The organism is Paraburkholderia terricola (genome assembly GCF_003330825.1).
Classification (GTDB): Bacteria; Pseudomonadota; Gammaproteobacteria; order Burkholderiales; family Burkholderiaceae; genus Paraburkholderia; species Paraburkholderia terricola.
Window position 1 is genome coordinate 1431805 of record NZ_CP024941.1, and the last position, 57355, is coordinate 1489159.

At 63.3% G+C, this 57355-nt stretch carries 52 protein-coding genes and 1 tRNA gene; 37 read left to right on the forward strand and 16 right to left on the reverse strand.

Annotation, left to right across the window (positions count from 1 at the left end):
* The first annotated feature begins 151 nt into the window (after positions 1 to 151).
* From ndk to CUJ90_RS06465, 17 genes are all read left to right on the forward strand, one after another.
* On the forward strand, positions 152 to 577 hold the full coding sequence (gene ndk / locus CUJ90_RS06385; protein ID WP_006051306.1) for a nucleoside-diphosphate kinase: 426 nt from the start codon (positions 152 to 154) through the stop codon (positions 575 to 577).
* 162 nt (positions 578 to 739) lie between these two features.
* Complete coding sequence (rlmN, locus tag CUJ90_RS06390; protein ID WP_073427703.1) at positions 740 to 1891, forward strand: dual-specificity RNA methyltransferase RlmN; 1152 nt, start codon at positions 740 to 742, stop codon at positions 1889 to 1891.
* A 215-nt stretch (positions 1892 to 2106) separates the two neighbouring features.
* Complete coding sequence (locus CUJ90_RS06395; protein WP_114162222.1) at positions 2107 to 3216, forward strand: helix-turn-helix domain-containing protein; 1110 nt, start codon at positions 2107 to 2109, stop codon at positions 3214 to 3216.
* Between the two features lie 86 nt (positions 3217 to 3302).
* Positions 3303 to 4634: a flavodoxin-dependent (E)-4-hydroxy-3-methylbut-2-enyl-diphosphate synthase gene (ispG, locus tag CUJ90_RS06400; protein WP_114162223.1), complete on the forward strand. Its 1332-nt coding sequence runs from the start codon at positions 3303 to 3305 to the stop codon at positions 4632 to 4634.
* A gap of 20 nt (positions 4635 to 4654) precedes the next feature.
* Entirely contained in the window at positions 4655 to 5995 is a 1341-nt protein-coding gene (gene hisS, locus CUJ90_RS06405; protein WP_073427589.1) for a histidine--tRNA ligase, read from the forward strand.
* 62 nt (positions 5996 to 6057) lie between these two features.
* A complete protein-coding gene (locus CUJ90_RS06410) occupies positions 6058 to 6687 on the forward strand; it encodes a YfgM family protein (RefSeq protein WP_073427590.1) in 630 nt (209 codons plus the stop codon).
* 75 nt (positions 6688 to 6762) lie between these two features.
* Entirely contained in the window at positions 6763 to 7908 is a 1146-nt protein-coding gene (gene bamB / locus CUJ90_RS06415) for an outer membrane protein assembly factor BamB (protein WP_073427591.1), read from the forward strand.
* A gap of 422 nt (positions 7909 to 8330) precedes the next feature.
* Positions 8331 to 9668 (forward strand): ribosome biogenesis GTPase Der, encoded by a 1338-nt coding sequence (der, locus tag CUJ90_RS06420; protein WP_083083376.1) that lies wholly within the window; start codon positions 8331 to 8333, stop codon positions 9666 to 9668.
* Positions 9669 to 9811: 143 nt separating this feature from the next.
* The gene (gene hfq, locus CUJ90_RS06425) at positions 9812 to 10048 is read left to right on the forward strand and encodes an RNA chaperone Hfq (protein ID WP_006051315.1); all 237 of its coding nucleotides are present in this window, start codon (positions 9812 to 9814) and stop codon (positions 10046 to 10048) included.
* A 30-nt stretch (positions 10049 to 10078) separates the two neighbouring features.
* Complete coding sequence (gene hflX / locus CUJ90_RS06430; protein ID WP_208645240.1) at positions 10079 to 11302, forward strand: GTPase HflX; 1224 nt, start codon at positions 10079 to 10081, stop codon at positions 11300 to 11302.
* 49 nt (positions 11303 to 11351) lie between these two features.
* Positions 11352 to 12716: an FtsH protease activity modulator HflK gene (gene hflK / locus CUJ90_RS06435; protein ID WP_073427594.1), complete on the forward strand. Its 1365-nt coding sequence runs from the start codon at positions 11352 to 11354 to the stop codon at positions 12714 to 12716.
* Positions 12717 to 12728: 12 nt separating this feature from the next.
* Positions 12729 to 13631: a protease modulator HflC gene (gene hflC, locus CUJ90_RS06440; RefSeq protein WP_114162225.1), complete on the forward strand. Its 903-nt coding sequence runs from the start codon at positions 12729 to 12731 to the stop codon at positions 13629 to 13631.
* Between the two features lie 44 nt (positions 13632 to 13675).
* Positions 13676 to 13867, forward strand: a complete 192-nt coding sequence (locus CUJ90_RS06445; protein WP_007181354.1) for a DUF2065 domain-containing protein — start codon at positions 13676 to 13678, stop codon at positions 13865 to 13867.
* Positions 13868 to 14067: 200 nt separating this feature from the next.
* Positions 14068 to 15219: an ATP phosphoribosyltransferase regulatory subunit gene (locus CUJ90_RS06450; protein ID WP_114162226.1), complete on the forward strand. Its 1152-nt coding sequence runs from the start codon at positions 14068 to 14070 to the stop codon at positions 15217 to 15219.
* Positions 15220 to 15421: 202 nt separating this feature from the next.
* Positions 15422 to 16768, forward strand: a complete 1347-nt coding sequence (locus tag CUJ90_RS06455; protein WP_073427597.1) for an adenylosuccinate synthase — start codon at positions 15422 to 15424, stop codon at positions 16766 to 16768.
* A gap of 3 nt (positions 16769 to 16771) precedes the next feature.
* Positions 16772 to 17362, forward strand: a complete 591-nt coding sequence (locus tag CUJ90_RS06460) for a phosphoribosyltransferase (RefSeq protein ID WP_073427598.1) — start codon at positions 16772 to 16774, stop codon at positions 17360 to 17362.
* Between the two features lie 286 nt (positions 17363 to 17648).
* Complete coding sequence (locus CUJ90_RS06465) at positions 17649 to 19535, forward strand: potassium transporter Kup (protein WP_073427599.1); 1887 nt, start codon at positions 17649 to 17651, stop codon at positions 19533 to 19535.
* Between the two features lie 201 nt (positions 19536 to 19736).
* On the opposite strand, the gene CUJ90_RS06470 is transcribed toward CUJ90_RS06465, so the two are convergent.
* On the reverse strand, positions 19737 to 22088 hold the full coding sequence (locus tag CUJ90_RS06470; protein ID WP_114162227.1) for a Tex family protein: 2352 nt from the start codon (positions 22086 to 22088) through the stop codon (positions 19737 to 19739).
* Between the two features lie 136 nt (positions 22089 to 22224).
* Positions 22225 to 22509, reverse strand: a complete 285-nt coding sequence (locus CUJ90_RS32800; protein WP_167363268.1) for a hypothetical protein — start codon at positions 22507 to 22509, stop codon at positions 22225 to 22227.
* Between CUJ90_RS32800 and CUJ90_RS06480 the strand changes: the two genes are divergently transcribed.
* The 3 genes from CUJ90_RS06480 (at position 22508) to yoaA (ending at position 26083) form a co-directional block, all read left to right on the forward strand.
* Positions 22508 to 23395 carry a hypothetical protein gene (locus tag CUJ90_RS06480; protein ID WP_235004808.1) on the forward strand — a complete coding sequence of 296 codons (888 nt, stop codon included), beginning with the start codon at positions 22508 to 22510 and terminating at the stop codon, positions 23393 to 23395. The genes CUJ90_RS32800 and CUJ90_RS06480 overlap by 2 nt on opposite strands.
* A gap of 128 nt (positions 23396 to 23523) precedes the next feature.
* Positions 23524 to 23742: a DUF465 domain-containing protein gene (locus tag CUJ90_RS06485; RefSeq protein WP_073427603.1), complete on the forward strand. Its 219-nt coding sequence runs from the start codon at positions 23524 to 23526 to the stop codon at positions 23740 to 23742.
* A 64-nt stretch (positions 23743 to 23806) separates the two neighbouring features.
* Positions 23807 to 26083 (forward strand): DNA repair helicase YoaA, encoded by a 2277-nt coding sequence (gene yoaA / locus CUJ90_RS06490; protein ID WP_114162229.1) that lies wholly within the window; start codon positions 23807 to 23809, stop codon positions 26081 to 26083.
* Positions 26084 to 26236: 153 nt separating this feature from the next.
* On the opposite strand, the gene CUJ90_RS33170 is transcribed toward yoaA, so the two are convergent.
* Positions 26237 to 26497: a hypothetical protein gene (locus CUJ90_RS33170; protein ID WP_073427605.1), complete on the reverse strand. Its 261-nt coding sequence runs from the start codon at positions 26495 to 26497 to the stop codon at positions 26237 to 26239.
* Positions 26498 to 26729: 232 nt separating this feature from the next.
* Complete coding sequence (locus tag CUJ90_RS06505; RefSeq protein WP_114162230.1) at positions 26730 to 27980, reverse strand: cupin domain-containing protein; 1251 nt, start codon at positions 27978 to 27980, stop codon at positions 26730 to 26732.
* Positions 27981 to 28012: 32 nt separating this feature from the next.
* Here CUJ90_RS06505 and CUJ90_RS06510 point away from each other — a divergent pair, with 32 nt between their 5' ends.
* Positions 28013 to 28555, forward strand: coding sequence for an FKBP-type peptidyl-prolyl cis-trans isomerase (locus CUJ90_RS06510; RefSeq protein ID WP_073427607.1), 543 nt, complete (start codon positions 28013 to 28015; stop codon positions 28553 to 28555).
* Here the strand turns inward: CUJ90_RS06510 and CUJ90_RS06515 are convergent.
* From CUJ90_RS06515 to CUJ90_RS06530, 4 genes are all read right to left on the reverse strand, one after another.
* Positions 28535 to 29911, reverse strand: coding sequence for a hypothetical protein (locus CUJ90_RS06515; RefSeq protein WP_208645249.1), 1377 nt, complete (start codon positions 29909 to 29911; stop codon positions 28535 to 28537). The two genes, CUJ90_RS06510 and CUJ90_RS06515, sit on opposite strands and share 21 nt — an antisense overlap.
* Complete coding sequence (gene mutS, locus CUJ90_RS06520) at positions 29898 to 32588, reverse strand: DNA mismatch repair protein MutS (protein ID WP_114162232.1); 2691 nt, start codon at positions 32586 to 32588, stop codon at positions 29898 to 29900. Before mutS ends, CUJ90_RS06515 begins: the two co-directional genes overlap by 14 nt.
* Before the next feature lie 165 nt (positions 32589 to 32753).
* Entirely contained in the window at positions 32754 to 34052 is a 1299-nt protein-coding gene (gene lplT / locus CUJ90_RS06525; RefSeq protein ID WP_073427704.1) for a lysophospholipid transporter LplT, read from the reverse strand.
* Positions 34053 to 34292: 240 nt separating this feature from the next.
* Complete coding sequence (locus CUJ90_RS06530) at positions 34293 to 35096, reverse strand: inositol monophosphatase family protein (protein ID WP_073427610.1); 804 nt, start codon at positions 35094 to 35096, stop codon at positions 34293 to 34295.
* A gap of 398 nt (positions 35097 to 35494) precedes the next feature.
* Between CUJ90_RS06530 and CUJ90_RS06535 the strand changes: the two genes are divergently transcribed.
* Both CUJ90_RS06535 and cysE read left to right on the forward strand, forming a co-directional pair.
* A complete protein-coding gene (locus CUJ90_RS06535) occupies positions 35495 to 36331 on the forward strand; it encodes an RNA methyltransferase (RefSeq protein ID WP_114163467.1) in 837 nt (278 codons plus the stop codon).
* A gap of 304 nt (positions 36332 to 36635) precedes the next feature.
* Positions 36636 to 37481, forward strand: coding sequence for a serine O-acetyltransferase (cysE, locus tag CUJ90_RS06540; protein WP_114162233.1), 846 nt, complete (start codon positions 36636 to 36638; stop codon positions 37479 to 37481).
* A gap of 109 nt (positions 37482 to 37590) precedes the next feature.
* Here the strand turns inward: cysE and CUJ90_RS06545 are convergent, their stop codons facing one another.
* From CUJ90_RS06545 to CUJ90_RS06560, 4 genes are all read right to left on the reverse strand, one after another.
* Positions 37591 to 38388: a UDP-2,3-diacylglucosamine diphosphatase gene (locus CUJ90_RS06545; protein WP_073427612.1), complete on the reverse strand. Its 798-nt coding sequence runs from the start codon at positions 38386 to 38388 to the stop codon at positions 37591 to 37593.
* Positions 38389 to 38445: 57 nt separating this feature from the next.
* Positions 38446 to 38940 (reverse strand): peptidylprolyl isomerase, encoded by a 495-nt coding sequence (locus tag CUJ90_RS06550; RefSeq protein WP_020065568.1) that lies wholly within the window; start codon positions 38938 to 38940, stop codon positions 38446 to 38448.
* A gap of 197 nt (positions 38941 to 39137) precedes the next feature.
* On the reverse strand, positions 39138 to 39719 hold the full coding sequence (locus CUJ90_RS06555; RefSeq protein WP_073427613.1) for a peptidylprolyl isomerase: 582 nt from the start codon (positions 39717 to 39719) through the stop codon (positions 39138 to 39140).
* A gap of 48 nt (positions 39720 to 39767) precedes the next feature.
* On the reverse strand, positions 39768 to 40499 hold the full coding sequence (locus tag CUJ90_RS06560) for a tetratricopeptide repeat protein (RefSeq protein WP_114162234.1): 732 nt from the start codon (positions 40497 to 40499) through the stop codon (positions 39768 to 39770).
* Positions 40500 to 40780: 281 nt separating this feature from the next.
* Between CUJ90_RS06560 and cysS the strand changes: the two genes are divergently transcribed.
* The 6 genes from cysS (at position 40781) to CUJ90_RS06590 (ending at position 47799) form a co-directional block, all read left to right on the forward strand.
* A complete protein-coding gene (gene cysS / locus CUJ90_RS06565) occupies positions 40781 to 42178 on the forward strand; it encodes a cysteine--tRNA ligase (protein ID WP_114162235.1) in 1398 nt (465 codons plus the stop codon).
* 47 nt (positions 42179 to 42225) lie between these two features.
* On the forward strand, positions 42226 to 43296 hold the full coding sequence (locus CUJ90_RS06570) for an endonuclease III domain-containing protein (protein ID WP_114162236.1): 1071 nt from the start codon (positions 42226 to 42228) through the stop codon (positions 43294 to 43296).
* 123 nt (positions 43297 to 43419) lie between these two features.
* Positions 43420 to 44391 (forward strand): acetyl-CoA carboxylase carboxyltransferase subunit alpha, encoded by a 972-nt coding sequence (locus tag CUJ90_RS06575; protein ID WP_007181378.1) that lies wholly within the window; start codon positions 43420 to 43422, stop codon positions 44389 to 44391.
* Between the two features lie 41 nt (positions 44392 to 44432).
* Positions 44433 to 45887 carry a tRNA lysidine(34) synthetase TilS gene (tilS, locus tag CUJ90_RS06580; protein WP_114162237.1) on the forward strand — a complete coding sequence of 485 codons (1455 nt, stop codon included), beginning with the start codon at positions 44433 to 44435 and terminating at the stop codon, positions 45885 to 45887.
* A 375-nt stretch (positions 45888 to 46262) separates the two neighbouring features.
* The gene (locus tag CUJ90_RS06585; RefSeq protein WP_073427618.1) at positions 46263 to 47513 is read left to right on the forward strand and encodes an aspartate kinase; all 1251 of its coding nucleotides are present in this window, start codon (positions 46263 to 46265) and stop codon (positions 47511 to 47513) included.
* Positions 47514 to 47705: 192 nt separating this feature from the next.
* Positions 47706 to 47799, forward strand: a tRNA-Ser gene (locus tag CUJ90_RS06590).
* A 345-nt stretch (positions 47800 to 48144) separates the two neighbouring features.
* Here CUJ90_RS06590 and copM read toward each other — a convergent pair.
* The 4 genes from copM to CUJ90_RS06610 all read right to left on the reverse strand — a co-directional run bounded on the left by copM (position 48145) and on the right by CUJ90_RS06610 (position 50956).
* A complete protein-coding gene (gene copM / locus CUJ90_RS06595; protein ID WP_327083062.1) occupies positions 48145 to 48543 on the reverse strand; it encodes a CopM family metallochaperone in 399 nt (132 codons plus the stop codon).
* A gap of 53 nt (positions 48544 to 48596) precedes the next feature.
* The gene (locus tag CUJ90_RS06600) at positions 48597 to 48794 is read right to left on the reverse strand and encodes a heavy-metal-associated domain-containing protein (protein ID WP_073427706.1); all 198 of its coding nucleotides are present in this window, start codon (positions 48792 to 48794) and stop codon (positions 48597 to 48599) included.
* Between the two features lie 81 nt (positions 48795 to 48875).
* Positions 48876 to 50288, reverse strand: a complete 1413-nt coding sequence (locus CUJ90_RS06605) for a heavy metal sensor histidine kinase (RefSeq protein ID WP_374710936.1) — start codon at positions 50286 to 50288, stop codon at positions 48876 to 48878.
* On the reverse strand, positions 50285 to 50956 hold the full coding sequence (locus tag CUJ90_RS06610; protein ID WP_073427619.1) for a heavy metal response regulator transcription factor: 672 nt from the start codon (positions 50954 to 50956) through the stop codon (positions 50285 to 50287). Before CUJ90_RS06610 ends, CUJ90_RS06605 begins: the two co-directional genes overlap by 4 nt.
* A 303-nt stretch (positions 50957 to 51259) precedes the next feature.
* Between CUJ90_RS06610 and CUJ90_RS06615 the strand changes: the two genes are divergently transcribed.
* The 8 genes from CUJ90_RS06615 (at position 51260) to CUJ90_RS06650 (ending at position 57331) form a co-directional block, all read left to right on the forward strand.
* Positions 51260 to 51670: a hypothetical protein gene (locus CUJ90_RS06615; RefSeq protein ID WP_114162238.1), complete on the forward strand. Its 411-nt coding sequence runs from the start codon at positions 51260 to 51262 to the stop codon at positions 51668 to 51670.
* An 88-nt stretch (positions 51671 to 51758) separates the two neighbouring features.
* Positions 51759 to 52109, forward strand: coding sequence for a hypothetical protein (locus tag CUJ90_RS06620; RefSeq protein WP_114162239.1), 351 nt, complete (start codon positions 51759 to 51761; stop codon positions 52107 to 52109).
* The gene (locus CUJ90_RS06625; RefSeq protein WP_073427622.1) at positions 52106 to 53557 is read left to right on the forward strand and encodes a TolC family protein; all 1452 of its coding nucleotides are present in this window, start codon (positions 52106 to 52108) and stop codon (positions 53555 to 53557) included. The genes CUJ90_RS06620 and CUJ90_RS06625 overlap by 4 nt, the downstream gene beginning before the upstream one ends.
* A gap of 1 nt (position 53558) precedes the next feature.
* Positions 53559 to 54854: a copper oxidase gene (locus CUJ90_RS06630; protein WP_073427623.1), complete on the forward strand. Its 1296-nt coding sequence runs from the start codon at positions 53559 to 53561 to the stop codon at positions 54852 to 54854.
* A 64-nt stretch (positions 54855 to 54918) separates the two neighbouring features.
* Complete coding sequence (locus CUJ90_RS06635; RefSeq protein ID WP_083083391.1) at positions 54919 to 55269, forward strand: copper-binding protein; 351 nt, start codon at positions 54919 to 54921, stop codon at positions 55267 to 55269.
* A 63-nt stretch (positions 55270 to 55332) separates the two neighbouring features.
* Positions 55333 to 55707, forward strand: coding sequence for a copper homeostasis periplasmic binding protein CopC (gene copC / locus CUJ90_RS06640; RefSeq protein ID WP_083084234.1), 375 nt, complete (start codon positions 55333 to 55335; stop codon positions 55705 to 55707).
* Entirely contained in the window at positions 55707 to 56648 is a 942-nt protein-coding gene (locus CUJ90_RS06645; RefSeq protein WP_114162240.1) for a copper resistance D family protein, read from the forward strand. The genes copC and CUJ90_RS06645 overlap by 1 nt, the downstream gene beginning before the upstream one ends.
* Positions 56649 to 56983: 335 nt before the next feature.
* Positions 56984 to 57331 (forward strand): DUF4148 domain-containing protein, encoded by a 348-nt coding sequence (locus tag CUJ90_RS06650; protein WP_114162241.1) that lies wholly within the window; start codon positions 56984 to 56986, stop codon positions 57329 to 57331.
* Positions 57332 to 57355 lie beyond the last annotated feature (24 nt).

Below are 57355 nucleotides of genomic sequence, written 5' to 3' on the forward strand. Positions count from 1 at the left end.
GAAATCTCCAACAAGTCTACGCTATCAGCATTCCGGAACTCCTGCTTGAAGCCTTTCAATGCTGTAAGGGTTCAATCGCAATCATACATGGGAACATGCTACAATAGCGGATTCATTTGAATCTGTAACCTCTTAATTTTTTGGAGTTTTTATGGCGATCGAACGCACTCTGTCGATTATCAAGCCGGACGCAGTGGCCAAGAACGTGATCGGCCAGATTTACAGCCGTTTCGAGAACGCAGGCCTGAAGATCGTGGCTTCGCGCATGGTCCACCTGTCGCGCGCCGACGCGGAGAAGTTCTACGCTGTGCACGCCGCACGCCCGTTCTTCAAGGATCTGGTCGAGTTCATGATCTCGGGTCCGGTGGTCGTGCAAGTGTTGGAAGGCGAAAACGCCGTCCTGAAGCATCGTGATCTGATGGGCGCGACCGACCCGAAGAAGGCGGAAAAGGGCACGATCCGTGCTGACTTCGCCGACAGCATCGACGCTAACGCGGTGCACGGTTCGGACGCCGCTGAAACGGCTGCGGTCGAGATCGCATTCTTCTTCCCGCAAGTGAACGTCTATTCGCGTTGATGCAGATTTGCGCCGTGCGATCCGTGCAGCCGGTTTGGATTAATCGCACGAATCGCCTGGCAAAGTAGTAAGGTAAAAGCAGCAGGAATGGGCGCGAACGGCATTGCGTTCATGCAGCTTGTTGCATGAACGCAGTCTCGCACTGAAATGGCAGGATTCGACATGACGAGCAGTCCCACCGTCAACCTTCTCGACCTAGACGCCCAAGGGCTTGTCGCCTATTGCGACAGTCTGGGCGAGAAGCCGTTTCGCGCCAAGCAATTGCAGCGCTGGATTCACCAGTACAACGCTGCCGATTTCGACGGCATGACCGATCTGGCGAAGTCCTTGCGCGAAAAGCTCAAGGGGCGCGCCACGATCTCGATGCCGGGCATCGTCAGCGACCATATTTCGACCGACGGCACACGCAAGTGGCTGATCGACGTCGGCAACAGCAATGCGGTCGAAACCGTTTTCATCCCCGAGGAAACGCGCGGTACGCTGTGCGTGTCGTCGCAAGCGGGGTGCGCGGTCAATTGCCGTTTCTGTTCGACCGGCAAACAGGGGTTCTCCCGCAATCTCACCACCGGCGAAATCATCGGCCAGTTGCGCATGGCTGAATTTGCGCTGCGTGCGTCGCGCGGCACGGCAGGCGGCCGGGCCACGGGCGGCGACGGCAAGGGCGAGCGCGTCGTCACGAACGTCGTGATGATGGGCATGGGCGAGCCGTTGCTCAATTACGACGCGGTGGTGCCCGCCATGCGCCTGATGCTCGACGACAACGCATACGGCCTGTCGCGTCGGCGCGTCACGTTGTCGACCTCGGGCGTGGTGCCAATGATGGACCGTCTCGGCGCCGATCTGCCGGTGGCGCTCGCGGTCTCGCTGCATGCGCCTAGCGATCCGCTGCGCGACATGCTGGTGCCGCTCAACAAGAAGTATCCGCTGCGCGAACTGATGGCGGCTTGCCAGCGCTATCTGAAAGTCGCGCCGCGCGATTTCATTACGTTTGAATATTGCATGCTCGACGGCGTGAACGACAGCGAGGCGCAAGCGCGCGAACTGCTGGCCGTGACGCGCGACGTGCCGTGCAAATTCAACCTGATTCCGTTCAATCCGTTTCCGGAGTCGGGCCTCATCCGCTCGAAGCCGGAACAGATCAAGCGGTTTGCACAAGTGTTGATGGACGCGGGCGTCGTCACCACGGTGCGTAAGACACGCGGCGATGATATCGACGCTGCCTGCGGTCAGTTGGCCGGTGCGGTGAAAGATCGCACGCGTCTTGCTGAGCGCACCGGGAAGGCGGCAAAGGTCATCGAGGTTCGCGCCGTGTAATCGTGTCGGCGGGCAGGCGCCAGCGCTCAGTGGAAAGTTCCACGAGTGCGCGAAAGTCCTGATCGTCAGTCACGGTTGAAAAGAAAGTTTGCAGAAGCGATCGGAAGCGGCACATGGGGCCGCACATTTTGTTATAAACGGTCTGCGATTCGGGCGAGAGGCTTTAGCCCGTCCGGGCGCACAAGTGAAAAAGAATCGACGCTAAAGGATTTGGGATGAGTGAGCCGCAGCACCCGCAGCCGCACGACACAGACATGAACGAAGCCCATCCGGCGCCGGTCGCTCGGACGGTGGCACAGCCTGCGGTGCAACCGGGCCTGGATTCGTTGGCGGCGGTGGGCGCGCGCTTGACCCAGTTGCGCGAATCGAAAGGCTGGACGATCGAAGATGTATCGGCGCGTCTGAAAGTGTCCGCTGCCAAACTGCGCGCGCTCGAATCGGGTGACATCAGCCATCTGCCGGATATGACCTTCGCGCTCGGCGTGGTGCGCAGCTACGCGAAGATGCTCGGCGCCGATCCCACGCCATTTACGCAGGTTTTGCGCCGCGAGAAAGGCGTGCCTGCGCCGGATCTGTCGATGCCGGCGTCGTCTGGCAAGGATTTGCCGCGCGGCCGGGTGTCGTTATCGCTCGGCGGTGGCGGGCAAAAGAGCCGCTCGTGGCTGTGGGGTGTGGCGGCGGTGGTCGTCGCGGTAATTGCGCTCGCCATGTGGCATACCAATGGGGGCGATTCGTCGGCGTGGCTCGCGCGCTTGAAGGCCAGCGCGAACGGCGCCGCCGGTGGCGTGACCGGTGCATCGGGCGCGGTGGCGCAAGGCCAGCCGGCGGGTTCGGAGGCAACGGCGGAAGAGCCTGCAGCCGCGCCGCAAACGCAGGTCGCGGCGGAGAGCGCTGCGTCGGCCACGCCGATGCCCGCGCCGCTGACAACCGGCACGACGGCGTCTTCCGTGCCGCCCGTTACGGCAACAGCGGCGCCGCCAAAGGTGGCTTCGCAGGCTCAAGCGGCGGTTGCGCCGAGCGCAAGCGCACCGGCCGCGGCCGTCGCGAACGCGTCGATGGCAGCGGCGGTGCCTGCGGGCGCTGCGCTAGTCGCGCTGCGCGTGACGCAAGACAGTTGGTTCAGCGTGCGCGGCCAGGATGGCAAGGAAGTATTCTCTGGGATCGTGCGCGCGGGCGACAGGAAGGAAGTGACGGGCGTGCCCCCTTTCAAGGTCACGGTCGGCAACAAGGCGGGTCTTGAGTCGTTGACACTCGACGGTCAGCCGGTCGATCCGTCGAAGTACGCGGCGGCCAAGGGAAATGTGGCGCGTTTCGCGCTGCCTTGACAGATACGGTATACGCCGCGGCCAACAGGCCTGCGGCGCTTTTTCAATTCAGGCGCGACGTCTTTTGCGTGGCGCATGCGGCGTAAATGGGTCTTTCGATGCAATCCGAAGCTCAATCCCAATCCAGTAGCAAGATAGTTTCGAACGAGCCGGTGTTCGGCGGCCAGGCGGCGCGGCGCAAGTCGCACGCGGTGGACGTCCGTTGGGGCGGCCAGCTCGTCACAATCGGCGGCGATGCGCCGGTGCGTATCCAGTCGATGACCAACACGGACACCGCTGACGCTATCGGCACCGCGATCCAGATCAAGGAGCTGGCGCAAGCCGGTTCCGAACTGGTGCGCATCACCGTGAACACGCCGGAAGCAGCCGCGGCCGTGCCGGCCGTGCGCGACCAGCTCGACCGCATGGGCGTGTCCGTGCCGCTCGTCGGCGATTTTCACTACAACGGTCATTTGCTGCTGCGCGATTACCCGGCGTGCGCGGACTCGCTGTCGAAATACCGTATCAATCCGGGCAACGTCGGTCACGGCGCGAAACGCGACACGCAGTTCGCGCAGATGATCGAAGCGGCGGTGAAGTACGACAAGCCGGTGCGTATCGGCGTCAACTGGGGCAGTCTCGATCAGGACCTGCTCGCGAAGATGATGGACGAAAACGCCGCGCGCTCAACGCCGTGGGAAGCGCAGAGCGTGATGTACGAAGCGCTGATCCAGTCGGCGATCGGTTCCGCCGAGCGCGCGGTCGAACTCGGTCTCGCGCGCAACAAGATCATTCTGTCGTGCAAGGTCAGCGGCGTGCAGGATCTGATCGCCGTGTACCGCGAACTCGCGCGCCGTTGCGAATTCGCATTGCATCTCGGCCTGACCGAAGCGGGCATGGGTTCGAAAGGCATCGTGGCGTCGACGGCGGCGTTGTCCGTGTTGCTGCAGCAAGGCATCGGCGACACGATCCGCATTTCGCTGACGCCTGAACCGGGCGCGTCGCGCACGGGCGAAGTGATCGTCGGCCAGGAAATTTTGCAGACAATGGGACTGCGTTCGTTCACGCCGATGGTGATCGCGTGCCCCGGTTGCGGCCGGACCACGAGCACGCTGTTCCAGGAATTGGCGTCGCAAATCCAGACTTATCTGCGCACGCAGATGCCGGTGTGGCGCGACCAATATCCTGGCGTCGAAAAGATGCACGTCGCGGTGATGGGCTGCATCGTCAACGGACCGGGCGAATCGAAGCAGGCGAACATCGGCATCAGTTTGCCGGGGTCGGGCGAAAATCCGGCCGCGCCGGTGTTCATCGACGGCGAGAAGGTCAAGACGCTGCGCGGCGAGAACATCGCGCAAGAATTCCAGCAAATCGTGAGTGACTACGTCGAGCGCCGCTACGGTCGTGTGGAAGCAGGTCGCGCCGAAGCACTCAATTAAACATCGTCGAACGAATACAGATGACTGAACAGAAGAAAAAGCTCGACAAGCTGTCCGGCGTGAAGGGTATGAACGACATCCTTCCGCAGGAAGCCGGGCTGTGGGAATTTTTCGAAACGACCGTCAAATCGTTGCTGCGTTCGTACGGATATCAGAATATCCGTACCCCGATCATCGAGCATACGCAGTTGTTCAAGCGCGGTATCGGTGAAGTGACCGATATCGTCGAAAAAGAGATGTACAGCTTTACCGACGCATTGAACGGCGAAAATCTGACAATGCGCCCGGAGAACACCGCGGCGGTCGTACGCGCGGCGATCGAACACAACATGCTGTACGACGGGCCGAAGCGTCTGTGGTACATCGGCCCGATGTTCCGTCACGAGCGTCCGCAGCGCGGCCGCTATCGCCAGTTCCACCAGGTAGGCGTGGAAGCCTTGGGCTTTGCCGGTCCGGACGCCGACGCCGAAATCATCATGATGTGCCAACGCCTGTGGGACGACCTCGGCCTGATGGGCATCAAGCTCGAAATCAATTCGCTGGGTCTCGCCGAAGAACGCGCCGCACATCGCGTTGAATTGATCGCGTACCTCGAAAAGCACATGAACGTGCTGGACGAAGACGCGAAGCGCCGTCTCTATACGAACCCGCTGCGCGTGCTGGACACGAAGAATCCGGCCCTGCAGGAAGTCGCTCGGAACGCGCCGAAGCTGATCGATTTTCTCGGCGAGGAATCGCGCGCGCACTTCGAAGGTCTGCAGCGCATTCTGAAGGCGAACAACATTCCGTTCACGATCAATCCGCGTCTCGTGCGCGGTCTCGATTATTACAATCTGACCGTGTTCGAATGGGTCACCGACAAACTCGGCGCACAAGGCACCGTGGCGGCGGGCGGCCGTTATGATCCGCTGATCGAACAGCTCGGCGGCAAGGCGACGGCCGCGTGCGGCTGGGCGATGGGTATCGAGCGCATTCTCGAATTGCTGAAGGAAGAAGACCTCGTGCCGGAAGACGAAGGTTGCGACGTGTACGTGGTCCATCAGGGCGACGCGGCACGCGAGCAGGCCTTCATCATCGCCGAGCGTCTGCGCGATACGGGTCTCGACGTGATCCTGCATTGCAGCGCCGACGGTCAAACGGCCAGCTTCAAATCGCAGATGAAGCGTGCCGACGCGAGCGGCGCGGCCTTCGCTGTAGTGCTCGGCGAAGACGAGATCGCCAACGGCACGGTCGGCGTGAAACCGCTGCGCGATACCAATGCTAGCGGCGGTAAAAACGAGCAACATAACGTGCCGGCCGAAGACTTGACCGAATTTCTAATCAATGCGATGGTTGCAACCGCCGAAGACGGCGACGACTGATCGCGGTCGTTGGGCCCTGGCTCGACACGCACACGTTTCAAGAAAGAGGAAATCGCCGGGCGATGAGTTACCACGACGAACAAGAATCGATTGAAGGTCTGAAAGCATGGTGGGCGCAGTGGGGCAATGCAACCACCTGGATCGTGCTGGTGGCGCTGGTTGCCGCAGCCGGCTGGAACGGCTGGAATTTCTGGCAGCGGCGCCAGGCGGCGGAAGCAGCGGTGCTGTATGACCAGGTGCAGCAAGCCGTGGCGTCGGGCGACAAGGCGAAGATCACGCGCGTCGCCGCCGACATGGAAGACAAGTTCAGCCGTACCGCGTATGCGCAGATGACCGCGCTGGGCGCCGCCAAGGCACTGTACGCAGCGGGCGACCAGGCGGCTGCGAAAGCGCAACTGCAATGGGTAGTCGATCATGCGAAGGACGAGGAGTTCAAGCAGATCGCCAAGCTGCGTCTCGCTTCGCTCCTGCTCGACGAGAAGGCTTACGACCAGGGTCTCGCGTTGCTCGCCGAACCGCAGTCCGACGCCTTCAAGGGCATCGTGGCGAACGGCCGCGGTGACCTGCTCGCGGCGCAAGGCAAGCGCGACGATGCGCGTGCCGCCTACAAGCTCGCGCTCGACTCGTTGTCAAAGACCGATAGCTCGGCACGTCAGTTGATTCAGTTCAAGCTGGACGCGCTGGGCGGCTGAACGCCGCGTGCAGCGCGCCGCATGCAACGACCAACCGGTCTCCTTTAATTAATCTCCTGAATGCTTCGTCCACCGATGAATCTGCTGAAACGTTACGCTGTGCCCGTTGTCTGTGCGATGACCGTTCTCGTCATGGCGGCTTGCTCATCCACGAAAGACGAGCGCCGCGAGCCGACGCCGCTCACCGAGTTCAAACCCGTGCTCGACGTGCAGCAAGTCTGGAAGACGAGCGTCGGCAAGGCGGGCCGTTACCTGTTCTCGCCGGTCGCGGTGGGCGGTGCGGTGTACGCGGCGGGCGCCAACGGCTCCGTGGCGAAGATCGATGCGCAAACCGGTAAGGACATCTGGCGCGTCAAGCTGCGCGACGATCTCTCGGCGGGTGTGGGCAGCGACGGCACGCTCACCGCGGTGGGCGGACTCAAGGGCGATGTCTACGTGCTCGGCGCGGACGGCAAGCAATTGTGGACCGCGAAGGCGCCGGGCGAAATCATCTCGCCGCCGCTCGTCGGCAATGGGCTCGTCGTCGTGCGCACGGTCGACGGGCAGATCGTCGCGTTCAACGCGCAAACCGGCGAACAGAAGTGGAATTACCGCAACCGCGCGGTGCCGCTCAATCTGCGCGTGTCGTCGGGCATGACCTTCGCGGGCGACGCAGCCGTGCTGGCCGGCTTCCCCGGCGGCGCTTTCGCCGCGATCAACCTGCAGTCGGGCGACAATTACTGGCAGACGCCGGTGTCGTATCCGAAGGGTGTGACGGAGGTCGAGCGTATCAATGACGTGACCGGTCCGCCCACGCTGGTCGGTTCGCAAACTTGCGCGGTGACTTTTCAAGGCCAGATCGGCTGCTTCGACGCGAACTCGGGCCGCGCGGTGTGGGAAAAGGCGTTCTCGAGCACGAGCGGCCTGGCGCAGGATGACCGCGCCGTGGTCGCGCCCGACGACTGGTCGGTGGTATCGGCGTTCGACGTCAACAGCGGCAACCCGCTGTGGAAGAACGACAAGCTGAAAAACCGCGACCTTGGCGTGCCTTTCCTGTTGGGCCATGCGGCGGTGATGGGCGACTACCAGGGCTACGTGCACTTCCTGTCGCGCGACGACGGCACACTCGTGGCGCGTGCGAAGACCGACGGCAGTCGAATTACCGCCGCGCCGGTACTGGCCGGCGAAACGCTGGTGGTGCAGACGCACGACGGCGATCTGTACGGCTACCGTCCGCGCTGATCGCACAGGTTCGGCGTCAAGCGTGCGGGCCGGCTTTGCCGGCCGCACGCGTTTTTAGTGTGTAGCGGAGTCAGTAAAAAATATTCCGCCGGACTGGCTGGTCCGGCAAGTCGGATGAAAACGGCCTACTGGCCATCGGTGGCTGCTTGCGGCGCCACTTTCGGCGCGATCTTCGTCAATCGGTAGAGAATCGTATTCGAACCGACATGCGAGCCGCCGAGCAGGAAAGACTGAACCTGGCGGCCTGATTGGCGCTGCCCATACAGCCAAACCCCCGTCCACCCGGGTGCGCATATTGAGAGCGCAGCCGGAGCTGGTCGAATTCGTGATAATTTTCGTCAAACGCTGCCGTGTAGCGGCCGCATGGCGTCGCTACGCGGGCGGTCGATTTCGATCCCGCGTTTCACCGTGAACAACATCTGATGAAACCCGTTATTGCCCTGGTTGGGCGCCCCAATGTGGGGAAATCCACGCTGTTCAACCGTCTCACGCGCACGCGCGATGCACTGGTTGCCGACCTGCCCGGTCTCACTCGCGATCGCCATTACGGCGAAGGGCGCGCCGGCGATCGGCCGTATCTGGTCGTCGATACCGGCGGCTTCGAGCCGGTCGCGAAAGACGGCATCCTGCACGAGATGGCGCGTCAAACGCGTCAGGCGGTCGAGGAATCGGACGTCGTGGTGTTCATCGTCGACGGCCGCAACGGTCTCGCGCCGCAAGACAAATCGATCGCCGACTATCTGCGTAAGACCGGCCGGCCGATTTTCCTCGTCGTCAACAAGGCGGAGGGGATGAAGTACAGCACCGTCGCCGCCGACTTCTACGAACTCGGTCTCGGCGACCCGCGCGCGATTTCCGCCGCGCACGGCGACGGCGTGACGGAAATGATCAACGAGGCGCTCGGCGTCGCGTACGCCGGCCAGCCGGAAGAGGGCGACGAAGAGAAGGCGGCGCGCGGCGTGAAGATCGCAATCGTCGGCCGGCCGAACGTCGGCAAGTCGACCTTGATCAACGCGCTGGTTGGCGAGGAACGCGTGATCGCGTTCGACATGCCGGGCACCACGCGCGATTCGATCTACGTCGATTTCGAACGGCAGGGCAAGCCGTACACGCTGATCGACACGGCCGGTTTGCGTCGCCGCGGCAAGGTGTTTGAAGCGATCGAGAAATTTTCGGTGGTGAAAACGCTGCAGTCGATCTCGGACGCCAACGTCGTGATCCTGTTGCTCGACGCTCGCCAGGATATCTCGGAGCAGGACGCGCACATCGCCGGCTTCGTGGTGGAGCAGGGCCGCGCGCTGGTGGTGGGCGTGAACAAGTGGGACGGTCTCGATCCGCATGTGCGCGACCGCACCAAGGCGGACCTCGAGCGCAAACTAAAATTTCTCGACTTCGCCAAGTTCCATTTCATTTCCGCCGCGGAGAAAACCGGAATCGGCCCGCTGATGCGTTCGGTCGACGACGCCTATGCCGCTGCGATGGCCAAGCTGCCGACGCCGAAGCTCACGCGCGCGCTGATCGATGCAGTCGAATTCCAGCAGCCGCGCCGGCGCGGTCCGGTGCGTCCGAAATTACGTTATGCGCACCAGGGCGGACAGAATCCGCCGATCATCGTGATTCATGGCAATGCACTCGATGCGATCACCGACACGTACAAACGCTACCTCGAAAACCGCTTCCGCGAAACTTTCAAGCTGACCGGGACTCCATTGCGAATAGAGTTCAGATCATCGACGAACCCTTACGCGGACAAAGGCTGAAACCCGCGTGCATGCTGGCTTTGGCCGCATGGCCAGGTCCCTCGCGCAAAAACGAAAATCGGCTATAGTGTAGCGGTTGACGGCGGATCTCTTTTTCCTTCGTCGTCAATTCAGTCAACCTGCAAAAAAACACGGAGTTTGCTATGAGCAACAAAGGGCAATTGTTACAAGACCCGTTTTTGAACGCACTGCGTAAAGAGCATGTGCCGGTGTCGATCTACTTGGTCAACGGCATCAAGCTTCAAGGGAACATCGAATCGTTCGACCAGTACGTCGTGTTGCTCAGGAATACGGTCACCCAGATGGTCTACAAGCACGCAATTTCTACTGTCGTGCCTGCCCGTCCGGTGAACTTCCACCCGGATTCCGAACAGTCCTAACCCCCGTCGCGGCCGGCGTAGCGTCGCCCGTTGGCGATTACTCCCGGCCGCCTCATTTTGATACCCTCCAATTTGATCAATGCAGCGCTTGTCGGCATCGACTTCGGTAAGATCGATTTCGAAGCCAGTCTCGAAGAACTCAGCCTGCTCGCGCAAAGCGCGGGCGCGAATCCCCTAGTCACCCTCACCGGGCGCCGGGCCAGTCCCGACGCCAAGATGTTCGTCGGCAGCGGCAAGGCCGAGGAACTGCGTCTCGCGTGTGAGGCGAACGACATCGAACTCGTCATTTTCAATCACGCTCTGGCACCTGCGCAGCAGCGCAATCTGGAGCAGGCGCTTAACCGGCGCGTGGTCGATCGCACGAGTCTCATCCTCGACATTTTCGCGCAACGCGCGCGCAGCCACGAAGGCAAGTTGCAGGTGGAACTCGCGCAACTGCAGTACCTGTCGACTCGGCTGATCCGCGCGTGGACTCACCTCGAACGTCAGAAAGGCGGTATCGGTTTGCGCGGCCCCGGCGAGACGCAGCTCGAAACCGATCGCCGCTTGATCGGCGAGCGCATCAAGGCGCTCAAGACGCGGCTCGAAAAATTGCGCCGTCAGCACGGCACGCAGCGCCGCCAGCGCTCGCGCAACCAGACCATGTCGGTCTCGCTGGTCGGCTACACGAACGCGGGCAAATCCACGCTGTTCAATGCGCTGACCAAAGCCCAGGCGTACGCCGCCGACCAACTGTTCGCCACGCTGGATACCACGTCGCGGCGTGTCTATCTCGGCGATGAAGCGGGACAGGTGGTGGTGTCCGATACGGTCGGCTTCATCCGCGAATTGCCTCACCAACTGGTGGCCGCGTTCCGCGCCACGCTCGAGGAAACCATTCACGCCGACTTGCTGCTGCACGTGGTCGACGCGTCGAGCGCGGTGCGCCTCGACCAGATCGACCAGGTGAACGAGGTATTGCACGCAATCGGTGCGGACACCATCCGGCAAGTGCTGGTGTTCAACAAGATCGACGCGGTGCCGGAGTTGGCGGCCCGTGGCGAGGCGGTCGAGCGCGACGAGTATGGTAATATTTCGCGCGTCTTTTTGAGCGCGCGCACGGGGCAAGGTCTGGATACGTTGCGCGCAGCCATCGCCGAAATCGCTACTGCCGAACCTCTTCCAGATCTTCCCGACGCCCAGGTCGATCTGTCGGAAGAAGACCGGTCGGCAGCACCGCGCGACGACCGCAAGGTCCCAGAACTCGGGCACTGACCCGTTCCAATTGCATTGACCCGCTGTCTACTCTGGTGAACGAACACAGGTGAACGATTACAACGAGCGGAGTATCTGGCTGCGCATGCGCGCCATGCTTTCACTGAACGATCCGCGCTGGGGCCGGGGCGACGGCAACGGCAATGGCGAGCGCCAACGGCCCAATGAACCCAGGCGTCCGCAGAATGGCAAGGACGGTGAAGGCCCGCCCGATCTCGACGAGATGTGGCGCGATTTCAACCGCCGTTTGAGCCGCATGTTCGGCCGCAAGGGCGGCGGTGCGGGCGGTGGCCGTTCCGACAACGGACGTGGCGCGCGCATCGGCGTCGGTATCGTGATCGGCGTGCTGATTGCGATCTATCTGGGCAGCGGCGTATTCGTCGTGCAGGACGGCCAGGCCGCCGTCGTGATGCAGTTCGGCAAATATCGCTATACCGCGGGCCAGGGCGTGCATTGGCGTCTGCCGTATCCGTTCGAGGCGCACGATCTCGTCAATATTGGCCAGATCCGCCAGGTGGAAGTGGGCCGCAACAACGTCGTGCGTCTCGCGAACGTGAAGGATGCGTCCATGCTCACGCACGACGCGGACATCGTGGACGTGCGCTTCGCCGTCCAGTATCAGGTGAAGAAGCCAACCGACTATCTGTTTCGCAGCGCCGACCCGGACCAGAGCGTGATGCAGGCCGCGCAGGCGGCGGTGCGCGGCATTGTCGGATCGCGAAGCACCAACGATATTCTCTATCAGGATCGCGAAGCGATCCGCCAGCAACTGGTGGCCGCGATCCAGCGATCCCTGGATGAATACCAGTCCGGCCTCGCCGTCACCGGTGTGACGATCCAGGGCGTGCAGGCGCCGGATCAGGTGCAGGCGGCTTTCGACGACGCCGCCAAAGTCCGCCAGGAAAACGAGCGTGCGAAGCGCGAAGCAGAGGCTTATGCCGCGGATCTCCTGCCGCGCGCGCAGGCGGACGTGGCCCGCCAGATCGACGAAGCGAAAGCGTATAGCGACAAGACAGTGGCCCAGGCCCAGGGCGACGCCGAGCGCTTCAAGCAGGTCTACGCGCAGTACTCGAAAGCGCCCGCGGTGATTCGCGAGCGCATGTACCTGGAAACCATGCAGCAAATCTATTCGAATACGACCAAGGTATTTGTGGACAGCAAGAGCGGCAACAACGTGTTGTATCTGCCGCTCGACAAGCTGGTCGAGCAGACCCGTCAGCGCGTTGCCGACGCCGCAGCCGCATCGGGCGCCACCGCCACGCCGCCAGCGCCGGGTAGTGCCGCCGCACCATCCACCGCCGCTTCCGCGCCCGCCGCGGTTGCGACGCCGGCGAGCCAGGCCGGGGCCGGCAGCGATCCATTGCGTTCACGCGACTCCTTCCGCAGCCGTACGCGCGAAGACGACGTTCAATAAGGAGCGCACCACATGAACAAGATTATTGCGCTCGTGGTTGCGGTCGTGATCGTGCTGCTCGCCGCTTCGTCGATGGTGTTCGTTGTCGATCAGCGGCATATGGCGGTGTTGTCGTCGCGTGGCGACGGCGCGCCCACGTTGCTCGGACCGGGGCTGCACGTCAAACTGCCGCCGCCGCTGCAAACGCTCACGCTGGTCGATAACCGCGTCCAGTCGCTCGATGCGCCGGACGAAGACCGCTTCGTCACGTCGGACAAAACCGATCTGCTGGCCAATCCGGTCGTCAAATACCGCGTGACCGATCCGCTGAAGCTGATCGCCGAAACGAAGGGCGACGTGCAGAGCTTGCCGGACCGGCTCGCGCTGGTGTCGCGCAGCGCGCTCGGCGATGCTTTCGCCAAATACACCCTCGCCGAGGCGCTGGCCAAACAGCGGGCCGTTGCCGACGAAGCACGCGGCGCGATGGAAAAGGCCGCGGCATCGCTCGGCGTCTCGGTGATCGACGTGCAGCTGACGCGCGTCGATTTCCCGGCGTCGATGGCCGACGCGGTCTACAAGCGGATGATCGCCGCGCGCCAGGAGCTTGCCGCCGACGAACGTACGAAGGGCGCCGCCGAGGCCGGCCAGATCAAGGCCGATGCAATCGTCAAGCAGCAGGCGATTCTTGCGGACGGCTACCGTCAGGCGCAGACGATCAAGGGCGAGGGCGATGCGAAGGCGGCTGAAATCGCCGCCGCCGCGTACGGCAGCGACCCGCAGTTCTACCAGTTCTATCAAAGCATGCAGGCATACCGGAACACCTTCAAGCCAGGCGACGTGATCGTGGTCGACCCGAGCAGCGAGTTCTTCCGCTTCATGCGTGGCCCGACCGGCGCCGCGGCCCCGGACGCTTCCGCGGCTGCGCGCAAACCCTGATAACCGGAACGCCGCGGCATCCGCATCGCGGCCTTTTCATTCGCATGGATATAGCCGGCTCGTTACTGCTCGCGATCGCATTGATGCTGATTATCGAGGGAATGTTTCCGTTCGTTTTTCCGAGCGCCTGGCGTGACACGTTCCGTAAAATAGCGGAACGGCCGCCGCATCAGATCCGCGTCGGCGGGCTGATCGTGATGGTGCTCGGGCTGATTCTGCTGTTCATCGTGACCTGAGGCACGCCGCGCTGACGGCGCCGCGAGGCGCCAGTCGTGATCGACGCGTGTTGGCCGCAGAGGGTGATGCTGGTCCCCGTGGGTCTCTTCCGGGGTTCTCCGACGTCCTCGATAACCGCCAGAATCGAGCCGCCGTCCGCCATTCATACTCACTTACCGGCGCACCCATCCGCCGTGTTCAACGTCGTAGGACTGCATCGATGTCGATTTGGTTACTTCCCGAGAATATCGCCGACGTGCTGCCGTCGGAAGCCCGCAAGATCGAAGAGTTGCGGCGCCATTTGCTGGACCGTTTCCGCTCGTACGGCTACGAGATGGTCATGCCGCCGTTGCTCGAGTACATCGAGTCGCTGCTCACCGGCGGCGGCCACGATCTGGATCTGCGCACCTTCAAGCTCGTCGATCAGCTCTCCGGGCGCACCCTCGGCCTGCGGGCCGACATCACGCCGCAGGTCGCGCGTATCGATGCGCACTTGCTGAACCGTCAGGGCGTGACGCGTCTGTGTTACGCGGGCAATGTGGCGCATACGCGTCCGCGCGGCTTGCACGCCACGCGTGAGCAGATCCAGATCGGCGCAGAAATCTACGGTCATGCCGGTCTCGAGGCGGACCTGGAAATCCAGCAGCTGATGCTCGACGCGCTGCGGCTCGCCGGCCTCGCGAAAGTTCGGCTCGACCTGTGTCACGCCGGCGTGCTCGCTGCGCTGATCGACGCCGAAGCCGCCGCGGCCGAACTGGGCCAGTCGCTCTACGACGCCTTGGCAGGCAAGGACGTGCCGCGTCTGGTCGAATTGACCGCCGGTCTCACGCCGGTCACACGCGACGCATTGCGCGCGCTGCCCACGCTGTACGGCGACGCCTCGGTGCTCGAGGAGGCTCGTGCCCGTTTGCCGAACGCGCCGGCCATCGCTCGCGCGCTCGACGACCTCGCGTTCCTCGCAAGCCAGGTGACGGGCGCTGAAGTGATGATCGACCTGGCCGATCTGCGCGGCTACGCGTACCACAGCGGCGTGATGTTCTCGGCGTATGTCGACGGCGTGCCGAACGCGGTGGCGCGCGGCGGCCGTTACGACCACGTAGGCCTGGCGTACGGCCGCGCGCGCGCGGCAACCGGCTTTTCGCTCGACCTGCGCGAAGTCGCGCGCATCTCGCCGGTCGAAGCCCGCAGCAGCGCGATTCTCGCGCCGTGGCAGCACGACGACGCATTGCGAGTGAGTGTCGCCGCGCTGCGCGATGCCGGCGAAGTGGTGATTCAGGCGCTGCCCGGCCACGAGCACGATCTGGACGAATTCGCGTTCGACCGCGTGCTGGTCGAGCGCAACGGCGCATGGGTCGTCGAGCCGCGCGCGTAAGCGTTCAGGTCGAATTGCCCGAAGGGTATCTTCATCGCATTTCCGAAGGCGTCCGTAGCTTCACCGGACCCGGCGCGGCCTGGGGCCGCGTTACCTTCGGCACACTCACCCATGACGTGCATACCGTTGAGCGGAAACGGAAAAATTCGGAAGGTTCCGCGAAGATAGGTAGAATACGTTTTTAACCAGCTTACGAAACAACATGTCTGCCAGCGCAGTGAATGTGAACCCCGGGCGCAACGTCGTCGTCGTGGGGACCCAGTGGGGTGATGAAGGCAAGGGCAAGATCGTCGACTGGCTGACGGACCACGCTCAAGGCGTCGTTCGCTTCCAGGGCGGTCACAATGCCGGCCACACGCTCATCATCGGCGGCAAGAAAACCATCTTGCGTCTGATTCCGTCGGGCATCATGCATCCCGGCGTCGCGTGTTACATCGGCAATGGCGTCGTGTTGTCGCCGGAAGCGTTGTTCAAGGAGATCGGCGAACTCGAAGCCGCCGGCGTCGACGTTCAGAAGCGCCTGTTCATTTCCGAAGCCGCCACCCTGATTCTGCCGTACCACATTGCCATCGACCAGGGCCGCGAAGCGCGCCGTGGCGCGAGCAAGATCGGCACCACCGGCCGCGGCATCGGCCCGGCTTACGAAGACAAGGTGGCGCGCCGCGGCTTACGCGTGCAGGACCTGTTCGAGCCGGAAGCTTTCGCCGAACGTCTGCGTGAAAACCTCGACTACCATAATTTCGTACTCACGCAATACCTGGGCGTCGCCGCTGTCGACTTCCAGCAAACGCTCGATACGATGCTGGGTTATGCCGACCGTCTGAAGCCGATGGTCACCGACGTGTCGCGCCGTCTATACGACGAAAACGCGGCCGGCAACAACCTGCTGTTCGAAGGCGCGCAAGGCACGCTGCTCGACATCGACCACGGCACCTATCCGTTCGTCACGTCGAGCAACTGCGTGGCGGGTGCAGCCACCGCAGGCGCGGGCGTGGGTCCGCAAAAGCTCAACTACATTCTCGGCATCACCAAGGCATATTGCACGCGCGTCGGTTCGGGCCCGTTCCCGAGCGAGCTGTACGACGCGGACAACGCCGCCCGTCAGGAAGCGATCGGCCTCGAACTCGCCACCGTCGGCAAGGAATTCGGTTCGGTCACCGGCCGTCCGCGCCGCACCGGCTGGCTCGACGTCGCCGCGCTGCGCCGCTCGATCCAGATCAACGGCGTGTCGGGCCTGTGCATGACCAAGCTCGACGTGCTCGACGGCGTCGACGAAGTGAAGCTGTGCGTCGGCTACACGGTCGACGGCAAGCACGTCGACCTGCTGCCGCGTGGCGCATCGGAAGTCGCGCGCTGTGAGCCGATATACGAAACCTTCGCGGGCTGGAAGGAAAGCACGGTTGGCATCAAGGAGTGGGACAAGCTGCCCGCCAATGCGCGTGCGTACCTCTCGCGCGTGCAGGAAGTCGCGGGCATTCCGATCGACATGGTGTCGACCGGCCCGGATCGCGACGAGACCATTCTGTTGCGTCATCCGTTCAAGGCTTAAGCCATGGTGCAGGGTGTACCCATGATTGCGATGAAAGATCCGCGCAACGACGACAAGAACCTGTGGGTCGGCTGGGACGAGTATCACCGGCTGATCGAACTGCTGGCGCTCGCCGTGCACGAGTCGGGCTGGAAGTTCGACAAGATCCTGTGCCTCGCGCGCGGCGGTTTGCGTGTCGGCGATCAGCTCTCGCGCATCTACGATCTGCCGCTCGCGATTCTCGCCACCAGCTCGTACCGCGAAGCGGCCGGCACGGAGCAGGGCGAACTCGACATCGCGCAATACATCACGATGACGCGCGGCGAGTTGCACGGCAACGTGCTGCTGGTCGACGACCTGGTGGACTCGGGCGTGACGCTGGCGCGCGTGCAGCAGCATCTGAAGGAACGTTACCCGGCTATCACCTCGGTGCGCTCGGCGGTGCTCTGGTATAAGGGCTGCTCGAAAGTAAAGCCCGACTATCACGTGCAGTATCTGCCCACCAATCCGTGGATTCATCAACCGTTCGAGGAGTGGGACACGGTTCGTCCGCACAACCTCGGCGCGTGGATCAAGCGCGGCACGGCGCAAGCGCAGGAGTCGCCGGAGGCGTGATGCGCACTTCGGCGTCGTACCTGTCGGGTCGCACCCAGAAAACGGAGTCCGGTTGGGCTCCGTTTTTTTGTGCGCGCCGTGCGCATATCACCGCGTGGCGCCTCGCCAACGGCGCAATGCCACACACTGCGGACCATACGCCTCGGGCGGCAGACGCACCCATATCGCAGTGCTACACTGCGCGGACCATCCACGTGGTGTATCCACAACAAGCCGGGCGGCATCGGGCGAGCAGTTTAGAATAGCGCTCGTTTTTTCCGCTCAGGGAACGGATTTCCACACGTTTATGACAGATACCAATCACGTGCACAAACAGCCTCTGCCTTCGCTCGCGATTGCAGCGATCGGAGTGGTGTTCGGCGACATCGGCACGAGCCCGCTGTATGCGCTGAAAGAGGCGTTCAGCCCGTCACACGGTATTCCTCTCACCGAGCAATCGATCCTCGGCGTGATATCGCTGATGTTCTGGGCGATCGTGATCGTCGTCGGCGTGAAGTACGTGTGGTTCGTGATGCGTGCCGACAACAACGGCGAAGGCGGCGTGCTCGCCCTGATGGCACTGGCGCTACGCTCGCTCGAAGATAAATCGAAAATGGCCGGCTTGCTGATGATGCTCGGCATCTTCGGCGCCTGCATGTTCTACGGCGACGCGGTGATCACGCCGGCGATTTCGGTGATATCGGCGGTGGAGGGCCTCGAAATCGCCGCGCCTAATCTGTCGCATCTGGTGGTGCCGCTCACCATCGTGATCCTCGTGCTGCTGTTCTGGATCCAGCGGCACGGCACGGCGATGGTCGGGCGCCTGTTCGGCCCGATCATGCTGGTATGGTTCGCGGTGCTCGCGGTGCTCGGTATCTGGCACATCACGCAGTCTCCGAACGTGATTCGCGCACTGAACCCGTACTATGCGTACACGTTCATGGCCACGCACGTGTTGCAGGCTTATGTCGTGCTCGGCTCCGTCGTGCTGGTGCTGACCGGCGCGGAGGCGCTGTACGCCGACATGGGCCATTTCGGCGCGAAGCCGATCCGCATGGCCTGGTATGCGCTCGTGATGCCGTCGCTGGTGCTCAACTATTTCGGTCAGGGTGCGTTGCTGATGCATGACCCCAAGGCCATCGAAAACCCATTCTTTTTGCTCGCACCGGATTGGGGCGTGCTGCCGCTCGTCGTGCTGTCCACGGTGGCGACCGTGATCGCGTCGCAAGCGGTGATTTCCGGCGCGTATTCGTTGACGAGCCAGGCGATCCAGCTTGGCTACGTGCCGCGGATGAAGATCCTGCACACGTCGGAACTGGCGATCGGTCAGATCTACGTGCCGGTGGTGAACTGGATGCTGCTGTTCATCATCTTGTGCATCGTGATTGCGTTCAAGAGTTCGGACAATCTTGCCGCCGCATACGGTATTGCGGTGACGGCGACAATGGTGATCACGACCATCCTCGCGTGCGTCGTGATGGTGAATGTGTGGAACTGGAACAAGTTCCTCGTGGCGTTGATCATCGGCGTGTTCATGGTGATCGATCTAGGCTTTTTCGGCGCCAATCTGCTGAAGGTCGAGGAGGGCGGCTGGCTGCCGCTCGGTATCGGCGCGTTGCTGTTCTTCCTGCTGATGACCTGGTTCAAGGGCAGGATGATCGTCAAGGAACGCACGGCCGCCGACGGCATTCCTCTCATGCCGTTCCTGCAAGGTCTGCTCGCGCACCCGCCGCACCGCGTTTCGGGCACGGCAATCTATCTGACCGGCAGCGATACGCTCGTGCCCGTGAGCTTGCTGCACAACCTGAAGCACAACAAGGTGCTGCACGAACGCACCATCTTCCTCACGTTCGTCACGCGCGACATTCCGTACGTGAACGACGCCGAGCGCGTGACCGTCAAGGACATCGACGGCGGTCTGTATCTCGTGAAGGCCGCGTACGGCTTCAATGAAACGCCGGATGTGAAGGCCGTGCTGCTCGAGGTGGGTCGCACGCACGACATGACCTTCGAGATGATGGACACGTCGTTCTTCCTCGCGCGCGAAACCGTGGTGCCGACGCAATTGCCGGGCATGTCGGTATGGCGCGAACGGGTGTTCGCATGGATGCATCAGAACGCCGCGAAGCCGACCGACTTCTTCAGTATTCCGGCCAATCGGGTGGTGGAGTTGGGGACGAAGATCGAGATCTGACGGCGGCGCTGCCGCTGAATGTTGAGCGCCTTTATGCCGAAGGCGCGCGCAACAAAAAGCCCACGCATTTGCGTGGGCTTTTTGTTGGAGGGTCGGGTTCGTGGCGCGGCTCATCGCCTTGTCGCGCCAACGCTCAACGCATGACGCTCAGCGCGTGAACGCATTCAGCGCATGAGCGAATCACGCACCGAACGCGCGAACTTACTTCTGCTTGAGCTTGGCGAAAGCCGCGGCCATTGCGCCGCCCGTTTCCGGCTCGCGCGAGCGCGGCTGTTGCGCGCCGCGCCCGCCGCCACCCGATCGGCCAGGGCCGCCGCGGTCCTGCTGGGCACCGCTACCGCCGCGCGGCGCCGCGGCTGCGCCGAACTCGTCGGCGAGACGCATGGTGAGTGCAATCCGCTGGCGCTTCACGTCCACCTCGAGCACCTTCACCTTGACGATCTGCCCGGCCTTGACGACTTCATGCGGGTCCTTGATGAACTTGGTCGACATGGCCGATACGTGCACGAGACCGTCTTGATGCACGCCCACGTCGACGAACGCGCCGAAGGCCGCCACGTTCGTCACGACGCCTTCGAGCACCATGCCCGGCGTCAGATCGCTGACCTTCTCGACGCCTTCGCGGAACGTCGCGGTCTTGAACTCGGGACGCGGGTCGCGGCCCGGCTTTTCGAGTTCGAGCAGAATGTCGCGCACGGTCGGCAACCCGAAGCGGTCGTCGACGAATTCGCTCGGCGACAGGCCGCGCAGCGCTTCGCGATTGCCCAGCACTTCACCAACGTGCTTGTTGATTTTCGCGAGCATGCGTTCGACGACCGGATACGCTTCCGGGTGCACCGACGAGCGATCGAGCGGATTTTCGCCGTTGTTGATGCGCAGGAAGCCTGCCGCTTGCTCGAAGGTCTTGTCGCCCAAACGCGGCACCTTACGCAGATGTTCGCGCGACGGAAACGGACCGTTCGCGTCGCGATAGTCGACGATATTGCGAGCCAGCGTCGCATTCAAACCCGACACGCGGGCAAGCAGGGCGACGGAGGCGGTGTTCGCATCCACGCCGACCGCGTTCACGCAATCCTCGACCACCGCGTCGAGCGAGCGGGCCAGTTCGCGCTGGTTCACGTCGTGTTGATACTGGCCGACGCCGATCGCCTTCGGCTCGATCTTGACCAGTTCCGCGAGCGGATCCTGCAGACGGCGTGCAATCGACACCGCGCCGCGCAGCGACACGTCCATGTCGGGGAATTCCTTCGCCGCCAGTTCGGAGGCCGAGTACACCGATGCGCCGGCTTCGGACACGACGATCTTCTGCAACTTGAACTCCGGATGACGCGCGATCAGTTCGCTCGCGAGCTTGTCCGTTTCACGCGATGCCGTGCCGTTGCCGATGCTGATCAACTCGGCCTGCGTCTGCGCGCAGATGCGCGCGAGTTTCGCGATCGAGCCGTCCCAATCGCGGCGCGGCTCGTGCGGGTAGATCGTGTCGGTGGCGAGCACCTTGCCGGTGCGGTCGACCACCGCCACCTTCACGCCGGTACGCAGGCCAGGATCGAGACCGATCACGGCCTTGGGTCCAGCGGGCGCGGCCAGCAGCAAATCCTTCAGATTGCGCGCGAACACGCGAATCGCCTCGTGCTCGGCTTCATCGCGCAGATTGGTCAGCAGTTCGTTCTCGAGGTGCGGCTGCACCTTGACGCGCCAGCACCAGCGGCACACGTCGGAGAGCCACTTGTCGGCCGGACGGTTCTGATTGGCGATGCCGAAGTGGCGCGCGATCAGCGCCTCGCCCGGATGCGGCACCTGCGCGTCCAATTCCTCGCCGAGGCCCAGCTTGACCATCAGCACGCCCGCGTTGCGGCCGCGGAACAGCGCCAGCGCGCGATGCGACGGCACGGTCTTGATGGTCTCGGCGTAATCGTAGTAATCGCGGAATTTCTCTTCTTCCGCGTTCTCCTTGCCCTCGACCACTTTCGACGACACCACGCCCTGGTTGAACAGGTAGTCGCGCAGCTTGCCGAGCAGGTCCGCGGTCTCGCCGAACTGTTCCGAGAGGATGTCGCGCGCGCCGTCGAGCGCGGCCTTGACGTCGGCGACGCCTTTCTCGGCGTCCACGTAGGCGGCCGCTTCGGTTTGAGGGTCGAGCAGGGGATTGGCGAGCAACGCGTCGGCGAGCGGCTGGAGGCCGGCTTCGCGCGCGATCTGCGCGCGCGTGCGACGCTTCGGCTTGTAGGGGAGGTACAGGTCTTCCAGCACCTGCTTGCTGTCCGCGCCTTCGATCGCGCTGCGCAGCTCGTCGGTGAGCTTGCCCTGTTCGTCGATGCTGGCGATGATCGCGGCGCGCCGGTCTTCCAGTTCGCGCAGATACAGCAGGCGTTCCTCGAGATTGCGCAACTGCGTGTCGTCGAGATTGTCGGTCACTTCCTTACGGTAGCGGGCGATGAACGGAACAGTCGCTCCTTCGTCGAGAAGTTGCACCGCGGCCGCGACCTGGCGCGGCTGGACGGACAGTTCGGCGGCGATGCGCTGTACGATCTTGAGTGCTACGGTTTCCGTCATAAGGTCTTGATGTTCCTGCGGACTCAGTCTAAGGCCGCGCGCTGATTGCAGAGGCGGGGCGCGTGGAGGGCGCGTCGGGCTGCGCGCCGCGGCCTGGTTGCTAGAGCGGGGCATTTTGCCATAAATGCCGGAGGGCTCAACCGCGGGGTGATAGAATTTCGGGCATGTTCCGCTGACCTTCTACGACGTTGCCGACCTCCTTGTCATTCAACCGCCTGGGCTCCTGCTTGGTCTCTCGCTTGTCACAACCGTTGACGTTCCTGTTGCCGCATTTGCAGCCGCTCATGGCGCGACTTTTGACAGGCTCGCCGCTTAGCGCGCCGAGGTCGGCGTCGCGGTCCGCGTCCAGATTCGGGCTCGTTTCCAATGGAGTGTTTTCCGGGTCGTGCGCATCGTGCGTCATGGCGGCAATGCTCGCCATGTCCGCGCCCGCTGCGGCGCAATCCGCAGCGCCGCTGGGCAGCAGCGCGACGCTGGCGGCGAGCGGTCCCGCAGCGGCCGCCACCGCGTCAGGCGTGCAGGCAGCCGGCGCGACAGGCGGCCCGAGCGCCGTCGGCGCGGATGCGGCATCCGACACCGCATCGCTGCACAGCGCATTCGACTCGCGGCAGCGGGTCCTCGATCAGCGCTCCGAGGAAAACAACTACCGCTATGCCGTCGCCGAACACAACTGCTACAGCAAGTTCTTCGTCAACCGCTGCCTGAACAAGGCGCGCGACAGCATGCGCACCGTGCAGGCCGACATTCGCAAGGAGCAACTCGCGCTCGACGGCGAACAACGCGCGTTGCGCGCCCGCGAGCGCGACGAACGGGTAGCGCTCAAGCGCGCTCAGGACGAAGCAAGCGCGCCCGAGCGCGCGGCGCAAGACGCGCGCAACGCGCAGGCGTATGAAGAGAAGCAGCGTCAGCACGAGCTCAACCAGGCGCAGCGCAACGCCGAGGCGCCGCAGCGCAGCGCCAACGAGCAGGCGTATCAGGAGAAGCAGCGTCAGCATGCACTGGAGCAGGCGCGGCGCGGCATCAGCCCGTCGCAAGCCACAGCTAATCAGAAGGCTTACGACCAGAAGCAGAGCGACTTCCAGCGCAAACTCGAGCAGGCGCGTCAGCAGGGCGCGCAAAAGGCTCAGGAGCGCACTCAGAAGCAGCAGAGCTTCGAGAAGAAGCAGGCCGATGCCGTCCAGCACAAGGCCGACGTCGAGGCACGCCAGAAGCAGGCTGCCGAGAAAGCCGAGCAGAAGCGTCAGGAACAGTTGAAACAGCAGCAGGAACTCGAGCAGCAAAAAAAGCAGCAGCAACAGCAGCAGTAGACGTGCTGTAGTGGGCTCGCGCAAGGTAGTAGCGGGGCCGCAGCCGTCGTAACGCGTTTTAAGCCGGACAGCAACCTCAGGCATCGGGCCGCACACGCGGTCCGCGCCGCAGACGAGAGGAGGCGAGCATGCGCGATCAACATCACGTCATCGACGCGAACACACTTCGCGACCGCATTCTGCAACTGGAATCGGAGCACAGTGGGCTCGATCGTTTGATCGACCGAATGTCGGATGAGCCCGGCATCGACGACTTCGAGTTGCAGCGCCTGAAAAAGCGCAAACTTAAGGTCAAGGACACCATCATCTTGCTGCAATTGCAGCTCGAACCGGACGCACGCGCCTGAGTTCGCGGCCTGGCAGGCGCCGGGCGCGCGCCGCGCGAGCCGGACTTTGCAGGAAGCGCTTGCCTTGAATTCACCGCTTGAAACTTCATCCCGTGCGACGAACGACGATCCGTCCGGCGGCGGCACGCCGCAAGTCGGCATGCCGTCGGCGCGTCCTGCCGCGTCTGCATTGAGCGCCGCATTGAATCCGCGCCGCGTCGCCGAACTGGACGAGATCTTCGCCGAGAACGGCTTGCTGGCGCGTCAGATCGACGGCTATCGCTCGCGTGCCTCGCAGATCGAAATGTCGCGCGCCGTCGCCGCCGCGATGGAAGCCTCGGGCCGTGCAATGCCGGAGCCCGCGATGTTCGACGCGCAAAAGCGTCCGGCGCGGCGTCTGCAGTCCCAAGCCGGCGATGCGGCGGCCGAGGTCGCTGCAAGCGATGAATCGAACGCACTCGACGGCAGCGAAAATACGCTGATCGTCGAGGCGGGCACAGGCACCGGCAAGACCTATGCGTATCTGGTGCCGGCCATGCTGTGGGGCGGCAAGGTGATCGTCTCCACGGGCACCAAGCACTTGCAGGATCAGCTCTTCCAGCGTGACATTCCGACGGTGCGCGACGCGCTCGCTGTGCCGGTGTCGGTGGCGATGCTCAAGGGGCGCGCGAACTACCTGTGCCATTACTATCTCCAGCGCACCGCGGATAACGGCCGTTTGCCGTCGCGCCAGGAGACCTCGTATTTGCAGGACATCGTGCGCTTCGCCAAGATCACGCGCACCGGCGACAAGGCGGAACTCGCGAGCGTGCCCGAAACGGCAGCGGTGTGGTCGATGGTCACCTCCACGCGCGAAAACTGTCTCGGCCAGGAGTGCCCGCACTACAAGGATTGCTTTGTGATGCAGGCGCGCCGCGAGGCGCAGCAGGCCGATATCGTGGTGGTCAATCACCATCTGTTTTTCGCCGACATCATGTTGCGCGATACCGGCATGGCTGAATTGCTGCCCACGGCCAACACCGTCATCTTCGACGAAGCGCATCAATTGCCGGAAACCGCCACGCTGTTTTTCGGCGAGACGCTTTCCACCGCGCAGTTCCTCGAACTCGCCCGCGATTCGGTGGCCGAGGGCCTCGGCCACGCGCGCGAAGCGGTCGACTGGGTCAAGCTCGGCTCGACGCTCGAGCGCGCCGCGCGTGATGTGCGGCTCGCCTTCAAGGAAGACTCGGTGCGTTTGTCGATCGGCCAGTTGCCCGACGATCACCCGCTATTCCCCGCACTCGAAACGCTGGACACCGAACTCGGCGCCTTGACGTCCGCGTTGGCGAATCAGGCCGAGCGAGCTGAATCGATCGGCGCGTGCTTGCGCCGGGCGCGCGAGTTGCAAGGCGTGCTCGCGGGCTGGACCACGCCGCCCACCGCGAGCGAGCGCGAAGCCGCCGACGTCGCGTCTGAGGACGGCAAGACCGGGCGCGCCGACCCGAATGAAAAGGTGCGCTGGATCGAAGTCTTCGCTCATACCGTGCAGTTGCATGAAACACCGCTGTCCGTCGCGCCGATTTTTGCGAAGCAGCGCGCCGGCGTGCCGCGCGCGTGGATCTTTACATCGGCCACGTTGTCGGTGCGCGGCGACTTCACCCACTACGCTGCGCAGATGGGCCTGAACGCGAAACGTTCGATGACATTGCCCAGTCCCTTCGATTACCCGGCGCAAGGGCTCCTGTATGTGCCGCGCAATATGCCGCAGCCGTCGTCGCCGATGTTCACCGACGCCGTGTTCGACGCCGCGTTGCCCGCGATCGAAGCATCGGGCGGCGGCGTATTCGTGCTATGCACGACGCTGCGCGCGGTGGACCGCATCTCGGCGAAGTTGCGCGACACGATTGAAGCGCGCGGCTGGAACAACCCGCTTCTCGTGCAGGGCGACGCGAGCCGCACCGAGTTGCTCGATCGCTTCCGGGCATACGGCAATGCGATTCTGGTGGGCAGCCAAAGTTTCTGGGAAGGCGTGGACGTGCGAGGCGATGCGCTATCGCTGGTGGTGATCGACAAACTCCCGTTCGCGCCGCCTGACGATCCCGTTTTGTCCGCGCGTCTCGATGCGCTCACCAAGAAGGGCTTGAGCCCATTCGCCGTCCATCAACTGCCGCAGGCCGTGATCACGCTAAAGCAGGGCGCGGGCCGTCTGATTCGCGCTGAGACCGATCGCGGCGTGCTGATGATCTGCGACACGCGCCTCGTCGACAAACCGTATGGGCGCCGCATATGGCAGAGCTTGCCGCCATTCAAACGCACGCGGGAGATCGAAGTGGTGCGCGAGTTTTTCGAAGAGAATGAAGATCACGCGGCGCGCGATCGATAAGCCTTTCGGCATTGAGTGAATACCGCTGTAAAAACGGCGCTCAAATGACAAAACGCCACGGATGTGAATCCGTGGCGTTTTGCTTTACCGCCCGGGAAATCGCGACGATCTCCCGATGCGGCTTTCGCCCAGAGGCGAACCCTACGCGACAGCTTACTGGCTTGCGCCCGAAGCCGGAGCAGCAGCCGAAGCAGCAGCGCCTGCATCCGAAGCAGCGGTCGTAGCCGAAGCAGCAGCATCGCTCGCAGCAGCAGCCGCACCCGAAGCAGCAGTAGCGGCGTCCGAAGCAGCAGCAGCCGGTGCCGAAGCAGCAGCTGCGTCGCTAGCCGGGGCAGCGGCTTGGTCGTTGCTCTTGTTGCATGCAGCCAGTGCCACGGCTGCCAACAGGGATGCTACGAGGAGGGATTTCTTCATGATCACGTCCTTTTATGGTTAAAGGTAAGCAACAGCGCAAAATAATACCGGTAATGTGCTCCAACACCGACCTGGGCCGCTGGTGGAGACGCTCTTTTCACGAGCTGGAATCTTCCCTACGGCTTGGGCGGAAATTATATGCACTTTCGTACTGACAATCCATAAATCCGGGGTCAATACGTTGTCTTTCTCATACAAAATTTCAACTGTACGGTATAGCAGGCCGGCGGAGTTACGCAAACTCGCCCACTTGTATCCAGCCCGCACAATACCACTCGTGTAGCAGTGCTGTCACCGACGAATCGTGCGAGAGTGTTACAAAGCGTTTCGCACTCAGACACCGGTGGTCGGCGAGGTCAAACAGCCATTTTTTTGCGCCATCGAATGCCGTTTCCTCTCCATTTACGAAGAAAAAACGGCGGTTGTACAACAAATTAGTCTTGCGGTCCAGCCTGACACCTAACTTCGATGCCTGAGCGACGAAACGTGCTTCATTGAGCGGTCTTTGCGGGGGATCAAAGACCACACTCGGCTTCGGTTCACTGAGATATGTACCCAGGAACGACGCGATGTCCTGCTCATTCCACTTGATGCGCGCAAGGATCGCGCCAACCCTTTCGATCAGCGCTTGGGGCAACGCCGCGGGACGCTTGACAGCGGGCTGGCCCGGATCGCGATATAGCGCTCCCGCGTAGCCCGTTGATTCGCCACGCTCGGCGAGATGATAGAGGAACTGCGCGGTCAACTCGCTCGCCGAAGGCGAGCGAAAACCGATCGAACACGTCATGCATTCGCCTTCGGCAACGCCGTCATGAGCGATGTGCGGCGGCAAATACAACATGTCGCCTGGCTCGAGCAGCCACTCCTCTTCCGGTTGGAAGTTCTGTAAAACCTTCAAGGGCAAACCGGGCTGCAGTGTCAGATCTTTCTGCGCTCCGATACGCCAGCGACGCTTGCCTTTTACTTGCAAAAGAAACACATCGTAGGAATCGAAGTGCGGGCCCACGCCGCCGCCGTCGGTCGCGTACGAAATCATCAGGTCGTCGAGACGCGCGTCCGGCACGAAGCGAAAGCGATCGAGCAACGCGCGTGCGCGGTCGTCGTAAAGATTGACGCCTTGCACGAGGAGCGTCCATGCACGCTGCTTCACCGACGGCAGTTCGTCGGCCGCGAACGGTCCGTGTTCCAACTGCCATTTATTGCGAAAGTGGGTGATTAGCCGCGCTTCGGCTTCGTCGCGATCCGCCAGTTCGAAAAACTCCTCGCGCGAGAGCGGCGCCTCGACGTTCGGAATCGCCTGGCGGATCAGGAAAGGCTTTTTTTGCCAGTACCGGCGCATGAATTGCGACGGAGTCAGGTTGCCGAGTAGCGGCGTGGGTGTGTCGGGCGAGGGTGGAAGAACAGGAAGCGCGGGCTTTGAAGTCGATGACGAATTGCGTGCCGCAGCAGCTTCGGCAGGGTGGTCAGTGGGCCGCTTGGGCATCGTATAATGTGAGTTGTATTCTGGAGAGTCGAATGAAAATCGCAAAGAACACCGTCGTGTCGGTCGCTTACAAGCTGTCGGATGCGCAGGGCAACCTGATCGAAGAAAGCGACGAGCCGATGGTCTATCTGCACGGCGGCTATGATGGCACGTTCCCCAAGATCGAGGAAGAGCTCGACGGCCACGAGGCCGGCTTCGAGACCCAGATCCAGCTCGAGCCGCAAGATGCATTCGGTGAGTACGATCCGGATCTCGTGAAGATCGAGCCGCGCAATCGCTTCCCGGAACCGCTCGAAGTCGGCATGCAATTCGAGGGCACGCCGGAAGAGGGCGACGAGGATCTCGATTCGCTGGTCTATGTCGTGACCGACGTCGCGGAAGACAAGGTCGTGCTCGATGGCAATCATCCGCTCGCGGGTATGGCGCTGCGTTTCGCACTCACGGTGAAGGACGTGCGTCCGGCTACCGAAGACGAAATCCAGCACGAGCATGCGCATGGCGCCGACGGCCTCGAAGTCCTCGATGAAGACGACGACGAAGCCGACGAAGGCAAGTCAGGGCCCACGCTGCACTGAACTCGCCGGCATGCCGGGCATGCCTGAAGAGGTGGCGCCCGGCGCGTGCGGCAAGACGGCGGAGGCGGGCGGTGCCGACATGGCAGGCCCGTATTCGCCGATTCCCTCGTTGTCCGGCATGCGTGGCTGCGGGTCCGGTTGAGGCTGCCCCGGCGTCTGAAAGAGCGGCGGCAATTCCGAGGCTGGACCGAGCGCGGGCACAGCCGGCATCGAGGCCGCCGGCTCGTCGCGCGGCATGACCGGCTGCGCAGCGGGCATCGGCATTTGCCTCGGCACGTCGCGAACGCTCACGCGGAACGGCGGTTTCCTGCCGAGATCCGCTTCAATCTGAATCCACTGGTTTTGACGATCATGCGGCGCGAGCGCCACACGCGTGAGGTTCGTCACCAGCATCCCCTTGTCGTTGCGTAGCGGCTGATCGATCACGAAGCCGGCGCCCGCGCGCTCGTCGTCGCAATGAATCACGAGCACTGGTCCGCGGAAAATCTGCGCGAGTTTGACGAGACTGCGTTTGATTTCCAGAAAACCGTCGCGGCGCACGTTGCGCGTAAAACGCAGCCACGCGAAACGATCGGGCCGTTCGTAACGTTCCGGGTCCGGGTCGCCTTGGATGAACACGACGATCGCGCGTGCGTCGCGGCGCTTTGCGAATTCCCCGGCGTGCTCGAGCCAGAACGCATTGGCGATCACGCGATCTTCGAATTCGCCGTTGCGCCCGCCCGCGGTCAGATAATGATTGTTTGGACTCGGCACATTCAGGCCGACGAACACCGTACCGCCCACTTGCCAGCGCACGTTCTCGCGATACGGACGAAAGCGTGACACTTCACTTTCGCGCGTCAGCGCAATCGGATTCTGGCCCATCGAGGTGGCGTCGGAGAAGAGCGTTTGACGCAACTGGTCGAGCCGTTCCACCGGATCGAAGCCACCGGCTTCGGCGGTCCCGCAGTCGGCCCAGTCATGTTGACCCGGAATGAAGAAGAGGGCGGGCCGTGACGTTTCGAGCAGCGCGTGGCGACGCTCATACAACGCATCGCGACAGGCTTCCTTCGCGCCCTTCAGATTGCCGTCGTAGACGATAAACGACACGTCGCGCTCGCGACCGATTGCATCGATCAGGCGTTGCGTGGGCGCTTCGTCGGCCGCGCTTTGCATCGTGCCCGCGATGACCGCGAACGAATAGCGTGGCGCTTCGGCATGCGCGGGCGCGGCGAACGCGAACGGCGCGCAGAGCACCAAAAGTGCGCGCAGCGCGGCCGGCGCTACGAGGCCGCCCATGAGCGAGAGGACGAGACTCAGCGCCGCGCGGGATTCGCGCGGGCGCGGCCGGTGGCTGTGTGCGTCAATGATCCGCATCCGGCGCGGCGGCCAGTTCATGCAGTTCGTATAGCAGATCGAGCGCTTCGCGCGGGCGCAGGTCGTTCGGATCGATTGCGCGCAAACGCTCGACAAGCGCTTGTACGGCAGGCGATGCGCTCGCCGCGTCGGGCCTGGCATCGCGTTCGTCGTCGGCGTCTTCGAGCAGCATCGGCATGGGCGCGGCGAACAGGTCGAGTTGCGGCGCGGGTTGCGCCGCTGATTGCTGTTCGAGATGCGCGAGGTGCTTGCGCGCCGCGCGAATCACCGCGTTCGGCACACCGGCGAGTTGCGCGACCTGCAAACCGTAGCTCTGATTCGCCGGGCCTTCGTTGACCGCATGCAGGAACACGATGCCGTGCGCGCCATGCTCGACCGCCGACAAGTGGACGTTGGCCGCGCTCGGAAACTCGGCGGGCAACTGGGTCAATTCGAAGTAATGCGTGGCGAACAGCGTATGGCAATTGTTGTGCGCGAGCAGATGCCGGGCGATGGCCCAGGCGAGCGCAAGGCCGTCGAACGTCGACGTGCCGCGGCCGATTTCGTCCATCAGCACGAGGCTTTGCGGTGTCGCGTCGTTCAGGATCGCGGCGGCTTCCGTCATCTCGACCATGAAGGTCGAGCGGCCGCCGGCCAGATCGTCGGCCGCGCCGATTCGCGTGAAGATGCGGTCGATCGGTCCGAATGCCGCGCGCCGCGCCGGCACGTAGCTGCCGACATACGCGAGCAGGGCGATCAGCGCGGTCTGCCGCATGAAGGTCGATTTACCGCCCATGTTCGGGCCGGTGATCAGCAGTAATTTGCGTTCGGGCGTGAGGGTGCAGTCGTTGGCGATGAACTGCTCGACCTGCGCCTCGACCACCGGATGGCGGCCCTGTTCGATGTCGATGCCGGCGTCCCGCGAGAACGACGGCGCGACCCAGTCGAGCGCGCGAGCGCGTTCGGCGAACGCCGCCAGCAGATCGAGTTCGGCGAGCGCCGCGGCGACGCGCTGACAGTCGGGGATGAAGGGCAGCAGCGCTTGCAGCAACGCGTCGTAAAGCGAACGCTCGCGGGCCAGCGCCCGTTCCTGCGCGGACAGCGCTTTGTCCTCGAAGGTTTTCAGCTCCGGCGTGATGTAGCGCTCGGCGTTCTTCAGCGTCTGACGGCGGCGATAATCGTCGGGCACCTTGTCGGTCTGGCCGCGCGTGACTTCGATATAGAAGCCGTGCACCTTGTTGTACTCGACGCGCAAATTGCCGATACCGGTGCGCGCCCGCTCGCGCGTTTCCAGGTCGATCAGGAATTGGCCGCAGTTCTCTGAAATATCCCTCAGTTCATCCAGTTCCGCGTCGTACCCGCGCGCGATCACGCCGCCGTCGCGCACCATCGCGGACGGCTCCTGCGCTACCGCGCGCTGAAGCAGTTCGACGCACGCTTGTGGCGGCACGAGCGACGCGTCGATGCGCGCGAGCGAATCCGCATTGGACGAAACGGCCGAGAGTTGCGTGCGCAACTCGGGCAACGCGATGAACGTGTCGCGCAGACTCGACAGATCGCGCGGCCGCGCCGACAGCAGCGCGAGACGCCCGGTAATCCGCTCGATGTCGGAAATCTGCCGCAACGCGCCGCGCAGCGAATCGACGTCCGTACCCGGCGGCGCGTCGAGCAATGCGCCGATTGCCTGCTGACGCGCCTGCGCCACGGCGGATTCGCGCGGCGGATGATGCAGCCAGTGACGCAGCAGGCGACTGCCCATGGTCGTGCAGCACGTATCGAGAAGCGAACACAGCGTGGGCGATTCCGTGCCGCGCAGTGTTTCGGTGAGTTCCAGGTTGCGGCGCGTGGCGGGATCGAGGCCGATGTACTCGGATTCGTATTCGACCTTGAGGCTGCGCACGTGGCGCAATTGCTGGCCTTGGGTGGCCGCCGCGTACAACAGCAGCGCGCCCGCCGCGCCGCATGCGCAGGTCAGCGAATGAGCGCCGAAACCGTCGAGGCCCGCCACTTCCAACTGGTCGCACAGACGCTGCGTGCCGGACGCGATGTCGAAGTGCCAGGCCGGTACGCGGGTGAGGGCGCCCGCATTGACGGGCGGCGCCCAGCTAACCGAATCGGAGGGCGTGTCGGCCACCAGGATTTCCGCCGGACGAATCCGCTCGAGCGCGGCCGCGACCTGGTCGGGCGCGACTTCCGCGAGGCGCAACGCGCCGCTCGCCAGATTCAGCCACGCGAGTCCGACGCTCGTGGCGACGCCGCGGCGATTGTGCGCGACGCACAGCGCCATCAGGTACACATCGCTCTTATCGGAGAGCAGCGCGGCGTCTGTCAGCGTGCCGGGCGTGACCACGCGCACCACTTTGCGCTCGACCGGACCTTTCGACGTAGCCGGGTCGCCGATCTGTTCGCAAATGGCGACGGATTCGCCGAGCTTCACGAGCTTGGCCAGATACTGTTCGACCGCGTGATGCGGCACGCCCGCCATCTTGATCGGATTGCCCGCCGACGCGCCGCGTTGCGTGAGGGTGAGATCGAGCAGGCGCGCGGCTTTTTCCGCGTCTTCGAAAAAGAGTTCGTAGAAGTCGCCCATCCGGTAGAACACCAGCGTGCCCGGATGTTCCGCCTTGATGCGCAGGTACTGCTGCATCATCGGCGTGTGCTGGGCGACGTCGTTGGCTGCTGCGGTTTGAATACCCATCCCAAGTGTCTTTTGCGTTAGCTGTTCAGGGCGTGAGTTTAACCTGCCGACGCCGCGAGCGGACCCTGGCCGAACGGCCGATCGGCTGGGCAGACCGCAGGCCGACGCGACAATCGCCGCGTGCACCGGGCCGTGGTCGCCGCTCGCCGCGACGCCGTCACTCTGTCACTCTTCCACCAGCGCGCGCATATCCACCGTGCGTTCGTTCGTCGCGCTGCGCCGTTTGGCCAGCCACATCATCAGCGTGATGAAGCAGCCGAACACGACAATGATCCATTGCGCCGGCATTTTCGCGGTGAGCAGCAATGCGTACACGCCGAGCATCAGCAGCACGGCCAGGTTCTGGTTGAAATTCTGCACGGCGATCGAATGTCCGGCGGAAAGCAACGTCGCGCCGCGATGCTGAAGAATCGCGTTCATCGGCACGATGAAAAAACCGGATAGCGCGCCGAGCAGGATCATCAACGGATAGGCAAGCAGGATATAGACCGGTGCGACGTACGAGCCGATGTGAATGCCCGCGCCGGCGGGAAACAGGTCCTTGTTGTAGAACGCCATCGCGATCGCCACCGCGCCGGTCAGAATGCCGACCGGCAGCACGCGCAACGAGCCGCGCAACGGAATGAAGGCGGCCGCGGCGGCCGCGCCGAGCGCGATGCCGAGCCCCGTGACGCCCTGCATCACCGCGGCCTTCGACAGCGACAGCCCGAGGTTCACGTTGGCCCATTTGAGCACCAGCAACTGCAGCGTCACCGCGCCGCCCCACATCAGCGTCGTGACCCACAGCGCGATCTGCGCGAGCTTGTCGGCCCACAGCACGTGAAAGCAGTGATGGAAGTCGCTGACCAGCTTGCCCGGCTCGGCGAGGCGGTTTGGATAGCGCGCGCCGGTGTCGGGAATGAAGACGTTGATGGCCGCCGCGATCGCATAGGTGATCATCACCGCGAACATCGCCAGATCGGCGGAGGAGCGGATCAGCGGCAGATGCGCGTGCGCGACGAATTTATCGGCGAAGCTGCTGATCAGTGCGCCGCCCACCATCGTGCCGACGATGGTCGACAGCACGGTGGCCGATTCGAGCCACGCGTTCGCCTTGACGAGTTTTTCCGCGGGCAGCAGTTCGGTGAGAATGCCGTACTTGGCCGGCGAATACGCGGCCGCGCCGAAGCCGACCACGCCGTACGCGATCATCGGGTGGACGCCCGCGATCATCATCAGGCAGCCGCTCGCTTTCAACGCATTGGAGATGAACATCACGTGCCGCTTTTGCAATGCGTCGGCGAATGCGCCCACGAACGGTGCGAGCAACACGTAGGAGACGGTGAAGAAAATCTGCAGCAGCGGCGTGACCCAGGCGGCCGAACGAATCACCGATAGCAACGCGATGGCGGCGATCAACAGGGCATTGTCCGCGAGCGACGAAATGAACTGCGCCGCGATGATCGTGTAGAAGCCTTTTTTCATGAAGCGGATGGGAAGCTGCGCGCAAATCTGGCGCAAAGCGGGGTCGGTGAGGATGCGCGAAACGCAGCCGGCAAGCGGACGGCCGGCGCGGCTTCCCGCTTTGTAGCATGAACGCGTGCGGCATGCAGGCTCGCAAACACAAAAGCGGCCGAAGCCGCTTGTGTGTTCAGGTGCGTCGCGTTCCAGAAACCTTGACTGAACGGCACGAGCCGGCCTTGACAGCCGGCTCGGCAAGACGCCTTAAGCCGGTTGCTGGCGCGTGCGGCTGTAGCGCGACAGGATCGGGACCATCTGCGCATAGATCTTCGGGTTGCCCGCGACGATTTCGCCGACGTGCAGGAAGTTCGAATCGCCCGTGTAGTTGCCGACCAGACCGCCGGCTTCCGTGATCAGCAGGCTGCCCGCGGCGACGTCCCACGCATTCAGGCCTTGCTCGAAGAAGCCGTCCATGCGACCGGCCGCGACATTGGCGAGATCGAGCGCGGCGGCGCCCGGACGGCGCAGGCCGGCGCAAGCCGTGGTCATTTCGGCGAACTGGCGGCCATACGCTTCAAGGCCGTCCGTTTCGCGGAACGGGAAGCCCGTGCCGATCAGGCCGTCGGCCAGACGGTCGCGCTTGCCCACGCGGATGCGGCGGTCGTTCAGGAATGCACCACGGCCGCGCGAGGCGGTGAACAGATCGTTGCGGGTCGGATCGTAGATTACCGCCTGGGTCACGATGCCCTTGTGGGCGAGCGCGATCGACACGCAGTAATACGGAAAACCGTGGATGAAATTGGTGGTGCCGTCGAGCGGATCGATGATCCACTGAAATTCGGATTCGTTGTCCGACTTGCCGGATTCTTCCGCGAGGATCGCGTGCTCGGGGTAGGCGGTCTTGAGCGTGTCGATGATCGCCGCTTCGGACGCTTTGTCGATCTCCGTGACGAAATCGTTGTGCTGTTTCTTGCTGACCTGGATGAGATCGAGATCGAGCGATGCGCGGTTGATGATCTGGGCTGCGCGGCGCGCGGCCTTCACAGCGATATTGAGCATGGGATGCATGAGACTGGATCCTTGTGCCGGGGCAGCGCGGCTGCTTGCCGGTAATTGAGCGCTAAGCGTGCGCTGATTGGGCGCCACCGAGAGGCGCTGAAACAACACGGAACGCCCGCCCGATACAGGACCCGGTGCGCATTCCGCCGACGGAGACGAATTGAATAAGAACGAGGCGCCCGTGCATGGCCGGACGCGAATCGCGCTATTTTACCTGAGTCCGGGCGTCGAGGCGGTGCGCTTTGCATGGGGTGTCGTCGGGAATGCGCCGCGCGGCCCGGAACGCGCAAATTCTCGCGGCGTCCTTGCGCAAGCCGCGCCTTCGATTCATCCGCATCCACGCGCAATTCGGAGCCGCAGCGGGGTTGGCGCTACCATACGCGTTCTTTAGCTTGCAGAACGCCACCGTGGACCACACCCACTATTCTTCCGATCCCGCCGTGGCCGAGTTGCGCGGCGGCTTCACCTCGACGCGCTTCGTGCTCGTCGAGCCGAGCCATCCGGGCAATGTCGGCGCGGCGGCGCGCGCGCTGAAAACCATGGGGTTCTCGCGTCTCGTGCTGGTGTCGCCGCGCGTTGCGCACGTGCAAAGCGATCCGGAAGCCATCGCGATGGCGAGCGGCGCCGACGACGTGCTGGCGTCCGCGCATGTCGTGCCGACGCTCGCCGAAGCCTTGAGCGGCGTGCATTGGTCGGTCGCGCTGACCGCGCGGCTGCGCGAATACGGACCGCCCCAATGGACGCCGCGCGCCGCGGCCGGTGTCGCGCGCGAACAGGCGGGGCATGGCGAGATCGCGCTGGTGTTCGGCAACGAGCGCACGGGTCTGTCGAACGAGGACGTGGAGCGTTGCAGCGCGCTCGCGCATATCCCGGCCAATCCGGCCTACAGTTCGCTCAATCTCGCGCAAGCCGTGCAGGTGCTGGCGTATGAATTGCGCACGGCCTATCTATCCGCGGATGAAGCATCGAGCGCGGCGTCCGCAGTGGCACTAACGGCTGCGGGGCAGGGCGAGCCGGCCGGCCCGCGGGCGGCGAGCGACGAAATCGAAAGCATGTTCACGCATCTGGAAAGCGCGCTGGTTGCGCTCGACTTTCTCGATCCCGCCAATCCGAAGAAACTGATGTCGCGCTTGCGTCGCCTCTTCGCGCGTTCCGGGTTGGAGCGTGAGGAAGTCAATATCGTGCGCGGCATCGCCAAGCACATTCTGTTGAAGACCAAACGTCCCGGCGGCGACGGCGCGTGAGGACGCGTAAGGACGCATAAGGACGCATAAGGACGCATAAGCGCGAGGCGCGGACGGCTTCCCGATAACGCAACGTGAAGCGCGAATCGCGTGCCGCGAATTCGACGTCGACTCGTCCCGCCACCTTGGCCGTTCTCCAAACGCCGACCTTGCCGGCAGCGTGGACTTCCGGCAGGTTTCGCGCAATCGCCCTACAATCGCTCGAAACGTTCTAAGCAAAGCTGCGGATCTGCTATGCAGCAGCGCCCCGCCGCGCGTGGCTTCGCCGCGCCGGAGGTTTATGGTTCCCAACATCGTCCCTGCCATGTTCAAGAGACTTCGCGAAGACATCGCCACGATCCGCGAGCGCGATCCCGCCGCCCGCAGCGCCTGGGAAGTCCTGACGTGTTATCCGGGCCTGCACGCACTCGTACTGCACCGGCTCGCGCATGCATGCTGGCGGGCGCGGCGGCGCTGGCTCGCGCGCTTCGTCTCGCAGATGGCGCGCTTCATGACGGGCATCGAAATTCATCCGGGCGCCACCGTGGGCCGGCGCGTGTTCATCGATCACGGCATGGGCGTGGTGATCGGCGAGACCGCCCAGATCGGCGACGACTGCACGATCTACCAGGGCGTCACGCTCGGCGGCACGTCGCTCACGCGCGGCGCGAAACGGCATCCCACGCTCGAGCGCGGCGTGATCGTCGGGGCGGGGGCGAAGGTGCTGGGCGGCTTCACGATCGGTGAGGAGGCCAAGATCGGTTCGAACGCGGTGGTCACGAAGCCCGTGCCGGCGCGCGGCACGGCGGTGGGCAATCCCGCGCGGATCATTGTTCCGGCGGCGGCAGCCGTCGCTTCGGCGGCGGATTGCGCCGCGTTCGATACTGGATCCAACGGTGCGGCCCGCAACGCAAAACACGTGCCGCAAAGCAGCGCGTTCTGCGCGTACGGCATCACGCCGAATGCGGACGACCCGGTGTCGCTCGCGATCCACGGCCTGATCGATCACGCCGCGACGCAGGCGAAGCGCATCGATGAAATCGTCGACGCGCTGGAGCGGCTGGGCACGAGTCTCGAAGGACTGCAAGGCGCCGATGCGGCGCTGCTCGATCTGCGGCGCCTGTCGGCCGCGATTGCAGGAAAGGAGGAAGGGGTGGCAGCGGAGCGCTGAGGCTTGGCCCCGCGGTGCGAATCAACGAACCGCACGTGCGCAACGGAGCGTTGCCGTAGCCGCCGGTGAGCGCACGCGAGCGCGCTCGATGACGAGGAGGGCGCCTCGTTCAATCCAGCGGCAGCGCCCGAATCCCTTCGGCGTCGACGCGCAAATACCCGCCACGGCGCTCGCCGTGGTCGAGATCCCAATCCGGCAGCACCCAGCGCATGCCGCCCGGCTCGCGATGCCGCGCCGGCCGGTGCGTGTGTCCGTGGATGATCGTCGCCGCCCTGGACGACTTGAACAGCGCCGCGACGCCCTTTGGCGTCACGTCGTACTTCGGCGAGACCGGCCGCGAGCGGCCTTGCTCGCTTTTCAGGCGCATGTTTTCGGCGAGCGCCTGGCGCCAGCGAAACGGCCATGCGAGAAACAGCATCTGCGCGAAACCGCTGCGCGCAAAGCGCCGGAACATCTGATAGCCGCGGTCCGCGGTGCATAAGCGGTCGCCGTGGGCGAGCGCGATGCGCGTGCCGAATGCGGTGATCACGAACGGATCGGGCAGCCAGATCGCGCCGGCTGCTTTCATGAAGCGCTTGCCGAGCAGAAAGTCGCGATTGCCGTGCATGATGTAGAGCCCGATGCCGCGCTCGGACAACGTGTGCAGCAGCGCCGCCATGCGCGCCGCGAATGGCTCCGCGAGCATGTCGTCGCCGATCCAGTATTCGAACAGGTCGCCGAGAATGAAAACCGAATCGGCCTGTTCGGCGGTGACGTGGATAAAGCGTTCGAAGGCGGAAACCGTATGCGGAATCGCCTCGCTCAAATGAATGTCGGAGAGGAAAAAAAACGGGCGTGCGGCGTGCGGGCGTTTGCCCTCGCCAGGCACGCCCGCGGCGACGCTTCGCAGCGGCTTTTCTTGCAGCATTGAAGGTGCCTGATGTCAGTTCAACGAGTGGGTGCCGAGTAGGTGCCGGGTTGGCGCTTAGTCGACGATCACGGCCTTTTCGATCACGACGTCGTCGACCGGCACGTCCTGATGGAAGCCCTTCGAACCTGTCTTGACCTTCTTGATCTTCTCGACGATGTCCATGCCTTCGACCACCTTGCCGAACACCGCATAGCCCCAGCCTTGCGGCGTGGGCGACGAGTGGTTCAGGAAGTCGTTGTCGTTCACGTTGATGAAGAATTGCGCGGTTGCCGAGTGCGGATCGTTGGTGCGGGCCATCGCGACCGAGCCGTTGACGTTCTTCAAACCGTTGTTGGCTTCATTGTTGATCGGCTCGGCCGTCGGCTTCTGCTTCATGCCCGGTTCGAAACCGCCGCCCTGGATCATGAAGCCGTCGATCACGCGGTGGAACACCGTGTTGTCGTAGTGGCCGGCCTTCACGTAGTTGAGGAAGTTTTCAACCGACTTCGGCGCCTTTTCAGCGTCCAGTTCGAGTTTGATGACGCCGTGGTTCGTATGCAGTTCAACCATGATGGAATCCTTTGATGAACGGGGTGGGTAAAAGACGCGGCGAGTCGTCATAGGAAGTTGACGACGGGCCGCGCCGGGGCGTAGGGTCGGCGCTGACGCGCTTGCACGCGATGCTTCGTGCGGCTGCCTGACTGGCAACTCCGGTGCGAACCTCAGTGCAAAGCCTGGTGCGAGCTCCTGTGCGAACTTTCGTGCGCTTACTTGCCGACCACCGTGGCCGACTCGATCACGACCGCCTTTTGCGGCACGTCGCTCATCGGGCCGCGCGTGGTGGTGGGCGTGCCTTCGATCTTCTTCACGACCTCCATGCCGGACGTGACCTTGCCGAACACCGCGTAGCCGTTGCCGTCGGGATTCGGATAGTCGAGGCCGGCGTTGTCCACCGTGTTGATGAAGAACTGCGCGGTGGCCGAATTCGGGTCGCTGGTGCGCGCCATGGCTAGCGTGCCGGCCATGTTCTTCAGACCGTTACGGCTTTCGAGCGGAATCGGCGCGCGCGTGGGCTTCTCGGCAAAGCTTTGCGTGTAACCGCCGCCCTGAATCATGAAGCCGCGAATCACGCGATGGAAAATCGTGCCGCTGTATTGGCCGGACTTCACGTAGTCGAGGAAATTGGCGACCGTCTTCGGCGCTTTCTCAGGATACAACTCGACGCGGATGTCGCCTTCCGATGTCTTGAAGAGGACGGACGGATGCGCGGCTTGCGAACCGGACTGGGCAAATGCGGGTGCGTTTGCGATCAGGGCGGCGCTGCCGAGCGCCAACATCAACCATTTCATGAAAATCCTCGGGGTTGGAAAAAACGTGGTGCCGGATAAGGGACGGCTTTACCGCGACGGCGCCATGTAAGGCGGTATGGCGAGCGAGCCGTTCGCGCCGCCGTACTGGAAGCTCGGCGTTTCCGTGATGTTCGACGTGGCGCGCGCGGTGTAGTCGTCTTGCGGCGTAACGGCGGCTTTCTTCGCCGGCTTTGCGGTCTTGGGCGGCGAGACGATATTCTGGATGTCTGTGAGGCGCTGCGTGGTCGTGGCGCTTACTTTGCCGAGACTCTGCGCGCGACGGTAGGCTTCGTTGGCCATGCGCAAGTACAGGTCGCCGAGGTTCTCGTACGCGAGACCGTAGCCGGGGTTCACCTTGGTCGCCGTTTCGAGCGCGGCGCGCGCCTCGGTATAACGGCCGTGCTTCGCGTAGAGCGTGGCGAGGTTGTTATACGGCTCGGGCAACTCGGGGTAGGTTTGCGTGAGTTCGGTGAACGCGGTGATCGCCTCGTCGTCGCGATTCAGGTGGGCCAGCACCGTGCCGCGCTTGAACTTTGCCTGCGCGTCCTGCGGATGCGACGCGATGCGCGCGTCGAGCTGGGCGAGGGAAGCTTCCCAGTTCTTCTGCGCAATCGACGCGTCGATCTCCGGCGTGTTGTCGCGCACGGCGGGGCCTTGCGGCATCGGCGCGGCTCGCTGCGCGTATGCCGCGGTGCCCGGTGCAACCGTGAGAGCGACGGCGCAAAAGGCCGTCGCGGCGAGGGTCGCAGCGCTGCGCGCGCGGCCGCTGGAAGGTTTCATAGGCTCGGGTCTGGATGTTATACTCCGAGCCATTCTAACAAAAGGTCTGCGCGTTCCGTCGAACCGCCGGCTGTCTTTTCGCCACTCGTGGTCGTCTCCGCCTTGATCGTAGACTGAGCGCAACCTGACTTGCAGCCCGAGCGCCGCACCAGGTGCACCGGTTTGCTGCTGTGCGTGTTGCTGTACAGAGCGCACCCGTCGTCTTTTCGCGGGGCACGTCATGTACCAAGCCGCGGCACGAAACACATTGCGGATTTCTTTCGGCCCACGCACCGCTCTCTATGGAATCACTGCGCATCTACAACACGCTCGCGCGTGACAAGCAAACTTTCGTGCCGCTACAAGAGGGCGTCGTGCGGATGTACGTCTGCGGGATGACCGTGTACGACTATTGTCACGTCGGTCATGCGCGGGTGATGGTCGTGTTCGATATCGTGCAGCGGTGGTTGCGCACACTCGGTTACGAAGTGACCTACGTGCGCAACATCACGGATATCGACGACAAGATCATCCGGCGCGCGGTCGAGAACGGCGAGACGATCAAATCACTGACCGACCGCTTCATCAACGCGCTGCATGAAGACGCGGACGCGCTCGGCATCGAGCGGCCGGACCTCGAACCGCGCGCCACCGATTTCATTCCGCAGATGCTCGGCATGATCGAGACGCTCGAGGCGAACGGCTACGCGTACCAGGCGAGCGACGGCGACGTGAACTACGCGGTGCGCAAGTTCGCGGGCTACGGCAAGCTCTCGGGCAAGTCGCTCGAAGACCTGCGCGCCGGCGAGCGCGTCGCGGCCAACGACGCGAAACAAGACCCGCTCGACTTCGTGCTGTGGAAGCAGGCGAAGCCCGACGAGCCCGCCGACACCGGCTGGGATTCGAAGTACGGGCGCGGCCGTCCCGGCTGGCATATCGAATGCTCGGCGATGGGCCGCACGTTGCTCGGCGAGCGTTTCGACATTCATGGCGGCGGACAGGACCTGCAGTTTCCGCACCATGAAAACGAAATCGCGCAAAGTGAAGCCGCTACCGGCCAAACCTTCGTCAATTACTGGATGCACAACGGCTACGTGCAGATCGACAATGAGAAGATGTCGAAGTCGTTGAATAACTTCTTTACGATTCGAGAAGTTTTGGCGCAGTACGATGCCGAGGTCGTGCGGTTTTTTATCGCACGCGCGCACTACCGTTCGCCGTTAAATTACAGCGACGTGCATATCGACGACGCCCGCAACGCCCTCACGCGTTTGTACACCGCACTGAAGGACGTCACGCCGGACGGCGCCGCGCTCGACTGGAACGAAGCGCATGCGCAGCGTTTCCAGGCAGCAATGAACGACGACTTCAACACGCCGGTTGCGGTATCGGTGCTGTTTGAGTTGGCAACTGAAGTAAACCGCACGCGCGACCCCGCGCTGGCCCGTCAGTTGCGCTCGCTCGGGCGGGTGATCGGACTGCTCGGCCGCGAGCCGCGTGCATACCTGCAGCAGGCAGCGGGGGCAGCAGCCGAAGGCGCGCTCGACGCCGCCGCGATCGAAGCGAAGATCGCCGCGCGCGTGGCCGCCAAGCAGGCGAAGGACTATGCGGCAGCAGACCGGATCCGGGCGGAATTGCTCGAGGCCGGCGTTGCACTTGAAGACAAACCCGGCGGATTGACCGAGTGGCGGCGCGTGTGAGCGCACCTCGAGCTTCCCTTTGATCGACTCGCCAGGCAGGAGGCAGGATGGCAACGGCCACGAAGACGCCGGCTAAACGAGCCACGTCTCAAACAAACGCGGCAGCCGCGGCAAAGTCGACACGAACGTCGGCTCGCGCGGGCAGCAGCGCGGTGAAGAAAGTATCGTCGAAGGCCGCTGGAGCGCCGGCGAAGACCAGCGCGAGCGCGGCGGCGGGCGCAACGAAAAAGGCCGCCGTCAAACGCGCGCTCAACGGCGCATCGGCGCATGCCCATGCGCCTGTGGCGAAGCGCGCCAAAACGCCGTCGCGTACAGTGCGGGCAAAAAGCAATGGAGCCTTGCCGCCCGAACTCGCGGGCGACGTGCAGGAACTCGCGCGCGACACGCACGAAGGCGAAGTCGTGCGCAAGACGCGCGTGTCCTCGAATGCGGGCGGGCCAGCCGCCAGCGCAACCGAAGTGGCGGTGCCGGTGCAGATCGGCGGCCTCACACCTGAAGTCACGCGTCCGGCGTATTGGGACAAGGCGTGTGCGGACCTCGTCAAGCGCGATCGTATTCTGAAGAAACTGATTCCGAAATTTGGCCCGGTGCATTTGCTGAGCCGTGGCGATCCGTTCGTCACGCTCGCGCGTTCGGTGGTCGGGCAGCAGATTTCGGTGGCGTCCGCACAAGCGGTCTGGGCAAGAGTCGAGGCGGCGTGTTCGAAGCTCGTGCCGCAGCAGTTCATCAAGCTCGGTCAGGAAAAGCTCACCGCGTGCGGGTTGTCCAAGCGCAAGGCGGAATACGTGCTCGATCTCGCGCAGCATTTCGTCTCCGGGGCATTGCACGTCGGCAAGTGGACCTCGATGGAAGACGAGGCGGTGATCGCCGAGCTCACGCAGATTCGCGGCATCGGCCGGTGGACCGCGGAGATGTTCCTGATCTTCAACCTGTCGCGCCCGGACGTCCTGCCGCTCGACGACCTGGGCCTGATCCGCGCGATCAGCGTCAATTACTTCAGCGGTGAACCGGTTACGCGCAGCGAGGCGCGCGAGGTCGCGGCAAACTGGGAGCCGTGGCGCACCGTTGCCACCTGGTATATGTGGCGTAGTCTTGATCCATTGCCGGTCGATTACTGAAAAACAGGAAGTGACGCCTTTCAGAAACTATCAATTGTAAAAAATCGATAGTTGCGAGATGGTTTTGATATCGGCGGGCGCGGTTAGAATACGCGCTGCCGGTAAGTCCAAGGATTACAAACAATGAAGACCACCTTTCTGGATTTCGAACAGCCGATCGCTGAACTCGAAGCGAAGATCGAAGAATTGCGCTTCGTGCAGGACGACTCGGCCGTCGATATTTCGGAAGAGATCGAGCGGCTGTCCAAGAAGAGTCAACAGCTCACCAAGGATCTGTACGCGAACCTCACACCCTGGCAGGTTTCGCAAATCGCCCGCCATCCGCAACGCCCGTACACGTTCGATTACGTGAACGAGCTGTTCACCGACTTCCATGAGTTGCACGGCGACCGCAATTATGCGGACGACCTGTCGATCGTCGGCGGCCTCGCGCGTTTCAACGGGCAGGCCTGCATGGTGATCGGCCACCAGAAGGGGCGCGACACCAAGGAGCGCGCGCTGCGCAATTTCGGCATGCCGCGTCCCGAGGGCTATCGCAAGGCGGAGCGTCTGATGCGTCTTGCCGAGAAGTTCGGCTTGCCGATCTTCACGTTCATCGACACGCCGGGCGCGTATCCCGGCATCGGCGCGGAAGAGCGCGGCCAGTCCGAAGCGATCGGCCGAAATCTGTACGTGATGGCTGAACTGAAAACGCCGCTGATCGCCACGATCATCGGTGAGGGCGGTTCGGGCGGCGCGCTCGCGATCGCTGTCGGCGACAGTGTGCTGATGCTGCAATTTTCAACGTATTCGGTGATCTCGCCGGAAGGCTGCGCGTCGATTCTGTGGAAGAGCGCCGCCAAGGCGCCCGAGGCGGCGGAAGCGCTCGGCCTGACCGCGCATCGTCTGAAGGCGCTCGGCCTGATCGACAAGATCGTCAACGAGCCGCTCGGCGGCGCGCATCGCGATCCGAAGGGCATGGCCGCCATGCTGCGCCGCGCACTCGCCGACTCGCTGCGCCAGTTCCAGGGCATGAGCATCAACGACCTGCGTCAGCGCCGTTTCGAACGGCTGATGTCGTACGGCAAGTTCAAGGAAACGACGCCGGGTGCCTAAGCCCGCGCGCGTTCACTTTCGGCGCTTCGCGCGCTAACGACGTGACCTCCACCGCCGACTCTCCCGCCGACCGCCTCGTTCTCGATGCGGTCGGCGTTGCGCTGTCCGCGTTGCCTGCAAGCGCGTGCATCGCGGTGGCGTTGAGCGGAGGCGTCGATTCGAGCGTGCTGCTCGATGCGGTTGTGCGCGTGGCCGGCGCGTCGCGTTGTGTGGCACTGCACGTGCATCACGGCTTGAGCGCGCGCGCCGACGAATGGCTCGCGCATTGCGAGGCGTTCGCGCGCGAGCGCGGCGTCGAATTCGAGGCTCAGCGCGTCCAGGTCGCGCACGATTCGGGCGTGAGCGTCGAGGCCGCGGCGCGCGACGCGCGTTATCGTGCGCTGGACGCCATGTGCGCGGCACGCGGTATTCATTCGCTATGGCTCGCGCAGCACGCGGACGATCAAGCGGAGACCGTCTTGCTGCAACTGCTGCGGGGAGCGGGCCTCGCGGGTCTCGCGGCGATGGCGCCGGAGTACTTGCCGGCGGGTGCGTCGGCGCGGCGCGTGCGGCCTTTGCTTCATCTGCTGCGCGCGCAACTCGAGCAGTATGCGAACGCTCGCGCGCTGCGCTGGATCGACGACGAGTCGAACGCGGATACACGCTACGCTCGCAATGCATTGCGCCATGAAGTGACGCCGGCGCTGGCCGTCCACTTTCCTGGTTTTCGCGATGCGCTTGCACGCACGGCGGCGCATGCGGCGTCGGCGCAGCGTCTGCTCGACGCGCTCGCGCGCATCGACATGGAGACGGCGTCACGCGACGAAGGCCGCGCGCTCGCGCATGACGTGCTGCTAGCGCTCGACGACGATCGCGCGCTCAACCTGATGCGTTACTGGATGCGCACGCTAGGACTCGTGGCCGCGTCGAGCGCGCGAGTTGCCGACGCGCTGCGTCAACTGCGCGAAGTGGGTGAAGCGGGCGAAGGGCATGGTCTGCGGATCGATCACGCGGGTCATGCGTTGCGCAGTTATCGCGGCCTCGTCTATTGGGAAGCGGGCGATAGCAGCGAACCCGCCGACGAAACCGCGCTCGCCGCGCGTGCCGTGAGCGAACTCGCGTGGCAAGGGGAGGGGGTCTGGCGCTTGCCGCAATGGCGTGGCACGTTCGTGTTCGCCGATGCCGATGCTCCTACCGATGCCGCGGCAACTCAGGACGACACCGACACGATTCCCACGAGCGTTTTGCGCCGCGCTGTGTTGAGCGTGCGCCCGCGCAGCGGCGGTGAGCGCATGCGCAAAGGCGCTTTACCGGACGCGCCGAGCCGGACCTTGAAGAACCTGTTTCAGGAGCGCGGCATTCCCGCGTGGAAACGCGACGTGCCACTGCTTTACGTCGGCGACGAATTGCTGTTCGTGCCCTTGCTCGGGGTCAACCGCGCGGCCTTGCCTGAAGACGCGAACGCGGCTGAACCGCGCGTCACGATCATCTGGCGCGAAGACCTGCTGCTTGCCTGACCGGCCGGTCGGACATCCCGGTTGTCTCTCCGGCGGATCCGGAAATAGGCGCAAAACCGCATGAAATAAGCCTTTGCAGCCCTTATTCCGAGTCTCGCGACGGCCGTTTCGGCTTGTCTTTTTACGCCCGATCGGGTACTTTAGCTTGTTTGCCCGGCCCGCTTTTGCCGTCGCTTTTGTCGTTTTGCCGATCGTGTTGCGTAGTTTCCGGTAAGCCATTAGCGATCATTCACGGGCAAATCCGCGCGTGCTGCACGCGCGCTGCATCTACGCCGCCACACACTTTGCCGTCGTTCCAGAAACGTTGCGCTGTCGTGCTTGTGTGCGGTCGTCTCCAGCGCGCCAGCGCGGTTTCTCCTCCAGTTCAGAACGACAATGGCACTCATCGTACATAAATACGGCGGCACCTCGATGGGCTCGGTCGAGCGCATCAAGAACGTCGCCAGGCGCGTCGCGAAATGGCACAAGGCCGGCCACAAGATGGTCGTCGTGCCGTCGGCAATGTCCGGCGAAACGAACCGCTTGCTCGGTCTCGCGAAAGAAATCACCGGCCAGCCGAGCCCGCGCGAACTCGACATGATCGCCGCCACCGGCGAGCAGGTCAGTTCCGGTCTGCTCGCCATCGCGCTGCAGGAAGCCGGCGTCGAGGCGGTCAGCTACGCCGGCTGGCAAGTGCCGGTCAAGACGGATAGCGCGTTCACTAAAGCGCGCATCAGCGAAATCGACGGCGAGCGCGTGCTGCGCGATCTCGACGCGGGCAAGGTGGTCGTGATCACGGGCTTTCAGGGCATCGACCCCGACGGCCATATCACCACGCTCGGCCGCGGCGGATCGGACACGTCGGCGGTCGCGGTCGCGGCTGCGTTGAAAGCCGATGAGTGCCTGATTTACACGGACGTCGACGGGGTCTACACGACCGACCCGCGGGTGGTGGAAGAAGCGCGTCGCCTCAATCGCGTGACGTTCGAAGAAATGCTGGAAATGGCCAGCCTGGGTTCAAAGGTGCTGCAGATCCGCTCGGTGGAATTCGCCGGCAAATACAAGGTTAAGACGCGCGTGCTGTCGAGCCTGACCGATCCGCTGATACCGCTCGACGCTGAAATGAAGTCGGGCACCCTGATTACTTTTGAAGAAGACGAGACCATGGAAAAAGCAGTCATCTCGGGCATCGCGTTTCAGCGCGACGAAGCTCGCATCGCCGTGATGGGTGTGCCGGACAAGCCGGGCATCGCGTATCAGATTCTCGGTCCGGTGGCGGACGCGAATATCGACGTCGACATGATCATCCAGAACCAGAGCGTCGAAGGCAAAACGGCGTTCACGTTCACGGTCGGCCGCGGCGACTATCAGCGCGCCATGGATATCCTCACCGGCCAGGTGAAGGGTCATGTGCAGGCCGAGCAGGTGCTGGGCGACCCGAAAGTGTCGAAGGTTTCGGTGGTCGGCGTCGGCATGCGTTCGCACGTGGGTATCGCGAGCACGATGTTCCGCACGCTGTCGGAAGAGGGCATCAACATCCAGATGATTTCGACCTCCGAAATCAAGATTTCGGTGCTGATCGACGAGAAGTACATGGAGCTCGCCGTGCGCGCGCTGCATAAGGCATTCGAACTGGATCAGGCGTAATTTGCCGGCAACCGCGAGGCGCACGGAAGCGCCGCTTTGGTGGTTTCTGCGGTGCGCGCGGCCAATGTGAACGAATTGCGTCGGCGGTGACGAATCTGGCACGAAAACTGTGCGGTAGACATTGACCTTCGCGGTTCGGCCCGCTATTATCTTGGCTTCGTCGCGCTGACTCCCTGCGCGACCGAAAGTTTGGGAGACGTGGCCGAGAGGTCGAAGGCACTCCCCTGCTAAGGGAGCATCTGGGCCAAAACCTGGATCGAGGGTTCGAATCCCTCCGTCTCCGCCAAAGCGGAACAAAAAGCCCCGTAAGTCTAACCGCTTACGGGGCTTTTTCCTTTTGTGGTCCGCCGATGCGTTCCATCAGTTCGGCTGGTGCTGTAAAAAATAAAGCGTCCCTTCGTTGCCGACTCAGCGCTGCCCGGTAACAGACATTACAATCCCGTTCCATTAACCCGGGGGCACAAAATGAAAATCGCGATTATCTGTCTCGCCTTGTTTGAGCGGTTGCGCTAGCTGGAGCAAGCAACCGACCATTGGCGGATATTCGGTCGGCATTTGCTGCATCAGCAACTGACGACAGCCTGAGCGGGAAAATTGCGCGTGGACAGCGTCGGAGGATGACGCGGTTTCGTCACTTTCCGCCGTGCTTCGCCTGCCACCGTTGCATGAACGCGATTTCATCATGCTGCGCCTTGATGATGTTCTTTGCCAGGCGCCTCAGCTCGGGATCCTTGCCATATTTCAACTGCACCTTGGCCATCTCGATGGCGCCTTCGTGGTGCGGAATCATATGCGACACGAAGTCCTTATCGGCATCTCCGGTATAGGGCGGCGAGCTCATCTTCGCCATCATCTCCTTGTCCGCTTTCTCGAAGGCCGAGGTCGAGGAATTCGAGCCTGCATCCGCGGAGGCGGACATATCCATCCCGTGCATCGATGCGCCTTGTTGCGCGGAGACGGAAAATGTCGCGACGCCGAATGCCAGGCCCATGCAAAGAGATACGGTGCGAAGGACGTAAAGCTTTTTCATCTTCAAACTCCTTGGATGAGTCATTTTCAGCACGCGTGGCGCTGATGCCGATGCTACGCGCCGAGCGTCGGATGAAATCCCGCCTCTTCGATCACGGCGAGCAGACGCTCGGGCGGCAACGCCGAATCGATTTTCACGACTTTGGCGGCGACATCGATCTCGAGCTTCGCTGCGGGATCGGCATGAGTGACCGCGCGCGTGATCGAATTGGCGCATCCGCCGCATGACATGTCCTTCACCTGGAATTCCATTTTTTTGCTCCGGTAATCAAACAGAACACTCAGTTTGAACCTTCCCACGACGGTAAAGTCAAGCAGCCGCGCGCGTCGCATTCAGACCGCAATCTCACGCCGAAAATACAGCGTGAAGGTCGTGCGATCAGCGGAACTCGCGACGTCGACCTTGCCGCGATGCAATTCCATGATCGACTTGACGATGGCAAGACCCAAGCCCGCATTGCGCGCCGAACCGTGCCGCGCGGCATCGACCCGATAGAAGCGCTCGAAAATCCTGTCGGCATGTTCCTGAGGAATCGCCGGCCCATGATTGGCGACTTCGATCGCGACGTATTTCGGCGAATCGTACAAGCTGAGTTCAACCGCGGTCCCGGCAAACGCATGGTCGAGCGCGTTCGATATCAGGTTGCTCACCGCGCGGCGCAAGAGCGTCGCGTCCGCGAACAGCCGAGCGTTCCCTTGCACGACGAAATGCACACCCGCTTCCTCGGCGAGTCCCTGGAAATACGACGCGAGCCGGCGTAATTCGCTTTCGGCGTCGAGTTCCACCATCTTGATGTGCTGCTGCGCGTTGTCCGTGCGCGCGAGAAACAGCATGCTCTCGATCATCCGTTGAAGCCGCTCGCATTCCTCGATATTCGAGTCGATGAGCGCTTCGTATTCGTCGGTCGTTCGGGGGCGCGACAACGTGATTTGCGACGAACTGATCACGTTGGCGAGCGGTGTGCGCATGTCGTGCGCGAGGTCGGACGAAAACTGCGAGAGACGCACGAACGCGCGTTCGAGACGGTCGAGCATGCGATTGACGGAGAACGCGATGTCCTGAAGCTCGATCGGTCCTCCCTGAATATCCAGCCGCTCGCTCAGATTGTGAGCCTCGATGCGCGAGGTTTGCCTCCCGATGCTTTTGACCGGTGAAAAGCCACGCCGAGCGACCGCATAACCCAACGCACCGACCAGCGCCGCACCGACCGCGACCGCCAGCCAGATGTCGATCCGATAGCTTTCCAGGAGCGATTGCCGTTCGGCGGCCGCGCGAACCAGCAGCACGTGAACCGATTCGCCGGACGGCAGCGTTTCGTCGGCGAATACGCAGCGCGACGGACCGATGCCGGCCGGTCCGCAGGTGTACGGTTCGTTCGCACGATGCGCGGCGGGCGCAAGCCAGAGGTTCGCCGACGGCTCGTCGGAATGCTGAAGGAGGAGCGTGCCTTGCCGGTCGAAAATGGCGAGATAGACGCCCGGATGGGACAGCAACACCTCGTGGAACACGGACGGGTTATCCCGCAAGGCCCGAGTTGAACCGGCGTCTCGCGCCAACTGTAGAAACTGGCTGAGCTTGCCGGTGATTTCGATGTCATCGCGTCGTTGCAACTCGGTCGACAGCGCGTTGTACAGAAACGCACCCGTCAGCGCGAACACCACGATCGCGGCGGCGGAGAAAGCGAGCGTCAACCGTTTCAGCAACGAATAGGAACGGGGCGAACGACGGCCGGCCACCGTCGTCACGAGCGGTCCTCGAGCACATAGCCCATGCCCCGCACGGTGTGCAGCAATTTCTTGTCGAACGAGTTGTCGATCTTGGCGCGCACGCGTTTCACGGCTACGTCCACCACGTTGGTGTCGCTGTCGAAGTTCATGTCCCAGATCTGCGACGTGATGAACGTGCGCGTGAGCACCTCGCCCTGGCGTTCGGCCAGCAACTGAAGCAGCGCGAACTCCTGGGCGGTGAGGTCGATGCGGGTGCCTCCCCGATGGACCCGGCGCTTGATCAGATCCACTTCCAGGTCGGCAATGAGCAGCACGTCGCGCGCGCCACGCGGTGCGCGTCGCAACAGCGAGCGGATGCGAGCGAGAAACTCCGCATAGGCGAAGGGCTTCGAGAGGTAGTCGTCGGCGCCGAGTTCGAGGCCTTCGACCTTGTCTTCCACCGTGTCTCGCGCCGTCAGGAGCAGAACGGGCGTTTGCTTCTGTTCCCGCAGCCGCTTGAGCACCTGGAAACCATTCAGCTCAGGCAGCATCACGTCGAGCACGATCAGATCGAAGTCTTCGTGCAAGGCGAGAAAGAGGCCGTCCTTGCCATTGTCGGCGAGGTCGACCGTGTAGCTTGCCTCCGTCAGCCCCTTGCGGAGATAAGACGCCATTTTCGGTTCGTCTTCGACTATGAGTATCCGCATGGCAGGTGGTGGTGTAGTAGGTATGTGCCGGTCGCCGGTCGCCGGTTCCCGACACGACGAGTCTAGTGCACGCAGCGTAGTGGGCGAAAGGTGGATCGAACATGGCGGCAAAATGACATTGTGTTCATCTTCGATCGAGTCTGAAAATTTGGTCATGTTGCAGCCATGCCTTCGTCACGCCGACGCAATTAAGCTTCGAGGCGTATCTGCGTTGAGCCGTTGCCGCTTTTCCCGCGCGACGGCCGTATCCGCACCGATTCCAGCCTTACGGCCCTCCCAAACTGCGTGCTAGACTCCATTTCCATGTCGTATTGGCGCAAACTCTTCGTCATCGTGCTGCTCATTCTGAGCCTTCCGGTTCAGGCGTTCGCGGCCGTCTCCCTGAAATGCGAGTCATCGCATATCAGGAGCGAAGTTGCGCCCATGCAGCATGCCGAGATGGACGCCCCCGCTCACGATCATCATATGCATGAGCTGACGATGGCCGACGGCGGCGATCACGACGATCATGGCCACCAACACCGCGGCGCGCATCATGCCCACAGTTGCGGGACCTGCGCGTCCTGCTGTCTGGGCGTCGGCTTGCTTGCGCTTCCCGCCGTGGCGGCGCCCGCCGGCATCGCTCACTTCGCGGTTCCTCTTCCTCCGTCGGTTCACGTCGCGTCGTTTCTGACGAGCGGCATCGAACGACCTCCCCGCATCTCCCTCGTCTAGTCCTTCGTCGCGGCCTCGGCTGCGATGCGCAATTTCGTCCTGAAGGCCGTGCTTCGGCCATCCAGGTGACTGACGACGAGAAAAAATCATGCGAATGTTTATCGCGGCGCTGCTCGGCGCGGCGGCATTGTTGCCGGCGCTCGTGCAAGCCGACACCCCACATCCTGACCCGTCCGACGCCTTCGCGTCGGTGCCCGCGCTCAGCACGCCGTCCGTCTTTGCGGACTATCGGGCCTACCGGGACGAACCTGCGCCCAGCTGGCAGGAACTCAATCGCGCGGTGATGAATTCATCGGCGATGAAAGGGATGAACCACGGCGCCAAGCCGGCCGCCGGCGCCGGGGCCAGATCCAACGAACGCGGCAACGACGGCGAACACAAAGAACACAAACCACCCAGCGAACACGAACACAGCACCCACGAGGGACCGGCCAAATGAGCTCGCCACTTTTTTCGGGCGGCCGCATCGCGGCGCTCGCCGTTGCGCTGACCCTGCTTGCCGGCTGCACGACATTTTCGAAAGACGGCGGCTTCAATACCGTATCGACGACCGCCTCCGAACGTCTTGCGAAAGACGCGGTGCTGGTGAAAACCGACGAGGACCGGGACGCCGTCGCGAAGCGAACCCAGGAACTGCTGGCCAAGCCCTTGAGCATGGACGACGCGGTCCAGATCGCGTTGCTGAACAACCGCGGCTTGCAAGCCTCCTACGCGGAGCTCGGCATTTCGGAGGCCGATCTCGTGCAGGCCGGACGCCTGCCGAATCCCGGTTTCAGCTTCAGCCGCACGCACGGCGGCAACGAGCTGAGCATCAGCCGCACGTTCACGCTCGGCGTGCTGGGTGTCCTGACGCTGCCGCTCGCGACGAAGATCGAGAGCCGCCGCTTCGAACAGACGAAGCTGCTCGCCGCGGACGCGATGCTCAAGGTGGCCGCCGACGCGCGACGAGCCTATATCGGCGCGGTGGCCGCCGAGCAGGCCGCCGCCTATGCCGCGCAAGTGAAGGATTCGGCGGAGGCCGGCGCCGAACTGGCTTTGCGGATGCAACAGGCGGGCAACTTCAGCAGGCTCGACTACGCTCGCGAGCAGGCCTTCTATGCGGACGCCGTCGCGCAACTGGCGAAAACGCGGCAGCAGTCAGTGTCCGCGCGCGAAAAGCTCACGCGCACGATGGGTCTGTGGGGTCCCGGCACGCAGTACGCGCTGCCCGAGCGCCTGCCCGATCTGCCGAAGGCGCGCCCCGAGTTGAACGACCTGGAAAGCTTTGCAATGCAAAACCGGCTGGACATCCAGGCGGCGAAGCTGCAAACGCAGAGCGTCGCGTCCTCGCTGGGCTTGAGCAAGGCGACGCGCTTCATCAATGCGCTGGACGTCGGGTATCAGAACAACTTCACGACTTCCGACGGCCGCGAGCAAGGCTACGAGATCAGCGTCGAGATTCCTCTTTTCGACTGGGGCAGTTCCAAGGTGGCGCGGGCCGAGGCGATCTACATGCAGTCGGCCAATCGCGTCGCCGAGACCGCGATCAACGCACGCTCGGAGGTCCGCGAATCGTATTCGGCCTACGTGACCGATTACGACGTGGCCAAGCACTATCGCGACGAGGTCGTGCCGATCCGCAAAACCATTTCCGATGAACTGATGCTTCGCTACAACGGCATGCTCGCGAGCGTGTTCGAACTGCTCGCCGATTCGCGTGACCAGGTCGGCGCGGTGAACAGCTATATCGATGCGCTGAAGGACTACTGGCTCGCGGAAACCGACTTGCAGCAGGCGGTCGGCGGCCGTTTGCCGCCGCTCGCGGTGGCTTCGGCGCAATCAGAACAAGCCGCGCCAGCGGCGCCGGCGGCGCAACCCGCGTCGTCCACACATTCCGAAGGTAAATGACATGCTGTCACGTCGAAATTTTCTTGGCGGCTCGGGGGCCGCGCTGTTGGGCGCGGCGCTCGTCAGCAAGGCCGGCGCGGCCTCGTTGCCCGAAGCGCCCATCATGAGCAAAGCCACCACGCAGCCGCCGCTCGCGCCGCCGAATGGCCGTCCGTACACGCCGGTGGCCACGCTGAACGGCTGGTCGTTGCCGTGGCGCATGAAGAACGGCTGGAAGGAGTTCCATCTGATCGCGGAGCCGGTGGTGCGCGAAATGGCGCCGGGCATGAAGGCAAACCTCTGGGGCTACAACGGCCAGGCGCCGGGCCCCACCATCGAGGCGGTGGAAGGCGACAAGGTCCGCATCTTCGTGACCAACAAGCTGCCGGAGCACACCACGGTTCACTGGCACGGGATGCTGCTGCCCTCGGGCATGGATGGCGTCGGCGGCCTCACGCAGCCGCACATTCCGCCGGGCAAGACGTTCGTCTACGAGTTCCAGCTGGAGAAGCACGGCACCTTCATGTACCACCCGCATGCCGACGAGATGGTGCAGATGGCGATGGGGATGATGGGCACCTTCATCGTCCATCCGAAAGACCCCGGCGTCATGCAGGTGGACCGCGACTTCGTGTTCATCATGTCCGCGTACGACATCGATCCGGGCAGCTTCACGCCGCGCGTGAACGAGATGACCGACTTCAACATGTGGACCTGGAATTCGCGGGTCTTTCCGGGCATCGACCCGTTGCCGGTGCGTGCGGGAGACCGCGTGCGCATCCGCTTCGGCAATCTGACGATGACCAATCACCCGATCCACCTGCACGGCTATCACTTCGAGGTCGCCGGCACGGACGGCGGCTGGATTCCGCCTGCCGCGCGCTGGCCGGAGGTCACGGCCGACGTCGCGGTCGGCCAGATGCGCGCCATCGAATTCACGGCCAACCGTCCCGGCGACTGGGCGTTTCACTGCCACAAGTCGCATCACACGATGAATGCGATGGGCCATCAGGTGCCGAACCTGATCGGCGTGCCGCAAAAGGATCTCGCCAAACGCATCAACAAGCTCGTGCCGGACTACATGGCAATGGGCAGCACGGGCGGCGCGATGGGCGAGATGGAAATGCCGCTGCCCGACAACACGCTGCCGATGATGACCGGCACCGGCCCATTCGGTCCGCTGGAAATGGGCGGCATGTTCACGGTCGTGAAGGTTCGCGAGGGACTGGGCCGCAAGGATTATCGCGACCCCGGCTGGTATCGGCACCCGAAGGGAACGGTTGCTTACGAATACACCGGCGAGCTGCCGGACAGCTGATTTTTTGTGTCGCCGGACCGGGCGGTCCGGCTCAACTTTTCATTTCAACGCAGGAGAAAGAGTGATGAAGAACGTATTGGCATCGATTGCGCTTGGCTGCGCACTGGTCGTTTCCGCGTCGGCCTATGCGGCCGGCGACATGGGCAACATGGACATGGGCGGCAGCGCCGCGAAGCAGGGCGGCGACGCGAAAGCGGGGATGTCGCACGGAGAGGTCAAGAAGGTCGACACGTCGGCCGGCAAGCTGACCATCAAACATGGCCCGCTGGACAATCTGGGCATGGACGCGATGACGATGGTGTTCAAGGTCAAGGACCCCGCCATGATTTCGCAGGTCAAGCCCGGCGACAAGATCGACTTCGTGGCCGAGGAAGTCGACGGCGCGCTGACGGTGGCGAAGCTGCAAAAGAAGTAAGGATTCGCAGGGTGCCCCGTCACAGGGGCTACGCCTTTTTCGATCATCAGGATGCACAAGAACATGAACATATTCACTCGCAAACAACTACTCGGACTGGCCACGGCGACCGCCGTCGCGTTCGTGCCGATGGCGGCGTTCGCGCACGGCAAGCTGGAGAGCGCCGTGCCCGCGTCCGGCAGCACCGTCGATGCGGCGCCCGACGCGCTGCGGCTCACCTTCAACGAAGACCTGGAGGCCACCTTCAGCACGGTGAAGGTGTCGGACGCGAAGGGCGCGACCGTGAGCAAGGAGAAGGCCAAGGTCGACGCGGCGAATCCGCGGATGCTGACCGTTGCGCTGCCGAAGCTCGCGTCCGGCACTTACTCCGTGCAGTGGGCGGTCATGACGCAAGACGCCCACAAGACCAAGGGCACGTACGCGTTTCAGGTGAAGTGATGAACGACGGTCTCCTCGGCGTCCTGCGGCTCGCGTTCGTTGCGTTGCAAAACCTCGGCTTTGCGGTTGTCGTCGGCGTGATGCTCAGCGACCGGTGGCTCGCGCGCAGCACGTCCACGTGGCAGGTGGGCCTGAGCCGGCGGCTCGTCGGCGCATTGCGTATCGCGTCCGTCGGCACACTGCTGTCCAGTACGTTTGCCTTCTGGATTCATTGCGCGTTGATGAGCGAGTCCACGCTTGTCGAAGCCTGGCCCGCGGTGCGCTCGATGCTCGTCGAGACCGGCTTCGGTCACGCATGGTTCGCCGGGGCCGTGCTCATGTCATGCGTGGTGGCTCTTTCGTTTATGCAGACCGGCAAGTCGATCCGCTTCGTGCCGGCAATCTGGCTGGCGCTGGCGGGCGTCGCGCTGGCCCGCAGCAACGGCGGACATCCGGTGGATGCCGGCGCCTTCAGTCTGCCGGTATGGGCGGACTGGATCCACCTGCTTGCGATCAGTGCGTGGGTCGGGCTCGTGCTGGTGACCACGTATATCGTCGCGCCACGTTTCTTTAACGCGCCGGGCAGCGAGCGCGTGAATAGCGCCGCGTATATCCAGTCCCTGTCGGATGCCGCGACGCTTGCGCTGGTTGTTCTGTTTATCACGGGCGCCTATAACGGCTGGCGCGGCGTCCGGTCGCCGGAGGGGCTGCTCGAGTCCGGCTATGGGCAGATGCTCATGCTGAAACTCGCGCTGGTGTTCGTGGCGGCCGCCCTCGGCGGGCACAATCGTTTCTTCGAGATGCCGACACTGCTCGCGTCGCTGAAGAATGTCTCGTCCGCATTGCCGGTGAAGCCTCTGAAACGCTTCGCCGCGGTGCTGCATGTCGAGTCGGTGGTGTTGGCCGGTGTGCTGGTCGTGGCCGCGGTGCTGGTTTCGAGTCCGCTGCCCGGCGCGTCGTAGTTCGTTTCAACGCGTTTTTTGTTTCACGTCCACGCAGATGGTCATCGCCGCCGGGTCGATGAAGGCCGCATGTATTCCTTGATCGGCCCGAGGTACGGCCATCTTTTACGGGACCCGAGGGCATGATCTCGGGTCCTTTTTTTTGCGCCGCGCACGACGGGCTCGGTGCTATTGGCCGATCTAGATCGACTGACATTGGCGCGGCGAACGCCTTGTTGTTCGGATGACCAAATAGTCATTTCGCCGTCACCGGTCGTTCAGACGCCGCACTCCAGAATGGAACCTGTTCGGAATCAACTCTTACCGGTTCCGCGTCGTTCAGGAGAAAAGTTACCATGTCATCCAAATCCATCTCTATCGTTGCCGCGCTGATTGCCGCAACGCTCGCCACGTCCGCGTTCGCTGATGCCGACCACGACTACCCCAAAGCCTCGGTTTCGACCGCGTTGCCGCCGGCGAGCAGCGCGAGCCCGTCGTCATCGAATGTGACGACCGCGATCACTCCGGTTGCCCAGGCGCCGCGAGGAAAGACCCGGGATGAAGTCTTGCAGGAACTGATTCAAGCGCGGCGCTCGGGGTTGATCCCGTCCGGTGGCGCCGACTATCCGCCGAGCGAAGCAACGATTGCGCGCAATCTGGCGCGACTGGAAGCGGCGCCTCAGAAGTGGGCCACTCAGCCGTAAGGCCATTCGTGCGATACAGTCGCC

Excerpts from the sequence above, each read along its gene's own strand:
- ndk (WP_006051306.1), top strand. The coding sequence starts at position 152 with ATGGCGATCGAACGCACTCTGTCGATTATCAAGCCGGACGCAGTGGCC.
- rlmN (WP_073427703.1), top strand. The coding sequence starts at position 740 with ATGACGAGCAGTCCCACCGTCAACCTTCTCGACCTAGACGCCCAAGGG.
- CUJ90_RS06395 (WP_114162222.1), top strand. The coding sequence starts at position 2,107 with ATGAGTGAGCCGCAGCACCCGCAGCCGCACGACACAGACATGAACGAA.
- ispG (WP_114162223.1), top strand. The coding sequence starts at position 3,303 with ATGGGTCTTTCGATGCAATCCGAAGCTCAATCCCAATCCAGTAGCAAG.
- hisS (WP_073427589.1), top strand. The coding sequence starts at position 4,655 with ATGACTGAACAGAAGAAAAAGCTCGACAAGCTGTCCGGCGTGAAGGGT.
- CUJ90_RS06410 (WP_073427590.1), top strand. The coding sequence starts at position 6,058 with ATGAGTTACCACGACGAACAAGAATCGATTGAAGGTCTGAAAGCATGG.
- bamB (WP_073427591.1), top strand. The coding sequence starts at position 6,763 with ATGAATCTGCTGAAACGTTACGCTGTGCCCGTTGTCTGTGCGATGACC.
- der (WP_083083376.1), top strand. The coding sequence starts at position 8,331 with ATGAAACCCGTTATTGCCCTGGTTGGGCGCCCCAATGTGGGGAAATCC.
- hfq (WP_006051315.1), top strand. The coding sequence starts at position 9,812 with ATGAGCAACAAAGGGCAATTGTTACAAGACCCGTTTTTGAACGCACTG.
- hflC (WP_114162225.1), top strand. The coding sequence starts at position 12,729 with ATGAACAAGATTATTGCGCTCGTGGTTGCGGTCGTGATCGTGCTGCTC.
- CUJ90_RS06445 (WP_007181354.1), top strand. The coding sequence starts at position 13,676 with ATGGATATAGCCGGCTCGTTACTGCTCGCGATCGCATTGATGCTGATT.
- CUJ90_RS06450 (WP_114162226.1), top strand. The coding sequence starts at position 14,068 with ATGTCGATTTGGTTACTTCCCGAGAATATCGCCGACGTGCTGCCGTCG.
- CUJ90_RS06455 (WP_073427597.1), top strand. The coding sequence starts at position 15,422 with ATGTCTGCCAGCGCAGTGAATGTGAACCCCGGGCGCAACGTCGTCGTC.
- CUJ90_RS06460 (WP_073427598.1), top strand. The coding sequence starts at position 16,772 with ATGGTGCAGGGTGTACCCATGATTGCGATGAAAGATCCGCGCAACGAC.
- CUJ90_RS06465 (WP_073427599.1), top strand. The coding sequence starts at position 17,649 with ATGACAGATACCAATCACGTGCACAAACAGCCTCTGCCTTCGCTCGCG.
- CUJ90_RS06470 (WP_114162227.1), bottom strand. The coding sequence starts at position 22,088 with ATGACGGAAACCGTAGCACTCAAGATCGTACAGCGCATCGCCGCCGAA.
- CUJ90_RS06480 (WP_235004808.1), top strand. The coding sequence starts at position 22,508 with ATGTCCGCGCCCGCTGCGGCGCAATCCGCAGCGCCGCTGGGCAGCAGC.
- CUJ90_RS32800 (WP_167363268.1), bottom strand. The coding sequence starts at position 22,509 with ATGGCGAGCATTGCCGCCATGACGCACGATGCGCACGACCCGGAAAAC.
- CUJ90_RS06485 (WP_073427603.1), top strand. The coding sequence starts at position 23,524 with ATGCGCGATCAACATCACGTCATCGACGCGAACACACTTCGCGACCGC.
- CUJ90_RS33170 (WP_073427605.1), bottom strand. The coding sequence starts at position 26,497 with ATGAAGAAATCCCTCCTCGTAGCATCCCTGTTGGCAGCCGTGGCACTG.
- CUJ90_RS06505 (WP_114162230.1), bottom strand. The coding sequence starts at position 27,980 with ATGCCCAAGCGGCCCACTGACCACCCTGCCGAAGCTGCTGCGGCACGC.
- CUJ90_RS06510 (WP_073427607.1), top strand. The coding sequence starts at position 28,013 with ATGAAAATCGCAAAGAACACCGTCGTGTCGGTCGCTTACAAGCTGTCG.
- CUJ90_RS06515 (WP_208645249.1), bottom strand. The coding sequence starts at position 29,911 with ATGCGGATCATTGACGCACACAGCCACCGGCCGCGCCCGCGCGAATCC.
- mutS (WP_114162232.1), bottom strand. The coding sequence starts at position 32,588 with ATGGGTATTCAAACCGCAGCAGCCAACGACGTCGCCCAGCACACGCCG.
- lplT (WP_073427704.1), bottom strand. The coding sequence starts at position 34,052 with ATGAAAAAAGGCTTCTACACGATCATCGCGGCGCAGTTCATTTCGTCG.
- CUJ90_RS06530 (WP_073427610.1), bottom strand. The coding sequence starts at position 35,096 with ATGCATCCCATGCTCAATATCGCTGTGAAGGCCGCGCGCCGCGCAGCC.
- cysE (WP_114162233.1), top strand. The coding sequence starts at position 36,636 with ATGTTCAAGAGACTTCGCGAAGACATCGCCACGATCCGCGAGCGCGAT.
- CUJ90_RS06545 (WP_073427612.1), bottom strand. The coding sequence starts at position 38,388 with ATGCTGCAAGAAAAGCCGCTGCGAAGCGTCGCCGCGGGCGTGCCTGGC.
- CUJ90_RS06550 (WP_020065568.1), bottom strand. The coding sequence starts at position 38,940 with ATGGTTGAACTGCATACGAACCACGGCGTCATCAAACTCGAACTGGAC.
- CUJ90_RS06555 (WP_073427613.1), bottom strand. The coding sequence starts at position 39,719 with ATGAAATGGTTGATGTTGGCGCTCGGCAGCGCCGCCCTGATCGCAAAC.
- CUJ90_RS06560 (WP_114162234.1), bottom strand. The coding sequence starts at position 40,499 with ATGAAACCTTCCAGCGGCCGCGCGCGCAGCGCTGCGACCCTCGCCGCG.
- cysS (WP_114162235.1), top strand. The coding sequence starts at position 40,781 with ATGGAATCACTGCGCATCTACAACACGCTCGCGCGTGACAAGCAAACT.
- CUJ90_RS06570 (WP_114162236.1), top strand. The coding sequence starts at position 42,226 with ATGGCAACGGCCACGAAGACGCCGGCTAAACGAGCCACGTCTCAAACA.
- CUJ90_RS06575 (WP_007181378.1), top strand. The coding sequence starts at position 43,420 with ATGAAGACCACCTTTCTGGATTTCGAACAGCCGATCGCTGAACTCGAA.
- CUJ90_RS06585 (WP_073427618.1), top strand. The coding sequence starts at position 46,263 with ATGGCACTCATCGTACATAAATACGGCGGCACCTCGATGGGCTCGGTC.
- copM (WP_327083062.1), bottom strand. The coding sequence starts at position 48,543 with ATGAAAAAGCTTTACGTCCTTCGCACCGTATCTCTTTGCATGGGCCTG.
- CUJ90_RS06600 (WP_073427706.1), bottom strand. The coding sequence starts at position 48,794 with ATGGAATTCCAGGTGAAGGACATGTCATGCGGCGGATGCGCCAATTCG.
- CUJ90_RS06610 (WP_073427619.1), bottom strand. The coding sequence starts at position 50,956 with ATGCGGATACTCATAGTCGAAGACGAACCGAAAATGGCGTCTTATCTC.
- CUJ90_RS06615 (WP_114162238.1), top strand. The coding sequence starts at position 51,260 with ATGTCGTATTGGCGCAAACTCTTCGTCATCGTGCTGCTCATTCTGAGC.
- CUJ90_RS06620 (WP_114162239.1), top strand. The coding sequence starts at position 51,759 with ATGCGAATGTTTATCGCGGCGCTGCTCGGCGCGGCGGCATTGTTGCCG.
- CUJ90_RS06625 (WP_073427622.1), top strand. The coding sequence starts at position 52,106 with ATGAGCTCGCCACTTTTTTCGGGCGGCCGCATCGCGGCGCTCGCCGTT.
- CUJ90_RS06630 (WP_073427623.1), top strand. The coding sequence starts at position 53,559 with ATGCTGTCACGTCGAAATTTTCTTGGCGGCTCGGGGGCCGCGCTGTTG.
- CUJ90_RS06635 (WP_083083391.1), top strand. The coding sequence starts at position 54,919 with ATGAAGAACGTATTGGCATCGATTGCGCTTGGCTGCGCACTGGTCGTT.
- copC (WP_083084234.1), top strand. The coding sequence starts at position 55,333 with ATGAACATATTCACTCGCAAACAACTACTCGGACTGGCCACGGCGACC.
- CUJ90_RS06645 (WP_114162240.1), top strand. The coding sequence starts at position 55,707 with ATGAACGACGGTCTCCTCGGCGTCCTGCGGCTCGCGTTCGTTGCGTTG.
- CUJ90_RS06650 (WP_114162241.1), top strand. The coding sequence starts at position 56,984 with ATGTCATCCAAATCCATCTCTATCGTTGCCGCGCTGATTGCCGCAACG.